This window comes from Micromonospora tarapacensis (genome assembly GCF_019697375.1).
GTDB lineage: Bacteria > Actinomycetota > Actinomycetes > Mycobacteriales > Micromonosporaceae > Micromonospora > Micromonospora tarapacensis.
Genome location: NZ_JAHCDI010000004.1, coordinates 4,102,259 through 4,159,929 on the forward strand (window position 1 = coordinate 4,102,259; position 57,671 = coordinate 4,159,929).

The 57,671-nt window shown below is 68.6% G+C and carries 54 protein-coding genes and 3 pseudogenes (1 of these 57 cut by a window edge); 30 read left to right on the top strand and 27 right to left on the bottom strand.

Annotated elements, in window-relative coordinates; genetic code table 11:
• The first annotated feature begins 88 nt into the window (after positions 1 to 88).
• The gene (gene fxlM, locus KIF24_RS24575) at positions 89 to 1,330 is read left to right on the top strand and encodes a methyltransferase, FxLD system (protein WP_221086054.1); all 1,242 of its coding nucleotides are present in this window, start codon (positions 89 to 91) and stop codon (positions 1,328 to 1,330) included.
• 316 nt (positions 1,331 to 1,646) lie between these two features.
• Here fxlM and KIF24_RS24580 read toward each other — a convergent pair whose 3' ends face one another.
• From KIF24_RS24580 to KIF24_RS24590, 3 genes are all read right to left on the bottom strand, one after another.
• Positions 1,647 to 2,108, bottom strand: a complete 462-nt coding sequence (locus KIF24_RS24580; protein ID WP_221086055.1) for a phosphotransferase family protein — start codon at positions 2,106 to 2,108, stop codon at positions 1,647 to 1,649.
• A 614-nt stretch (positions 2,109 to 2,722) separates the two neighbouring features.
• Positions 2,723 to 3,484: a VOC family protein gene (locus KIF24_RS24585; RefSeq protein WP_221086056.1), complete on the bottom strand. Its 762-nt coding sequence runs from the start codon at positions 3,482 to 3,484 to the stop codon at positions 2,723 to 2,725.
• On the bottom strand, positions 3,481 to 4,137 hold the full coding sequence (locus KIF24_RS24590; RefSeq protein ID WP_221086057.1) for a TetR/AcrR family transcriptional regulator: 657 nt from the start codon (positions 4,135 to 4,137) through the stop codon (positions 3,481 to 3,483). The genes KIF24_RS24585 and KIF24_RS24590 overlap by 4 nt, the downstream gene beginning before the upstream one ends.
• A 241-nt stretch (positions 4,138 to 4,378) precedes the next feature.
• Here KIF24_RS24590 and KIF24_RS24595 point away from each other — a divergent pair, with 241 nt between their 5' ends.
• Together KIF24_RS24595 and KIF24_RS24600 are read left to right on the top strand one after the other, a co-directional pair.
• Positions 4,379 to 5,623, top strand: a complete 1,245-nt coding sequence (locus tag KIF24_RS24595) for an MFS transporter (RefSeq protein WP_221086058.1) — start codon at positions 4,379 to 4,381, stop codon at positions 5,621 to 5,623.
• Between the two features lie 103 nt (positions 5,624 to 5,726).
• Entirely contained in the window at positions 5,727 to 6,440 is a 714-nt protein-coding gene (locus tag KIF24_RS24600; RefSeq protein ID WP_221086059.1) for a hypothetical protein, read from the top strand.
• A gap of 20 nt (positions 6,441 to 6,460) precedes the next feature.
• Here the strand turns inward: KIF24_RS24600 and KIF24_RS24605 are convergent, their stop codons facing one another.
• The 3 genes from KIF24_RS24605 to KIF24_RS24615 all read right to left on the bottom strand — a co-directional run bounded on the left by KIF24_RS24605 (position 6,461) and on the right by KIF24_RS24615 (position 8,562).
• Positions 6,461 to 6,679, bottom strand: coding sequence for a hypothetical protein (locus KIF24_RS24605; RefSeq protein ID WP_221086060.1), 219 nt, complete (start codon positions 6,677 to 6,679; stop codon positions 6,461 to 6,463).
• 357 nt (positions 6,680 to 7,036) lie between these two features.
• Positions 7,037 to 7,750: a polyamine aminopropyltransferase gene (locus KIF24_RS24610; protein WP_221086061.1), complete on the bottom strand. Its 714-nt coding sequence runs from the start codon at positions 7,748 to 7,750 to the stop codon at positions 7,037 to 7,039.
• 98 nt (positions 7,751 to 7,848) lie between these two features.
• Positions 7,849 to 8,562, bottom strand: a complete 714-nt coding sequence (locus tag KIF24_RS24615) for an ADP-ribosylglycohydrolase family protein (RefSeq protein WP_221086062.1) — start codon at positions 8,560 to 8,562, stop codon at positions 7,849 to 7,851.
• Between the two features lie 355 nt (positions 8,563 to 8,917).
• On the opposite strand from KIF24_RS24615, the gene KIF24_RS24620 reads away from it, so the two are divergent.
• The 7 genes from KIF24_RS24620 (at position 8,918) to KIF24_RS24650 (ending at position 15,567) form a co-directional block, all read left to right on the top strand.
• Positions 8,918 to 9,868 carry an ADP-ribosylglycohydrolase family protein gene (locus tag KIF24_RS24620; protein ID WP_221086063.1) on the top strand — a complete coding sequence of 317 codons (951 nt, stop codon included), beginning with the start codon at positions 8,918 to 8,920 and terminating at the stop codon, positions 9,866 to 9,868.
• Positions 9,869 to 10,094: 226 nt separating this feature from the next.
• Positions 10,095 to 11,057: an ADP-ribosylglycohydrolase family protein gene (locus KIF24_RS24625; protein WP_331461397.1), complete on the top strand. Its 963-nt coding sequence runs from the start codon at positions 10,095 to 10,097 to the stop codon at positions 11,055 to 11,057.
• Between the two features lie 136 nt (positions 11,058 to 11,193).
• Positions 11,194 to 11,628 carry a MerR family transcriptional regulator gene (locus tag KIF24_RS24630; RefSeq protein ID WP_230415870.1) on the top strand — a complete coding sequence of 145 codons (435 nt, stop codon included), beginning with the start codon at positions 11,194 to 11,196 and terminating at the stop codon, positions 11,626 to 11,628.
• 88 nt (positions 11,629 to 11,716) lie between these two features.
• Positions 11,717 to 13,318, top strand: a complete 1,602-nt coding sequence (locus KIF24_RS24635; RefSeq protein ID WP_221086065.1) for a peptide chain release factor 3 — start codon at positions 11,717 to 11,719, stop codon at positions 13,316 to 13,318.
• Positions 13,249 to 14,130 carry a transposase gene (locus KIF24_RS33410; protein ID WP_230415872.1) on the top strand — a complete coding sequence of 294 codons (882 nt, stop codon included), beginning with the start codon at positions 13,249 to 13,251 and terminating at the stop codon, positions 14,128 to 14,130. Before KIF24_RS24635 ends, KIF24_RS33410 begins: the two co-directional genes overlap by 70 nt.
• 242 nt (positions 14,131 to 14,372) lie before the next feature.
• Entirely contained in the window at positions 14,373 to 14,792 is a 420-nt protein-coding gene (locus KIF24_RS24645; protein ID WP_221086067.1) for a VOC family protein, read from the top strand.
• A gap of 502 nt (positions 14,793 to 15,294) precedes the next feature.
• Positions 15,295 to 15,567: a hypothetical protein gene (locus tag KIF24_RS24650; protein WP_221086068.1), complete on the top strand. Its 273-nt coding sequence runs from the start codon at positions 15,295 to 15,297 to the stop codon at positions 15,565 to 15,567.
• Between the two features lie 442 nt (positions 15,568 to 16,009).
• Here KIF24_RS24650 and KIF24_RS24655 read toward each other — a convergent pair whose 3' ends face one another.
• The 4 genes and pseudogenes from KIF24_RS24655 to KIF24_RS24670 all read right to left on the bottom strand — a co-directional run bounded on the left by KIF24_RS24655 (position 16,010) and on the right by KIF24_RS24670 (position 21,463).
• A complete protein-coding gene (locus KIF24_RS24655; RefSeq protein ID WP_221086069.1) occupies positions 16,010 to 16,966 on the bottom strand; it encodes an ADP-ribosylglycohydrolase family protein in 957 nt (318 codons plus the stop codon).
• Between the two features lie 71 nt (positions 16,967 to 17,037).
• A pseudogene (locus tag KIF24_RS24660) lies at positions 17,038 to 18,381 on the bottom strand (UDP-glucose dehydrogenase family protein); the annotation flags it as partial.
• Between the two features lie 445 nt (positions 18,382 to 18,826).
• Positions 18,827 to 19,663, bottom strand: a complete 837-nt coding sequence (locus tag KIF24_RS24665; RefSeq protein WP_221086070.1) for an undecaprenyl-diphosphate phosphatase — start codon at positions 19,661 to 19,663, stop codon at positions 18,827 to 18,829.
• A 117-nt stretch (positions 19,664 to 19,780) separates the two neighbouring features.
• Positions 19,781 to 21,463, bottom strand: coding sequence for a ribonuclease J (locus tag KIF24_RS24670; RefSeq protein WP_221086071.1), 1,683 nt, complete (start codon positions 21,461 to 21,463; stop codon positions 19,781 to 19,783).
• Positions 21,464 to 22,219: 756 nt separating this feature from the next.
• Between KIF24_RS24670 and KIF24_RS24675 the strand changes: the two genes are divergently transcribed.
• Positions 22,220 to 23,536, top strand: a complete 1,317-nt coding sequence (locus tag KIF24_RS24675) for an MFS transporter (RefSeq protein WP_221086072.1) — start codon at positions 22,220 to 22,222, stop codon at positions 23,534 to 23,536.
• Here the strand turns inward: KIF24_RS24675 and KIF24_RS24680 are convergent.
• A complete protein-coding gene (locus KIF24_RS24680; RefSeq protein WP_221086073.1) occupies positions 23,464 to 24,210 on the bottom strand; it encodes an aromatic acid exporter family protein in 747 nt (248 codons plus the stop codon). The two genes, KIF24_RS24675 and KIF24_RS24680, sit on opposite strands and share 73 nt — an antisense overlap.
• Positions 24,211 to 24,495: 285 nt before the next feature.
• On the opposite strand from KIF24_RS24680, the gene KIF24_RS24685 reads away from it, so the two are divergent.
• The 6 genes from KIF24_RS24685 (at position 24,496) to KIF24_RS24710 (ending at position 31,345) form a co-directional block, all read left to right on the top strand.
• On the top strand, positions 24,496 to 26,745 hold the full coding sequence (locus KIF24_RS24685; RefSeq protein WP_221086074.1) for a HelD family protein: 2,250 nt from the start codon (positions 24,496 to 24,498) through the stop codon (positions 26,743 to 26,745).
• A gap of 228 nt (positions 26,746 to 26,973) precedes the next feature.
• Complete coding sequence (locus tag KIF24_RS24690; RefSeq protein WP_221086075.1) at positions 26,974 to 28,260, top strand: MFS transporter; 1,287 nt, start codon at positions 26,974 to 26,976, stop codon at positions 28,258 to 28,260.
• A gap of 87 nt (positions 28,261 to 28,347) precedes the next feature.
• Positions 28,348 to 28,557 (top strand): DUF2795 domain-containing protein, encoded by a 210-nt coding sequence (locus tag KIF24_RS24695; protein WP_221086076.1) that lies wholly within the window; start codon positions 28,348 to 28,350, stop codon positions 28,555 to 28,557.
• Between the two features lie 89 nt (positions 28,558 to 28,646).
• Positions 28,647 to 29,042 (top strand): hypothetical protein, encoded by a 396-nt coding sequence (locus tag KIF24_RS24700; protein WP_221086077.1) that lies wholly within the window; start codon positions 28,647 to 28,649, stop codon positions 29,040 to 29,042.
• Between the two features lie 357 nt (positions 29,043 to 29,399).
• Positions 29,400 to 30,899, top strand: coding sequence for a SulP family inorganic anion transporter (locus KIF24_RS24705; protein WP_221086078.1), 1,500 nt, complete (start codon positions 29,400 to 29,402; stop codon positions 30,897 to 30,899).
• On the top strand, positions 30,899 to 31,345 hold the full coding sequence (locus KIF24_RS24710; protein WP_221086079.1) for a MerR family transcriptional regulator: 447 nt from the start codon (positions 30,899 to 30,901) through the stop codon (positions 31,343 to 31,345). The genes KIF24_RS24705 and KIF24_RS24710 overlap by 1 nt, the downstream gene beginning before the upstream one ends.
• 112 nt (positions 31,346 to 31,457) lie before the next feature.
• On the opposite strand, the pseudogene KIF24_RS24715 reads toward KIF24_RS24710, so the two are convergent.
• Positions 31,458 to 32,438, bottom strand: a pseudogene (locus tag KIF24_RS24715) (glucose-6-phosphate dehydrogenase); the annotation flags it as partial.
• A 74-nt stretch (positions 32,439 to 32,512) separates the two neighbouring features.
• The gene (locus KIF24_RS24720) at positions 32,513 to 32,818 is read right to left on the bottom strand and encodes a hypothetical protein (protein WP_221086080.1); all 306 of its coding nucleotides are present in this window, start codon (positions 32,816 to 32,818) and stop codon (positions 32,513 to 32,515) included.
• Between KIF24_RS24720 and KIF24_RS24725 the strand changes: the two genes are divergently transcribed.
• From KIF24_RS24725 to KIF24_RS24755, 9 genes and pseudogenes are all read left to right on the top strand, one after another.
• Positions 32,808 to 33,092, top strand: coding sequence for a P-loop NTPase family protein (locus tag KIF24_RS24725; protein WP_221086081.1), 285 nt, complete (start codon positions 32,808 to 32,810; stop codon positions 33,090 to 33,092). The genes KIF24_RS24720 and KIF24_RS24725 overlap by 11 nt on opposite strands.
• 95 nt (positions 33,093 to 33,187) lie before the next feature.
• A complete protein-coding gene (locus KIF24_RS34750; RefSeq protein ID WP_331461272.1) occupies positions 33,188 to 33,322 on the top strand; it encodes a hypothetical protein in 135 nt (44 codons plus the stop codon).
• Positions 33,323 to 33,370: 48 nt separating this feature from the next.
• A pseudogene (locus KIF24_RS34755) lies at positions 33,371 to 33,523 on the top strand (LD-carboxypeptidase); the annotation flags it as partial.
• Positions 33,524 to 33,665: 142 nt separating this feature from the next.
• On the top strand, positions 33,666 to 34,145 hold the full coding sequence (locus tag KIF24_RS34760; RefSeq protein WP_331461273.1) for a hypothetical protein: 480 nt from the start codon (positions 33,666 to 33,668) through the stop codon (positions 34,143 to 34,145).
• A gap of 46 nt (positions 34,146 to 34,191) precedes the next feature.
• Positions 34,192 to 35,085, top strand: a complete 894-nt coding sequence (locus KIF24_RS24735; RefSeq protein WP_221086082.1) for an aminoglycoside phosphotransferase family protein — start codon at positions 34,192 to 34,194, stop codon at positions 35,083 to 35,085.
• Between the two features lie 426 nt (positions 35,086 to 35,511).
• The gene (locus KIF24_RS24740) at positions 35,512 to 37,134 is read left to right on the top strand and encodes a WD40 repeat domain-containing protein (protein ID WP_221086083.1); all 1,623 of its coding nucleotides are present in this window, start codon (positions 35,512 to 35,514) and stop codon (positions 37,132 to 37,134) included.
• A 19-nt stretch (positions 37,135 to 37,153) separates the two neighbouring features.
• Positions 37,154 to 37,369, top strand: a complete 216-nt coding sequence (locus KIF24_RS24745; RefSeq protein WP_221086084.1) for a hypothetical protein — start codon at positions 37,154 to 37,156, stop codon at positions 37,367 to 37,369.
• Positions 37,370 to 37,535: 166 nt separating this feature from the next.
• Entirely contained in the window at positions 37,536 to 38,330 is a 795-nt protein-coding gene (locus KIF24_RS24750; RefSeq protein WP_221086085.1) for a DddA-like double-stranded DNA deaminase toxin, read from the top strand.
• Positions 38,327 to 38,758: an Imm1 family immunity protein gene (locus KIF24_RS24755; protein WP_221086086.1), complete on the top strand. Its 432-nt coding sequence runs from the start codon at positions 38,327 to 38,329 to the stop codon at positions 38,756 to 38,758. Before KIF24_RS24750 ends, KIF24_RS24755 begins: the two co-directional genes overlap by 4 nt.
• 408 nt (positions 38,759 to 39,166) lie before the next feature.
• Here the strand turns inward: KIF24_RS24755 and KIF24_RS24760 are convergent, their stop codons facing one another.
• The 13 genes from KIF24_RS24760 to KIF24_RS24820 form a co-directional block, all read right to left on the bottom strand.
• Positions 39,167 to 39,763: a hypothetical protein gene (locus tag KIF24_RS24760; RefSeq protein ID WP_221086087.1), complete on the bottom strand. Its 597-nt coding sequence runs from the start codon at positions 39,761 to 39,763 to the stop codon at positions 39,167 to 39,169.
• 186 nt (positions 39,764 to 39,949) lie between these two features.
• A complete protein-coding gene (locus tag KIF24_RS24765) occupies positions 39,950 to 43,225 on the bottom strand; it encodes a LysM peptidoglycan-binding domain-containing protein (RefSeq protein WP_221086088.1) in 3,276 nt (1,091 codons plus the stop codon).
• 3 nt (positions 43,226 to 43,228) lie between these two features.
• A complete protein-coding gene (locus KIF24_RS24770; RefSeq protein ID WP_221086089.1) occupies positions 43,229 to 43,660 on the bottom strand; it encodes a pilus assembly protein TadG-related protein in 432 nt (143 codons plus the stop codon).
• The gene (locus KIF24_RS24775; RefSeq protein WP_221086090.1) at positions 43,657 to 44,091 is read right to left on the bottom strand and encodes a TadE/TadG family type IV pilus assembly protein; all 435 of its coding nucleotides are present in this window, start codon (positions 44,089 to 44,091) and stop codon (positions 43,657 to 43,659) included. Before KIF24_RS24775 ends, KIF24_RS24770 begins: the two co-directional genes overlap by 4 nt.
• Positions 44,088 to 44,582 carry a TadE family protein gene (locus tag KIF24_RS24780; RefSeq protein WP_331461274.1) on the bottom strand — a complete coding sequence of 165 codons (495 nt, stop codon included), beginning with the start codon at positions 44,580 to 44,582 and terminating at the stop codon, positions 44,088 to 44,090. The genes KIF24_RS24775 and KIF24_RS24780 overlap by 4 nt, the downstream gene beginning before the upstream one ends.
• Positions 44,531 to 44,746 carry a hypothetical protein gene (locus KIF24_RS24785; RefSeq protein ID WP_221086092.1) on the bottom strand — a complete coding sequence of 72 codons (216 nt, stop codon included), beginning with the start codon at positions 44,744 to 44,746 and terminating at the stop codon, positions 44,531 to 44,533. The genes KIF24_RS24780 and KIF24_RS24785 overlap by 52 nt, the downstream gene beginning before the upstream one ends.
• 20 nt (positions 44,747 to 44,766) lie before the next feature.
• Complete coding sequence (locus tag KIF24_RS24790; RefSeq protein WP_221086093.1) at positions 44,767 to 45,654, bottom strand: type II secretion system F family protein; 888 nt, start codon at positions 45,652 to 45,654, stop codon at positions 44,767 to 44,769.
• Positions 45,651 to 46,553: a type II secretion system F family protein gene (locus tag KIF24_RS24795; RefSeq protein WP_221086094.1), complete on the bottom strand. Its 903-nt coding sequence runs from the start codon at positions 46,551 to 46,553 to the stop codon at positions 45,651 to 45,653. The genes KIF24_RS24790 and KIF24_RS24795 overlap by 4 nt, the downstream gene beginning before the upstream one ends.
• Positions 46,550 to 48,031, bottom strand: coding sequence for a CpaF/VirB11 family protein (locus tag KIF24_RS24800; RefSeq protein WP_230415873.1), 1,482 nt, complete (start codon positions 48,029 to 48,031; stop codon positions 46,550 to 46,552). The genes KIF24_RS24795 and KIF24_RS24800 overlap by 4 nt, the downstream gene beginning before the upstream one ends.
• Positions 48,032 to 48,068: 37 nt before the next feature.
• Positions 48,069 to 48,869 (bottom strand): ParA family protein, encoded by an 801-nt coding sequence (locus tag KIF24_RS24805; RefSeq protein ID WP_407939958.1) that lies wholly within the window; start codon positions 48,867 to 48,869, stop codon positions 48,069 to 48,071.
• 2 nt (positions 48,870 to 48,871) lie between these two features.
• Positions 48,872 to 49,531 (bottom strand): SAF domain-containing protein, encoded by a 660-nt coding sequence (locus KIF24_RS24810; RefSeq protein WP_221086096.1) that lies wholly within the window; start codon positions 49,529 to 49,531, stop codon positions 48,872 to 48,874.
• The gene (locus KIF24_RS24815; RefSeq protein WP_221086097.1) at positions 49,528 to 50,451 is read right to left on the bottom strand and encodes a hypothetical protein; all 924 of its coding nucleotides are present in this window, start codon (positions 50,449 to 50,451) and stop codon (positions 49,528 to 49,530) included. The genes KIF24_RS24810 and KIF24_RS24815 overlap by 4 nt, the downstream gene beginning before the upstream one ends.
• Positions 50,445 to 50,999: a hypothetical protein gene (locus KIF24_RS24820; RefSeq protein ID WP_221086098.1), complete on the bottom strand. Its 555-nt coding sequence runs from the start codon at positions 50,997 to 50,999 to the stop codon at positions 50,445 to 50,447. Before KIF24_RS24820 ends, KIF24_RS24815 begins: the two co-directional genes overlap by 7 nt.
• A gap of 544 nt (positions 51,000 to 51,543) precedes the next feature.
• On the opposite strand from KIF24_RS24820, the gene KIF24_RS24825 reads away from it, so the two are divergent.
• From KIF24_RS24825 to KIF24_RS24840, 4 genes are all read left to right on the top strand, one after another.
• Positions 51,544 to 51,879 (top strand): hypothetical protein, encoded by a 336-nt coding sequence (locus KIF24_RS24825; RefSeq protein ID WP_221086099.1) that lies wholly within the window; start codon positions 51,544 to 51,546, stop codon positions 51,877 to 51,879.
• Positions 51,880 to 52,070: 191 nt separating this feature from the next.
• Positions 52,071 to 52,418: a hypothetical protein gene (locus KIF24_RS24830; protein WP_221086100.1), complete on the top strand. Its 348-nt coding sequence runs from the start codon at positions 52,071 to 52,073 to the stop codon at positions 52,416 to 52,418.
• Between the two features lie 276 nt (positions 52,419 to 52,694).
• Entirely contained in the window at positions 52,695 to 53,228 is a 534-nt protein-coding gene (locus KIF24_RS24835; protein ID WP_331461275.1) for an A24 family peptidase, read from the top strand.
• 100 nt (positions 53,229 to 53,328) lie between these two features.
• Entirely contained in the window at positions 53,329 to 53,562 is a 234-nt protein-coding gene (locus tag KIF24_RS24840; RefSeq protein WP_221086102.1) for a hypothetical protein, read from the top strand.
• A 195-nt stretch (positions 53,563 to 53,757) separates the two neighbouring features.
• On the opposite strand, the gene KIF24_RS24845 is transcribed toward KIF24_RS24840, so the two are convergent.
• Positions 53,758 to 57,671: the 3' end of an SNF2-related protein gene (locus tag KIF24_RS24845; RefSeq protein WP_221086103.1), read on the bottom strand. 4,021 nt of this gene lie beyond the right edge of the window; only the last 3,914 of its 7,935 coding nucleotides appear in the window; its start codon lies off the right edge, out of view; its stop codon occupies positions 53,758 to 53,760.

Consider the following 57,671-nt stretch of genomic DNA (forward strand, 5'->3'; position numbering starts at 1 on the left):
TCCAGGCCGGGCGCGTTTTGTCACATGCGCCCGATATTGTCGCCGCGCATCCGCATCCCCACCGACGCCCGCTCACGGAGGTCAACCCATGGCTGGTTCCGCGCTCGACACCGTCTCTGCGGATGAAGCCCGCGCCCGGCTCGCCGACCAACTCCTCGCCGACCGGAGGATCACCTCGCCAGCGGTGGAGGCAGCGTTTCGCCGGGTGCCGCGACATCTGTTCGCGACCGACGGCGTCAGCATCAACGCCGCGTACGCCGACGACGTCGTCATCACCAGACGCGGCCCGGACGGGCGCGCGACGAGTTCGATCTCCGCGCCGTGGCTCCAAGCCTACATGCTGGAGCAAGCCAGGCTGCGGCCCGGCGCCCGGGTCCTTGAAGTCGGCTCCGGCGGCTACAACGCCGCGCTGATCGCCGACGTCGTCGGCCCCGAAGGCAAGGTCGTCACCCTCGACATCGACACCGACATCATCGACCGCGCCCGCATCGGCTTGGACCGTGCCGGCTACCGGCAAGTGACGGTGGTACACGGCGACGGCGAGTACGCACACCAGCCCAGTGCCCCGTATGACGCCATCATCGTCACCGTGGAGACACCGGACCTTCCACCGGCCTGGCTCGACCAACTCGCCCCGGCCGGTGTTCTCATCGTGCCGCTGCGGATGCGCGGCATGACCCGGTGCCTCACCCTACGACACCACGAGGATCATCTTCTCGCCACTGCGGCACTGCAATGCGGGTTCGTGCCGATGCAGGGAAACGGACGCAATCCCACCCGCCGCCTGGGCCTGCGCGGCGACGACGTCGTCGTGATCCTGGACGACACCACCACCGAGGTGAACCTGGACGCACTCGCCTCGGCGCTGCACTCGCCGCGGCTGGAGGCATGGTCGCCGGTCACCATCACGATGAGGGAAGGCTCTTCTTTCGAGTCGCTGCACCTGTGGCTGGCCAGCCAACCCCGGCCCTTCGGCGCTCTCGCCGTAGATCGCGAGCGCGCCGCCGGCCTGGTAGACCCTCAAGACCGGTTCGTCTGCCCGACCCTGCTCACCGCCGACAGCTTCGCCCACCTCGCGATGCGGAAGCTCGACGACACCACCTGGCAGTTCGGCGCCCACGGCTTCGGATCCGATGCCGACACCCTCACCGCCGACATGGTCGACCTCATCACGGTCTGGGATCACGACCACCGGCATGGCCCCGGTCCGAAGATCACCGTGCACCCCACCGGCACACACCCGCCTAAACCAGATAGACCCCAGCTGCTCGTAACCCGCCGCCACGCCACGATTACCGTCACCTGGCCCGTCTCGGGGGAGCCGCGATGACCGCCGGCCCGTCGCGCATCGAACGGTTCCCCCCGCAGTTTACTGGGAGAGTCGGATATCAGAGGGTGCGCAATGCTGCGGCTGTCGGGATACATGCCCAACTTGCACGGGTAGGTCCAGACGAACGTGCACAGCGTCGCGCAGACGGACGACGGGACGACCGGTGCACGTCCGCATCAACCTCCGCGAGGGAACCAGCGGACTCAGCGAGACTCACAGGAACGGGTCGGCGACCGTCGTAACGATCCGTCACCAGCGACTCGGCATCGACCACGTGGCGTATCCGCTTCTGCAGCCGATGACAGTGCCTCGTAATTTACCGAGCCGTCGCCTTCCGGAGTTCGTTCAGCCACTCGATGCCGAGCCTGTGGCCGTCGGGGAATTGGTCGCGATCCCCGGGCCACGTAGTGATCATCGCCAGCATGAGGGTTCGGCAATCTCGGAATAGGTGGTGATCGACGCCCGGATAGAGGTCGCCGACCTCGTCGGGTGCGTGGGCCAGGTCGAACTCGATCGGCCCCCGGCAGCACGTCTCGAAGTCGATGAAGAGCAGGCCGACCGGGGTCGAGAGGAGGTTGCCCGGGTGAGGTTCGCCGTGCAGGAGCTGTTCGGGCCGGCCGCTATCGCTAACCGTTCGGCGCAGGCGGTCCAACGTGCTGGCGAGAAAGACCCGGTCCCCGTCGGCCAGCTTCGGGGTCCGGTCGTGATCGGCCACGAGCGTCTGGGCCTCGGAAACCCGGTCCGTGAAGTGCGGGGTGGGCAGGTCGACCCGGCGCATTCCGGCGTGCAGACGTCGAGCGCTCTGGCTTAGTCCGCGGGTGGGATCGCTTGAGTAGTCGCCGGTTCGTAGTAGGTCCACAGGGTGACCGCGTAGTCGTCCCGGACGAAGACCTCGGGAGCTTCCCGCGCGGCCACCGGGCTCCCGATGTCTAACAGTCGCTGTGCGATATCCACTTCAAGCTGGGCGCACTCGAGTCGCAGCGTGCCGCGGCCGAAGCCACCGCCCGCCTCGTCCTCGACGCCGGCAAACCCGGCGGAGAAGTCCGGCGTCAGATCAGCCGCAGTCGGAAAAGTCCGCGAGAGCCTGTCGTGCTTACGCAGCAGGAGGCTGCGGGTGGAAGACAGCCGCGGTGGAAGCCGTCCCAGCCCGCAGGCGGGTTCAGGGCGCGGGCTTCGGATCGCCGCAGACTCGGTCGGGCACGCAAGTCCGGCGGATGGCCGTTGGAGTCGATGGGGGGTCGGGGCTGTCGGCCGTTCGTCGAGGACCAGTTGGCTGCGGCTACTCCGGCCTGATCAGTGTCAACACCGGAGAACGTGGACTGCGGTCACAGCGGGCATGGCTCGGTACGCGGGTAGGCCCGACGATCTGGCATCCGGCGCCGGGGCGGCGGATCATGTGCGTGTGGGTGGGACATGCCCGGGTCGGTCTGCTGCGGCCGTGACGTGGAACGTGAGTCCTTCGGTGCTGCTCAGCCGCATCGCGGCCCGCCCTGCCCGTGGGGACCACGCCATCACGTCGCCGCCGTGTCGGCGAGCGCGGGTGGCGACGGCGTCCAGGTCGGGTACGCCGATGACGAGTTCCCACTGCGGGGTTGGCGCGGCGCCGGCCGTCGGTGGCAGGAAGTCGGCGTGTCCGACCGGTAGGCCGAGTGCGTGCCGGTAGAAGTGTTCGGTCTGGTCCGGGCGTTCGCAGACGAGGGCCATCCGGTGGGGTCCATCGGGCAGCCCTGGTGGGAACTGCCATCCGGTGAACTCGCGGGGTTGCCAGAGGGAGAATGCCGCGCCGACCGGGTCGAGCATGGTGGACATACGTCCCTGGTCGGCGGCGTCGAACGGGGCGAGCACGAGTTGTGCGCCATGCGCCGCCGCCTGGGCCGTGCAGCGGTCGACGTCGTCGACCGACAGGTAGAAGGCGACGTGGGCGGGGAGGCCGGGCGGGTAGATCGGTGTCGAGAGGTCACTCACGCTGCCGATCCAGTGACCGCCGTAGCGGATTTTCGTGGCGCGGCGCCAGTCGGTTTCGTCGACGGCGAAGCGCCAGTCCAGCACGGACGAGAAGAAGTCCGCAGTGGCCGGGATGTCGCGGGTCTTGATGTCCATCCAGCAGAACTCGCCGGATGCTCCCAGGCCGGTCGTCTCGGTGTGGGCGGTCACGGCAGTTCCACGGTGAGGCTGGGAGGGATGGCGTCGAAGGCTTCCGCCACCCGGCGGGCCAGGACGTCGCGTCCGCCGGGCCATTGGCGGCCCTCGTAGCCGCGTCCGGCGATCCAGTTGCGGGCTCCGCACCGCCAGGCGCTGAGGGCGAGTTCGCCGAGCAGCCGTAGACGTACGTCGTACCGGCCGTCGGCGTCGAGGCGTTTCTCGAGGACCTCGACCAGCCGGGTCTGCACCTTGATGGAGGACAGGATGCTGTGGTCGCGCAGCACCGGGTTTCCGGCGGCGAGGCGGCGGGTGGCGAGGAACCGGCGTTCCCAGTTGTCGTCCATGCTCTCGATGGCGGCGATCAGGGACGTCCGCAGCGTCTGCAAGGCTGGTCCGCGGCCAGTGCCATGGGCGAAGTGGGTGGTGTAGGCGTCCCACAGCTCGCCCTCGGCGGCCATCGCCACGTCTTCCTTGCTCGGGTAGTAGCGGAAGAACGTGCTGCGGGCGATCTCGGCGTGCGCGGCGAGTTCCTCAAGTGTCACCCGGTCGAACCCACGCTCACTGAACAGCGTGAGCGCGGCGTCGGCCAACAGCCGGCGGGTGCGCTGCTTTTTGCGCTGTCGCAAGGGCAGGGCGTCGTCGGGAGTAGGGGACGTGGCTGCCACGAGACGAGCCTAGCAAAACAGACCTGAGAGCGGAATGACACTGGAGCCGGTTCGACACTCATGGCAAACTGGTACTCAGTCTCATTTCACTGCCGGGCGTTCCCCGGGGATCCGGCTGCTCCGTACCGACGCACTGAAAGGTGCCCGGCATGACCACTTACTCCGTCCGCACGCATCCTCGTGGGTCAGAACCGGAGAGGACCGGCAACCTCGGCCGCCCGCGAGGCATCCTGGTGCCGGCATGACGTCACCTCTGGTAGGCGGACGTCCGCGAGCGGTCCTGTCGGTGCTGTTGCTGGCCTCCACCCTCGGGGTGATGGGCGGGGCGACGATCGCTCCGATCATCGAGGTCATCCGGCAGAACCTCGGGATAAGCGGCACCGCGGCCGGGCTCATCCTCACCTCGCACAGCCTGGCCATCGCCCTGGTCAGCCCACTGGCCGGCAAGGCCACCGACCACTACGGGCCCCGAATCCCACTGGCCGTCGGGCTGGTCCTGTACGGCCTCGGCGGCGCGGCCGGAATGTTCACCACCTCCCTACCGGCACTGCTCGCCTCCCGGCTGGTACTCGGCACCGGCGCGGCGGCGGTGTTCACCTGCTCCACCGTCGCCATGCTCGCCCTCTACCGAGGGCCGGAGCGGGATCGGGTGATGGGCTGGCGCACCACCGCGACCAGCGCCGGCGGGTTCGCTTATCCACTGCTGGCCGGCGCGCTCGGACACCTGTCCTGGCACGCCCCGTTCGCCATCTACCTCATCGGCGTACCCCTGGGTCTGGCCGCCCTGCTGGCCCTGCCGAACCCCGCCGCCGACCCGCATGCCACGACCGGGCCGCGCCGCCGTGGACGGGGTGAGGCGTTCCGCCTGCTCCGGGCCCGGCCACTGCTACTGGGGCTCTGCGCGATCTGGGTCGCCACCGCCGGACTGATGATGGTGCTCGCGGTGTTCCTCCCTCGCCGGCTGGACCAGCTCGGCATCCAGGACACGCTCCTGGTGGCGCTCTACGGCGTGGTCCTCTCCTCGGCGACCGCCAGCCTGGCCGGTCTGGCCTACCCCCGGCTGCGGACCCGTCTCTCCTACCCGTCCCTGCTGCGGGTCTCGGCGCTGGCCTGGACCGCCGCGTTCGTCGTCTTCGCCTTCGCCGGTCACCCACTGCTCCTGCTGCTGGTACCGATCCTGACCGGGATCGGCATCGGCATCGCCATGCCGACGCTGACCGTCCTGATCGACCACGCCGCCCCACCCGAACAGCGCGGGGTGGCGACCTCACTTCAGGCCACCGCCCTGTTCGGCGGCCAGTTCGCCTCGCCGCTGGTCTTCGGCCCCCTGATCGAGGCCACCTCCGTCACCACCGGCGCGCTGATCGCGGCGGCCGGCACCACCGGCATGGTGTTGGCGCTGCTCCGACTACGCGTCCCAGAGCCTGACCCGATCGACGAGCCGACGGCGCCGGACACCGTGGCCGTGGCCCGCGACAGCGGATAGTCGACGCTGGCCGGCGCCACCTCCACGCCAGCAAGGCGAGGAAGGCCGTCCACAAACGACAGCGTCCGACCCACCTCTTACGGAAGGGTAGGCTGCGAGACATGTGCCCGTCACCCCTCGCGACGGCCCCAGCGGCAAGGGGAAACCGATCGACATCCTGGGATGGCTCCTGGTCGCGGTACGGCGCTGGTACGTCTCAGTACCTGGCCTGTTGGCGACGATCGGCGCGGTCGCGCTGACCGGCGCAATGATGCAGCCGGAGTACAAGATGTCGGCGACGGTGCTGCTCGTGCCGCCGACCGCCAAGATCCCGAAACCGGTGGCGGGACGCCCGCCCGAACCAGGCAACCCGTGGCTGACGGTCGGCGAGGCCGGCATGGCCCGGGCCGTCGCCGTGGCGGTCTCCGCTGCGCAGGTCCGCGAGCGCGTACGCCTGGCCGGCGGAGACCCGGACTATGAGATCAGCCAGGTGGACCGGGGCGCCATCCTGACCGTCGACGTCGCCGCACGCTCCTCGGACGAGGCGATCCGCACCGCTGCGGCGGTGATTGGGCTGATCGATGAGGAGGTCGCGGGCAGGCAACGGCCGCACCAGCCTGGCCCTGGCGAAGCGATCGGCGTGGAGGTACTCGACGAGGGCGGCGTCGACGCCTCCCGGATGTCGATCCTGCGAACGCAGCTGATCGTCGCCGGCACCGGGCTGGCGGTGTCGATGATCGCGGCCGCCGCCTACGGCACGATCGCCCGGCGGGCACGCGCCCGTGCCGGGAACACTCGTCGACCCACCGGCCGGATGGCCGTCGACACAACGAAGTGACCCTGTGCGGGTCATCACCGTCAGCCCATCATCTGGTTGCGTAGCAGGTCCTTCGCCTGCTGGGCGCGGTCGCGGTCGTCCGCCTGCACCTGCATGAAGAACTGTGCCGCCGCATCATCGCCACTGCTGCGGGCGTCGTCGATGTACTGCTGCAGCGTGTCGGCCTCCTGCAAGGTGTGATACAGCAGGCTGATCACGTTGTACTGCACGTCATGGGTCGCGGTCACGCTGGCGGTCATCATTTCTCCTCTCACCCGGTCGTCCCTGCGTCCGTCAGCTACCCGTTGCCGAGATCTTCAAATGTCCCGGCCACCTCTTTCCGGGAACAGTCGGTACGCCGACTGACCGTCACAGGCCGGGCCTCGGGGCGACGAGCGCCCAGCGAAGCAAGGAAAGGCGGACGCATGGCGGTCCTTGATCACGGCACCTCCATGCCGGCCGCCGTCCACCCGGCGGCGACACGCGACACACACCTGGGCTACCAGGGCGCTGCCCGAGCGGTCAGACCCACAGGGCTGGGCAGTGTTGACCCGGCACCGCGGGAGTCGTTGCGCTCGGGCGGTAGGTGCGGGCTGCGTCTGGCCGCCCGGCCGGGGCTACCGACCGGCGACGTAGACGGTGTTGGCAGCCTCGCCGCCCGTCAGATGGTTGGAGAACCTGACGACATGCGCCCGCACGGCGGGGAACACCTCGGCGAGCGTGGCGGTGAAGTCGTCGTCGGGCGGATCATCCGACCAGAGCGCGAACACGCCACCCGGCCGGAGGTGGGCGGCTAGGCGACGCAGGCCGGCAGGGGTGTAGAACCCGTCGTGGCTCGGGTTCAAGACGTGTCGCGGCGTGTGGTCGATGTCGACCACGATGGCGTGGAAACGTCGACCGGGCGTCTGCGGATCAAGACCGGCCGGGTCGTTCACCAGCGCGAAGAAGTCACCCCGCACCAGACGACAGCGCGGATCCCCGGTGAGCCGTGCGGCCAGGGGCAACACACCCTGCCGATGCCAGGAGATCACCTCGCCCAGCGCCTCGACCACGGTCAGCGTCCGTACCCGCGGGTCGTCCAGGACGGCCCCGGCGGTGTACCCGAGACCGAGACCGCCGACGACAACGTCGAGGTCAGCCTCGTGCAGCTCGGCCAGGGCGAGCCGGGCGAGTTCGACCTCGGCCACCGTGAACAGACTCGACATCAGGTACTCGTCGTCGAGCTTCACCTCGTAGACGTCGACGTCGAGGGCCGGGTCCCGCCGTCGCCGCAGGCTGATCGCGCCGATCGGCGTTTCACGCCAGTCGATCTCCTCGAAGCGACGGCTCATCGGCGGTCTGCCTTTCTGCCTGCCTTGCGCTCACCGAAATGCGGATGCGGATCATGAGGGTGCCTTCAGTGGCCAGCGCAGTACAGCAATGCTCTTGCTCACCCTCGCCGTTCACTGGGGGTGGGGGCGGACCGGGCCAGTTCTTGGGCGGCCGTCCAGACCAGCAGCGACGACTGTAGCCGGGACCCCCAGCCGACGGGTGTCGCGCGATCACCGAGGCGGGCGCCACACATCGCCGCCGTCATGGTGGCGGTGACACCTCCTGGCCCGTGCGCGAGCAAACCCGCCGCCACGGCCGCGGCCGGCTCGTCCGGATGGGTGAGGAAGATCGCCAGTGCCACGGCGAGCGGGCGGACCGCCGGGTGGTGACGATCGAACCGCTGCGCCAGCCGGTCAGGGTCGAGCCGCTGCCCCGCCAGAGAGACGACGCTCTGCAGCGCGTGGACCGTCTCCGGACGCCGGGCATGACTGGCCAGGATGACACCGAGATCATCCGGCCGGAGCGGATCGCCGGCACAGCCCCGCGTCGCGATTGCCACCGCGACGGCCTGGACGGCGGCGACGTCGGCCTCCATGGCGTCATCATCGGTTACGGCAGCGGTGATCCGGCGGGCCATCGCCTCGATGACGGGCAGCGGAGCGTCGGGGAGCAGACCAACCGGGGCGATCCAGGCCGCTGGCGACCCGGGCACTCCACCGACCTGCGGTGATCGGCCGACGTCGGCGCCGGCCGGTGCTGGTACCACGGCCAACTGTTCGGCCAACCGTCGCCCATCGACCTCCCGCCGATGCTCGGCGAGAGGTCGGGCCAACGTCAGCATTCGGAGGGTGACGGATCCGAACCGCAAGGGGAACCGAATATCACCATCGGCCGCCTTCCGCCCGCCGATGGCCGGCGGCTTTTGGCTCAGGGCGTCGGCACAGGCGGCGAGCAGGAGGGTGCCCCGGATGCGACCCGCACGATCCGGGCCTGTCGTCACCCGATCCGCCGTTCCTCGACCAGCACTCATTCTCACCGAACCTAACTCTTACGTCACGATAGTGATGCGGTCGCCACGCTGGTGGACAACCCCGATGACCACGAATGGGGGCGCGGCTTCTGTCGCCAGGCAGTCGACTCCGCGACTAGCCTAGACTCTAATCTGACGTGAGGGTAATGTCTGTGGGATGAGCCGCCCCGACCATTCGACGGGCCGCGCCCGGCTGCGGATACGCGGTTGCCTGCTCGCAGCGGCCTGCGGGCAGGCGCTGGGCAGCCTGCTCGACGAGGCCGGACCCGCTGGCGACGGCACGTTCGACGACCTCTCCCGCTCCGACGCTCCGCTGCCGTGCACCGACACCACCGCCAGGATGTTGCTCCACGCCCGATACCTCAGCGTCATGACCGGCCAACGACTCGACACGACCGATCTGGTGGCACACCTGCGGCGCATGCGGGAGGCGAGGTTCGGCGACGGCTGCCCTCCCCGCCCGCGGGAGGTGTTGAACACCCTCACCCGCGAGCATCGACGCAATGACGGCAAGGTCACGGAGCGCGGCACCGTCTGCGCGGTCATTCCGGTGGGCCTGTCACCGCTGCCACTGCCCAGGATCGCCGCCCGGGCGCGACTGGTCGCCGCGGTCACCGAAACGGATCCGAGAGCGCAGGAAGCGGCGGTCGGACTGGCCTGCGCGGTGGCACTCGTCCACCAGTCCGGCACATCACGCCCGCTCGATCACAACCGGTTCGTCCACCAACTGGCCCACCTGACCGCCGACGGCGCGTTCGGCGACCGACTCTCGCAGGCGGCCGTCGTCGGCGACCGGACCGCCGCCGACGTACGGGCTCGGCTTGACCTCGACGGCACGGCACAGTCATCGGTTCTCGCCGCCCTGGCCGCCTTCCTTCACCAACCGGACAACCCCGCCGCGGCCATCAGGTACGCCGTGACGCTGACCGGCCCCGCGGCCGAGGTCGCCACGATGGCGGGAGCTCTCACCGCCACACGCACCGGCGGGACGGCGATCCCGGCCCCCTGGCTGCGACGCCTGCGCTGTCGCGAGCTGATCTGCGATATCGGGGACGAACTTGCCGCCGCGACCGGCTCCGCCGTGCCGTTACCGTCGTCGCCGGCCTGAGCGGGATCAGAGCAACTGCCCAGACCTTATTGAACGGCCCCGCGACGCCGGCCCCCTTCCCCCAAGGCCCGGCTTCGCGGGGCCACCACCTCCGATCGAGGGGCAGCGGTCCCGGGCATGCCCACTTGGCGCGCGGGTCGGACGCCACCTCCCATTGCCCTACTCTTCCGTGAAGGTAGAGTGTCGGAATGCGGAGTAGGTGGTGGTGACAGTGGGTTCGTTGAACGTGCGTGCCTCCTGGTCACAGCGGGTCCGTGGGTCGATCATGTTGGCCGCGTGCGCGGACGCACTGGGGGCGCCGTACGAAGGCGCCGTCGACGTGGACGTGGCGGAGGTGCGCCGGCGGTTGGAGACGCCGCCGCACCGGCTGCGGTGGACCGACGACACCGCGCTGATGTTGGTGCTGGCTGACCATCTGACCCGCCGTCAGGGCACGGTTGACCAGGATGAGCTGGCGACGGAGTTCGCTGTGGAGTGGTCACGCGAACCCGATCGCGGGTACGGACGGGCTGCTGGCGGCCAGTTCGCCCGCCTCGTCTCCGGAATCCCGTGGTCGCGGACGTCGACCGAACTGTTCGACGGGAAGGGGTCGTACGGGAACGGCGCGGCGATGCGGGTGGCGCCGGTAGGCCTGGTGCCCGGCCTGGGTCTGTCCTCGGTCGCGGCCCGGGCGCGTCGCGCGGCCGAGGTCACCCACGCCCATCCGTGGGCGCAGGACGGCGCGGTCGCGCAGGCGGTCGCGGTGGCGATCGCCGCCCGGTCGTCGGGACCGGAGCCGGTCGACGCCGACGCCTTCCTCGCCGCCATCGCGGCGCATGTCCAGACGCCGGAGTTCCGCGGCGCGCTCTCCCAGGTGGGTGCGCTCACCCGTAGGGGCGCCGGTCCGCGGCAGGTTGCGGAGACGGTCGGCAACGCGGTCAGCGCGGTGGAGTCCGTGCCGGCGGCGTTGGCGGCTTTTCTGGTGAGCCCGGAGTGGCCGCGGGAGGTGGTGCGGTTCGCCATCTGCATGGGTGGTGACACGGACACCATCGCGGCGATGGCCGCGGCGATCTGCGGTGCTCGTCGGGGTGAGAGCGACGTTCCGGTGCTCTGGGGCCTGCGGGTGGAGTCGTCCGCCCGGATCTGGGCGGTGGGTAGTGCCCTGGCTGGCCTCGACGCCGGGGCCAGGTCTCCGATTGGCCGGACGTGACGTTGAGGGCGCGGTCCGGAGTGCCGGCGTCACATGGCGGGTCGGTACCGGCCATTAGGCTGGCGAGTGTTCGACAGCAGGGTGAGCGGTCCGACATGATCGGACGGTGGGTTGATCAAGGGAGGGATGCGGCGCCATGGCCGGCAACGCGTTGATGCAGATCGGTGAGGTCGCTGAACGGACCGGCCTGAGCCTGCGGACCATCCGCTACTACGAAGAGGTGGACCTGGTCGTCCCGTCGGCACGCAGTCAGGGTGGCTTCCGCCTCTACACCGACGAGGACGTCGACCGGCTCCAGGTGGTCAAGCGGATGAAGCCGCTGGACTTCTCGCTGGACCAGATGCGCGAACTGTTGGAGATCGTCGACCGGCTCGGCAGCGGCGCCCGGCTGCCGAAGGCCGAGCGGACCCGGCTCCTGAGCACGCTGCTCGAATACCGCTCCGCCGTGCAGGCGCGCTGTGAGACGCTGCGCAGGCAGTTGGACATTGCCGAGGAGTTCGCCGCCACGCTCGGCCAGCACATCGACGAGTTGGAAGGCGCGGGCCAGCCCGCCGCCACCACGACGCACTGACCTCCCGGGCGACAACTCATCTCTCACGTTAGGGTTGTGTCGTTGTGCCACGAGCGTCGTGGCCGGACAGCGAGCTGAGGAGTCGTCCGTGTCCAGTGCCGTGTCCCCTGCGGCGTCGGAGGTGCTCCGACAGGCCGCACGGCGGCGGACGTTCGCCGTGATCTCGCACCCCGACGCCGGCAAGTCGACCATCACCGAGGCGCTCGCGCTGCACGCCCGGGCCATCGGTGAGGCGGGCGCCGTACACGGCAAGGCCGGCCGGCGGGGTGTGGTGTCGGACTGGATGGCGATGGAACGCCAGCGCGGCATCTCCATCACCTCCGCCGCCCTGCAGTTCGCCTACCGCGACGTCGTCGTCAACCTGCTCGACACCCCCGGACACGCCGACTTCTCCGAGGACACCTACCGCGTCCTCACCGCCGTCGACTGCGCCGTCATGCTCCTCGACGCCGCCAAGGGCCTGGAGCCGCAGACCCTCAAGCTGTTCCAGGTCTGCCGCCAACGCCGCATCCCCGTGATCACGTTCATCAACAAGTGGGACCGCCCCGGCCGGGAACCCCTCGCCCTGCTCGACGAGATCGAGAAGGGCACCGGGCTACGCGCCACCCCGGTCACCTGGCCGGTCGGCATCGCCGGCGAATTCCACGCCCTCGTCGACCGCCGCACCGACGGCACGACCGCGTTCCGCCGCGCTCCCGGCGGCGCGACCACCGCCACCGAGGAACACCTGACCGCTACTCAGGCCGCCGCCCGCTACGGTGAGGACTGGCGCCGGGCCGTGGAGGAACTCGAACTGCTCGCCCTCACCGGCGCCGACCACGACCAGCAGCAGTTCCTCGCCGCGACCACCACACCGGTGATGTTCGGCGCCGCGGTCGCCAACATCGGCGTACGGCAACTGCTCGACATCCTGGTCGATCAGGCCCCCGCCCCGCAGGCCCGCCCCGACACCGACGGTGGGCAGCGCGAGATCGCCGCACCGTTCTCCGGTTTCGTCTTCAAGATCCAGGCGAACATGGACCCGGCGCACCGGGACCAGATCGCCTTCGTCCGGGTCTGCTCCGGCCACTTCACCCGCGGCATGACCCTCACCCACGCCACCACCGGCCGCCCGTTCGCCACCAAGTACGCCCAGCAGATGTTCGGCCAGAGCCGGGAAACCATCGACGACGCCTACCCCGGCGACGTCATCGGCCTGGTCAACGCGACCGCACTCGGCATCGGTGACACCCTCTACGAGGAACAAGCGGTCCGGTTTCCGCCGCTACCGGCGTTCGCACCGGAGCACTTCGCCGTACTCCGCGCGAGGGACGCCTCGAAGTTCAAACGCTTCCGCCGCGGGGTGGAGCAACTCGACGCCGAAGGCGTCGTCCAGGTACTGCGCTCCGACCGGCGCGGCGACCAGTCGCCCGTCCTCGCAGCCGTCGGGCCGATGCAGTTCGAGGTCGCCACCCAACGCCTGCAGACCGAGTTCGCCGTCCCCACCGCCCTTGAGCCACTCCCGTACGAAATCGCCCGGCGCACCGACCGCGACGGCGAGGAACGGCTACGAACCGCCGCCGGCGTCGAGGTGCTCACCCGGGCCCGCGACGGAGCCCTCCTCGCCCTGTTCCCCAACCCATGGCGGATGCGCGCGATCGCCAACCAACATCCGGACGTCACCCTCGAACCGCTGCTCGCCGACTCCTGACCCGCAGCCACGACCGGAACGTCAGGGCAGCGGACCCGGCCGGCGGTCCTGGATACGGCGCAATTCGCTGGCGGGCCGCTGCTGACGCGGCGGCTGAACACCGAGCTGAGCACGGGCACGCTCGACGTGATCAAGCCGCAGAGTCACCCCGGCCGGCGCCGCAGCGCGGCTGTGGACTTCGCCCAGCGCGGCCGATCCCACCGTCCAGGCCGCCATCAGGCCGCCTCGTCCGGATCGCCGCCCCGGACGAGTGCGTCACCTGGGACGACTTGCTACGTATTACCGCGTCGGTAAAGGGCGGGCACGTCACCGCTGCCTTGGTGGTCGGGAAGCTATGCTCGAGCAAACGGCAGCAGAACGCGCTGACCAGCGCGATCAAGGAGTACGGGGCATCGCGCCACACGTTGTACGCCACCCGATACCTCGCCGACGAAAACGTACCAGCGCCGCATCGCCCGTCAGCTCAACAAGGGCGAGAACCTGCGGCCCTGCGCCGCACCCTCGCCTACACCAGCGAAGGCGCCCTGCGGCGCCGGCATCACGAGCAGCAGTCCGAGCAGATGTGGTGCCTGACCCTGGCCACCAACGCCATCGTCTGCTGGTCGACGGAGTACCACGGCCTGGCCGTGGGAGCGCTGCGCCGTGACGACCGCGACGTCGATGATGGACTACTGGCCCACATCTGGCCGACCCACCACCAGAACGTGCACTTCTACGGCACCCACTCCGTCGACATCGACGCCGAACTCGCCCAGTTGGATGCCGGCTGCTACCGGCCGCTGCGCCTCTCAGTGCCCTTCTTGCCGCAATAACCCAATCGTCGTTGTTCCTGCTCCCTCCGACGGTATCCAGAGAAGCACACGCCGCGCTGACGTATGGGCTCTGCGTTCAGCGAGGGCTGTTACTGCGACTCGCGTCGGCGGGCAGCACGGTTGGTCACCGGCGGCATGCTTGAGGTGCCGGGCGTATCCGGTTACCATCATCGCGATGTGTCATCGCGTCTGGCCGCAACGACGTTGTGGTGATGGAGGTGACACAACGTCAAGGAAGAGTTATGCCCGCGTCACTGCACCACATGATCATCCCGGTGTCTGATCGCGACGCCGCCGCCCGATACTTCGTGGACCTGCTCGATCTGCGCGAGCCCTGGGAGAACGGCTTCTTCCAGTCGGTACAACTCGATGATTTGGTTGTCATCAACTTCGCGGCCCCGCCGGTCGAGGTGCAGCCCCAGCACTACGCCTTCCTAGTATCCGACGGGCTCTTCAACCGAATCAAGTCGCGCTTCGACAGCGAAGGTACGCCTTACACTGCCGACCCGCCCGGTAAACGGCCTTCCGAGGTCGGCGAGGTCAATCGTGACGGAACCGGCCGACGACTGTATTTTCTCGGCCCGGACGGGCACATGCTTGAAGTGCTGACCGCTCGCTATAACGACGTGCCACAGCGATCTCGCCCACAGCAACTGAGCTAGTAGCCGTACACGAGCCGTTGGGCTAATGCGGCGTCTCGTGCAAGCCGCGTTCTTGTAAACAGCCAAGGTCGACCCCGCCAGCACGAGATGCCGGGGTGGGGCTGGCTCCTCTGCAGCGGCTTCAACCAACTCACATTTGGCCGTCTTGAACAGTTGCCGGGGCGAGGCGGGCGCTGTTCCACATCTTTGGATGTGGAACAGCGCCCGCTAGGCCGGTTATTGAGCCCGAAACAGACCCGGGTCTGCACGACCTCGTCTTGGCCGGCCCTCCGCGAGACACGATGGGTCGGCACCTTGATTCCTTCCCGCTCTCGCCACCTGCGTTCACTCGCAGGAACTCTACCCTTCCGTGAGTGTTGTTATAGTGGATGGGTCGACTGACATGAGGTGCCACCGGCGTGCAGGACAACCGAGCGAGGCCATCGATCGGCCACCCCCTACGGGCCCGACTTGCACCCCAGCCGGTCGCGGCCCGTCCACCCCGGACCACAGAGGGAGACGCATGAACGGCTACCTGGTCTGGCTCACCGACGGCACCCTGCTCGCCATCACCGCCGACCGCTGCCGCCTCGACCGCCGCACCATCACCTTCGAGAAACGCACACCCAGCGACGGCGACACCAGCCCCGAGGACCCGTGGCGGACGACATCGGTACTGCGCTGGGACGACATCCACCGGGTCGAGAAGGTGCTCCCGGGGCAGGCAGAGAAGGCGGGCGCCCCGAGCGGCCACGCATCAGCGACACCACCAGAAGCGGTTTCGGGCAGCGGATAGGGCTCACTCGACCACGCCGAGGCCACGCCTCGGCCAAAGGCGCCCGAGGCCCCGGATTCCCGGCCCGGCGTTGCGGGTCGCAAGCGCTGCCCGGCCGACCCACCGGGGGGCAGGTGCTACATCCCGATTCGATCCACGGGAGAACGCACGAGCATTTCGGCGCCCGCGCCGAACCGTTGCTCCCGTGCCGGGCGCCGCCTCGCCGTCCCCTGCGGACGGCGAGGCCGAGGCAGCCGATGGAAATCTACTCCAACGTTAGGGTATGGTACGACGGCGTCGATCGGTGACGACCGACGTGGGGCACCTCGTGGGGCTGGGACCGTCCTACCCCCGGCTCCACGGGGGCAACCCTCACGCGCGTGCCCGCCGACCTGTAGGCGGCGACGCCGGCGAACGTTCGCGGAGGAACTGGTTGCCGCTGCGGCCAGCCGTCAGACTCCCGTCACAGCCTCCGCCTCCCCCAGATGCTCGCCTCGGTCATGTCGCCGTCAGCTTGCCGGACGACGACGGTCGCACGGGAGGCGGCGAGCGGTGCAGCAGGGTGGACGAGCTCGGCCAGTTGACCGCCGACGCTCCACACCCGCAGCGACGCTCGGAGCCGGGTTCCCCAGCCGTACCCGACCTGATCGTCACCCAGGCGAGCGCCCGCCAGAGCGGCGGCCATGACTGCGGCGCCGCGGCCGGCCCGAGACCACGTCAGGGCCTCGCGTAAGAGGGAGCCCGGGTCGTCTGGATGTGTCAGGAACGCGTGCAGCGCCCCCACGTACGCGACTACCGACGGATGACCCGTCGACAGCTGTCCAAGGACCTCCGCGCGGGTGGAGCGACTGCCGGTCAGCGCGACGACGAGTTGCAGCGCGTCGTGCAGGAGCGGGCTCCTGGCGTGGGCGCTGACCGTCGCGATGAGGTCCGCGGCGTCGAGGACCTGCCCACGGGGACGACCGGCCACCGCGGCGACGGCAACGGCTTGGAGGGCCGCGATCTCCTGGCTCAACTCCGGAACGCCGATGCCGGCGGCGACCGCACGGGCACGGGCCGCGACGGCGTCCAGGGGTAGGCCGGGCAACAGCCCGACCGGGCAGATCCACAGCGCGGGTTCGCTCGGGTACGTACCTGCATCCCACGCGGCAGGGACAACTGCCGCGCCGTCGGCGGGTGGATCAGGAGCCGATTCGCGAACCAGTCGGCAGGCCAGCAGCAGCATCTGTCCGGTCACGTGGCCGAACTGCAGGTCCCGATCTGGTACCGGCGCGGTGAGGCGGTCGATGGTACCTTCGTCGGCCCCCGGGCGGGTGGCCAGCTCAAGGGTGACGGCGTCGGCGTAAGCGGCCGCGAGCAGGGTGCCGCGTACCCGGTGCTCCCAGTCACGAGCTGGAGACCGATCGCTGGACGTGTTCACTGCCCACTGTCCGGGAAGGGTCTCGGCGTGGACCCGGACGCGGGGCGACCGGGCGTTCGCGTCAGGTCGGATGGCCTACCCATGCCCCGGTAGGTCCAGCCGGCGCTGATCCACAATTCGGCATCCAGGCAGTTCTGTCCGTCGATGACTCGGCGGCGGGCGACGAGTTCGCCGAGCGCGCGGGGATCGGCGTCGCGGAACTCGGCCCACTCGGTCAACACGCAGACGAGATCCGCCCGGGCCACCACGCTGGTCAGCGACGTGTCGTACGCCAGCTGTGGCTGGGCGCGGTGGGCGTTGTCGATGCCCTTCGGGTCGTAGACGTGCACGTCCGCGCCCGCTTTGTGCAGCATGGCGGCGACCGCCAGGGACGGGGCGTCGCGTACGTCGTCAGAGTTGGGCTTGAAGGTGGCGCCGAGCACCGCGATACGCGTGCCGGACAGGTCCGGTCCGGCGGGGCCCACCCGGCGGTCAAGTAGGTTCGCGGCGAGCTGGAGCACCCGGGTACGGCGGCGTAGGTTGATCAGATCGACCTCGTGCAGGAAGCGGAGCGCTTCCCCGGCTCCCAGCTCCTGTGCGCGTGCCTGGAATGCCCGGATGTCCCTGGGCAGGCATCGGCCGCCGAACCCGATCCCGGCCTGCAGGAACTGGTCGCCGATCCGTGGATCGTAGCCGATCGCGCGCGCCAGCAGGGCAACGTCACCCCCGGTGGTCTCACACACCTCTGCCATGGCGTTGATGAACGAGATCTTCGTGGCCAGGAAGGCATTCGCGGCGGCCTTCACGAGTTCGGCGGTGGCGAAGTCGGTCACCACCATCGGCACTTCACGTTTCTCGGCGGCCGCGAGGTCGAACACCCCCTTGTGAGCCGCGTGCAGCATCGCGCTGGCCCACTCGCTGCGCACGCCGACCACAACGCGGTCCGGCCGTAGCACGTCCTCAACCGCGAAGCCTTCCTGCAAAAACTCCGGGCTCCACGCCACCTCGATGCCCAGCTCCGGGTCGGCGTACCGGCCCACCAGCTGCTCTACCCACTCCGCCGTGCCCACCGGCACCGTCGACTTACCCACGATCAGCGCCTTGCCGGACAGGTGCTTGGCCAGCCCGATCACCGCCGCCTCGACGTGCGACAAATCCGTCCCCATCCCGCCAGGCCGCTGCGGTGTTCCGACGCAGATGAAGTGCACATCACCGAACCCGGCGGCCTCGGCCATTTCCGTGCCGAACCGCAGCCGGCCCGCAGCCAGGTTCCGGCGCAAGAGCTCCGCCAGCCCTGGCTCGTGGAACGACAGGTCCCCCGCCGACAGCAGCGCGATCCTCTCCACGTCGATGTCGACGCCGAACACCTCGTAGCCCAGCTCTGCGAAGCAGATCGCGTACGTCGCGCCCAGGTATCCGGTGCCCACGAACGTCAGCCGTGGCCGCACCGTCCTCGGTGGCGTCACCACCGCGGCGACATGACCGGACCGCTGGCCAGCGGATGAGAAAGCACTCACAGTTTCCGCCCTTCACGAATGGCACCGGCCAGCACCGGCAACCGCCGAGACCCGGCGGGTCCCGAGCCCCCGTATGGGGCAGCCTGGGCCACTCGCGGCCGGCGAGCGAGGAGTGGCGGCCCGTCTCATCCACCTGTGTCACCGCACCGGGCCGTGACATACGACGTTGAATGGGCAACCCGAAGGAATCGGACAGGGCCGGCAGCGCAAGAACCCCCCAGACTCTAACCTTACGTTAGAGTGGAGATGAAGTCACCTCACCCGTTCCCGCTTCTATCCCAGGCTCGCCTTCTCAATCTGCCGTCGGGGAAGTTCCGCTCCATGGGCGCCGCAGGGGCCGATCTACAGCAGTCTTCCTGGTGCCTCACGTGGCGGTCATGGTTCCCGTCGCGAGCAGTGCCAGTATCGTCCCGCCGAGTACCAGCCGGTAGGCGATGAAGAGCGAGAAGCTGTGCCGCGCGACGAAGCGCAGCAGCCACGCCACCGCCACGTAGGCCACCGCGAAACTGACCAACGTGGCGACGATCGTCGCCGTCCACCCGACGCCCTGCGAAATCTGGTCATGTTTGTCAACGACCTGCAGCAGCGCGGCGGCCGACAGCGCCGGGATCGACAGGAAGAACGACAGCCGGGTGACCGTCACCCGGTCCAGGTCCCGCAGCAGCCCGGCGGACATCGTCGCACCCGATCGTGAGACGCCGGGTATCAACGCCAGGCACTGGGCCGTCCCGATCAACACCGTGTCGCGCCATGTCACCGCCGACTGTCCACGAGACTGGGTGGCCGCCCGGTCGGCGAACCACATCACGGCACTCCAGATCACCAGTGCGCCGCCGACGTACCACAGGCTGCGCAGGGCTGTCTCGATCTGATCCTTGAACAGCAGGCCGACGATCCCGATCGGGACGGAGCCGAGGACCACCGCCCAGCCGAACCGGTAGTCCGGGGCATCGCGACAGCGACGCGACACCAGGCCCCTGATCCAGGCCGTGCCGACCCGCCACAGGTCCCGCCGCAGGAACACCACCGTCGCCAGCACCGCACCCACCTGGATGATCGCGGTGAAGGCCGTGATGTCCGGGTCGCTGGTCGAGTATCCCAGCGCCTTCTCCACGATCGTCAGATGCCCGGTGCTGGACACCGGCAGAAATTCGGTGAAACCCTCGATGGCGCCCAAGAGCACCGCTTCCCAGATCTCCAAGACCCTCACCTTGCCGTACCCACAGGTCCCGCACTGGCATACCGCTACCGCGAAATCCCACCGCGCCGGAACTCCCGCAAGCGCGAGGCCGTCCGCGGACGACGGCGAGCGACGCAGCTACACCGTGACCACCACGGGCACGATCATCGGACGCCGGCGATGTGTCCGATCCACCCACCGGCCGACGGTACGACGGATCTTCTGCTCCAACTCGTGCAGGTCCGTAACGCCGTCACTGGCCGCCTGGATCAGCGCCTCCTCAATCAACCCGCTGACGTCATCGAACGGGCCCACCCCGGCGATCGACCCCCGCGCGTGCACCTCCGGCTGCCCGACCGGCTTGCCGGTGCCGGCCTCCACCACCGCGACCACCGAAATGAACCCCTCCTCGGCCAGGATCCGCCGGTCCTTGAGCGACGACTCCATCTCACCGATCTGGCTACCGTCGACATAGACGTAACCGCACGGAACCCTCCCCGTGATGGCGGCCCGTCCATCGTAGAGATCCACCACCACCCCGTCCTCGGCCACCAGCACCCGCTCCGGCGCCACTCCGACGGCCTGCGCCAACCGCGCGTTCGCGTTGAGATGACGCGCCTCGCCATGCACCGGCATCACATGCCGCGGCTGGAGGACGTTGTAGCAGTACAGCAGCTCCCCGGCGCTGGCGTGCCCGGACACGTGCACGAGAGCGTTACCCCGGTGGACCACCTGCGCACCCAGCCGGGTCAGGCCGTTGATGACCCGGTTGACCGCGTTTTCGTTGCCGGGAATCAGCGAGCTCGCCAGCAGGACGGTGTCGCCCTCGCCGATGGAGATCGCGTGGTCACGATTGGCCATCCGGGACAGCGCGGACATCGGCTCACCCTGCGACCCGGTGCAGATCAGCACCACCTGCTCGGCCGCCAGCGCCTTGGCCTGCCCGGCCTCGATCAGCATCCCGTCGGGCACGGTGAGATACCCCAGCCGGCGAGCGATCTCCATGTTGCGCACCATCGACCGGCCGACCAGAGCCACCACCCGGTTGTGCCGGGCGGCCGCGTCGATGATCTGCTGAATCCGGTGGATGTGGCTGGCGAAGCTGGCCACCACGATCCGGCGCCCCGCACTGGCGAAAACCCGGTCGATGGCCGGAGTGAGTTCCCGCTCGGACAGTGTGAAACCGGGGTTCTCCGCGTTGGTCGAGTCGATCAACAGCAGGTCGACGCCCTCCTCGCCGACCCGAGCAAACCCCCGCAGGTCGGTGATGCGCCGATCCAACGGCAGCTGGTCCATCTTGAAATCGCCCGTGTGCAACACCAAACCGGCACCGGTACGTACCCCGACCGCCAAGCCGTCCGGTATCGAGTGGTTGACCGCGAAGAACTCGCAGTCGAAGGAGCCCAGTACGACCCGGTCGCCTTCACGGACCTGCCGGGTCACCGCCACGAGACGGTGCTCGCGCAGCTTCGCCGCGACCAGCGCGAGCGTCAACCGCGACCCGACGACCGGGATACCAGGCCGTTGCCGCAGCAGGTACGGGACCGCGCCGATGTGATCCTCGTGGCCGTGCGTCAGCACTATCGCGTCGACGGCATCGAGCCGGCCCGCCAACCAACTGAAGTCGGGAAGGATGAGATCGACGCCGTGGTGCTGGTCCTCCGGAAAGAGGACGCCACAGTCAATGATGAGCAACCGGCCGTCGTACTCGAAGACCGTCATGTTCCGGCCGATCTCACCCAGCCCACCCAACGCCACGACCCGCAACGCGCCGGCCGGAAGATCCGGTGGCAGCGGCAACTGCGACACAGCGGAAACCACCAAGTCAAACCTCCCCTGACGTCGCTCCGAACCAGGCACACCGCTCAGGCGCCACGCCTCCTGGAAGGACGCGCCGATCGAACCGGCCAGGCAGAGACAGCCCTCCCGCCGCCGCCCCGCGGTGTCAGCGACGAAGCGAACTCCTGCCTCACCCCAACAACGGCAACTCTACCCTCCCGTAAATGTTGAGGTAGTGTTGGCTCGAACGAGGACCAGGAGCTGCTGTCCCGCCGGGCAACCCGGCCGGCAAAGCGACGGAACCCTCCGGTCAGCCAGGGGTGAGCAAGACAACGGGAGACCCGATCACTCCAGCGCCGCGCCGGACAACCGTGCCGATCCATGTCCCGCCGCCTGAGCCACCCCGCGCCGCCGGACTTCCTGCCCGGCGTCGCGGGTCACGTTCCGCCCGGCCTGCCGCGTCTGCGCGCACGGCCGCGAGCGACAACCGCGAAACCAGGCCGCAACTCGCACCTCTGGGTACGCGTGGCGATGCCGGTCGGCGACGACTTCCACCCTCCCCGGAGCTCGGCCCTCCACCGGCGGTGTGGACGTGAGTCCCACCACTGTCAATCCAGGTCACCGCATTGTTGGCCGCGGTCTCGGCTTGGATGAACAGCCGGAAGCACAGCCGTCGACCTTCGAACCGACCCACCGAAAGCTCCGCGCGCCGACGACAGCGCGGCGAGGGCACACCCCGCGACCGACGACCGACAGGCTGCGCGGCCGCTCCCGCCCGCGGCGGCGGAGAGGACGTACGTGACCAGCAGCAGGACCGGGACCGGACAGCAGGTCGCGTCGCACCCGGCGATGGGTGGCGTCTCCGCCGGCAGGGTCGTGCCGCTGGCCGCCCTGGCGCTGGTCATGACCGGGCCCGGCCAGACCGCCACCATCTCCGCCTTCGTCGAACCGGTCAGCCACGACCTGCACCTCGGCGCCTCCCTGACCTCCACCGCGTACCTGATCGGCACCCTCGCCGGCGCGGTCAGCATGCCCTGGTGGGGCCGACTTCTCGACCGCTACGGGACCCGCCGGCTCATCCTCGTCCTCGGCGTCGTCTTCGGCGCCGCTCTACTGGGTGCCTCCACCGTGACGGACATCCTCGGGCTGACCGCCGCGTTCACCGGGCTGCGCATGTTCGGCCAGGGCGCCCTGAGTCTCGCCGCGACCACCACCGTCGCCCTCTACGTCACCCACCGCCGCGGTCTCGCCCTCGGCATCGTCTCCGCGGCCGGCGCCACCGGCATATCCCTGGCACCGCTCCTGGTACAGCACCTCATCGCCGCCCACGGCTGGCGACACGTCTGGATGCTGGAAGCCCTCGCCGTCTGGGCAATCGTCATCCCGGTCGCGCTGCTGCTCCCCCGCCACCGCAAGGCCACGGAACCCCACGCGGCACGCCGGCACGACACCGACAGCACCCCGCCACCCGGGCTCACCCTCCGCCAGGCCACCCGCACGCCGCTGTTCTGGGCCGTGGCCGCCGGCGTATGCAGCACCGCCATGCTCGCCACCGCACTCAACTTCCACCAGATCGCCCTCCTCGGCGAACGCGGCTTCACCCCCACCCAGGCCGCCGCCAACTTCCTGCCCCAGACCATCGCCGGACTCCTGGTCACCCCACTGGCCGGCAGCCTCGTCGACCGACTCCCACCACGGGTCATGATCGCCTCATCCATGACGCTGCTTATCCTCGCCCTGATCGGCGCCCGGCTCGTCACCCCGGGACTGGCCGGCCTCGCCTACGGCTTCGCCATCGGCGCCTCGATGAACAGCATGCACGCCCTCGAAGCAGCCTCCTTTCCCCGCTACTTCGGCCTCGCCCACATCGGCGGCATCCGCGGCTTCGTCCACTCCCTCACCGTCGCCGGCAGCGCCATCGGCCCCCTACTGCTGTCCCTGCTCCGCGACACCACCGGCAGCTACGGCACCGCCGCCCTCCTCGTCATCACCATTCCCACCGCCACCATCGCCTTCGGCCTCCTGGTCAAACCACCCCGGATTCACGGCCAGCACCTCGCCACGCCTCCGGTTCCGGACAGCAGCGCCACCGGTCCGTCCACGACGATCCCCTGAATCACGTGTCCGCGGCCAAGGTCACGGCGGATGACCTTGGCTGCCTCGGCCAGGGCGGCCACCGCCTCGCCGAGTTGCGGCGGGGCGGGTTCGCCGTCGCGCAGCAGTGTCACCGTCCGGCGGGCGAGTACCCGGGCGTTACGGATCGAACGCTCGATGTACTCGGCGGCATCGAGGTACTGGCGCAGCGCGTCGTGGGCGAAGTTGTCATCCCGCTCGCGCAGGCCGCGAGCGGCGCCCCGCAGGCCGTCGATCAGCACGCCGAGGGCGGGTTTGGCGACCCGCGACACCACGGTCAGCGGGTTGACCGGCAGCAGCACCGCCATCACCACCAGGGCGACCGCACCGCCGATCAGGGCGTCGACAACCCGGGAGACGTAGATACCTTCGCTGGGCGGGGTGAGGGTGGCGATCAGCACCGCCGAGGCCGCCGATTGACCGACCACGGCGGCCGTGGCCGCCGGCGGCCACGGCCGTCGCCATCGCGAGGGCGACCGCGACACCGGCTCCGGATTGCCGAAGACGCGGCTGGCCAGCACCCAGGACACGGCGGCGGCCACCGCGGTCTGCGCCACCACGGCTGACAGGGCACGCAGCCGCCGCCACCGCTGCCGCACGACCCTCGCCGCGCGGGTCCGCAGCCGCACGCCGCCGTCACGCCCGGACTCCCTCACCGCGGCCTCGCCACGGCTCACACGCTAGGCACTCGCGGGTCACGGAGATGGCCGATCGCCGGAGTTCGCCGGCGTGCGTGCGACCACCAGCCTTCACCTTATCCCTCACGTGAGGATAGGTTTGCCGGTATGGCTCACCTGTGGGTCTCAGCGCCACTCAGCGCCACGATCGGCACTCGTACTCGCACGTTAAGGTAGAGTTGTGGGGGCGTCCGGCGCCGCATCATCGCCGTCCGCATGACGGGTCGACACCGAGCCGGTGGGCATCGCCTGGTGGCCAGTCGCGTGACCGTCGCCATCCGTCGCTATCCGTCGCTATCCGCCCCCACCACCCTGAGGCAGAGCCTTACACACAAGTTCGGACCGGAGATGGCCTTGACAGACGTGCAGACCCGAGATGAAGAGCAAGAGCGTCAGCATCTGGCCGAGACGGTGCATCTGCTGACGACGGAGCTGGAGCGTCTCACCACCGCCATCAACAGCTCCGCCAGCGCCATCCAGGCGCACAAGACACACATGTGGACGCACTGGCGTGACATGGATGCCGCCGAAAAGGTCAACGTCCGCGTCGAGGTGAACACGTCAGTCACCCTGGCCGAATATGCGGTGGTGGCGAAGAAGCGCATCCAGCGGCTGCTGATGTCTCCCTATTTCGGACGCGTCGACTTCCAGGCGAACGGTAAGACAGCGGCGAAGGCCCACTACATCGGCGTACACAACCTCTCCGACCCGAAGACGCAGGATGTCCTGATACACGACTGGCGCGCGCCCGTGTCCAGCCTCTACTACGATTTCGAGTCCGGGGAAGCGTTCTTCGAGGCCCCCCAGGAAACCGCACACGGGGAGATAACAGGAAAGCGTCAGTACAAGATCCGGAATGGGCGCCTTGAATACATGTTCGAAAGCGCGCTGAACATCGGCGACGACGTCCTGCAGCGGGAGCTCAGCCAATCCGCCGACGACAAAATGAAGAACATCGTGGCGACCATCCAGCGGGAACAGAACGCGGTGATTCGCAACGAGACGGCACAGGTGCTGATCCTGCAAGGTGTGGCGGGATCGGGGAAGACGTCGATCGCGCTGCACCGGGTGGCGTTCCTGCTCTACCGCTTCAAGGACACCCTCTCGTCCGACAACGTCATGATCCTCTCCCCGAACAAGGTCTTCGGCGACTACATCGCCAACGTGCTTCCCGAGTTGGGCGAAGAGCAGATCGCGGAGATCGACTTCAACACGGTCGCTGACAAGTTCCTCGCCAAGGTCACCGACTACGAGAAGTTCAGCGAGCAGGTGGCCAGCCTGCTCGACCACGTCGACGAGGCGGCGACGGAGCGCATGCGCTACAAGGCGACGCCAGAGTTCGTCACCTGCCTCGACGCGTGGATCACCTCGCGCGCCGACGAGGAATTCGCACCCCGCGAGATCGAACAGAAGAGAAAACGGCTCTCCGCCGAGTGGGTCGCGGCGACCTTCGAAGAGTCACCAACGCTTCCGATCTTCACCCGGCTTGACCTGGTGGCCAACACGGCTGTGCACCTACTCAAGCAACAGGCTCTGGACAGCGGCGCCAAATGGACCGCCGCCGACACCAACGGTGTCCGGGGGCAGGTCCGGGCCATGTTCCCCTACAGAAACGCACTGGCCATGTACAAGGCGTTCTACTCCGACCCTTCCCGCCGCGGCCTGTTCACGCCACTGGGCCGGAACAAGATCGAGTACGCGGACGTCTTCCCGTTGATCTACACCATGATCAGAACGGCTCGCCAGGAGAACTACGGCCGAATCCGCCACCTTCTGATCGACGAGATGCAGGACTACACCCCCGTCCAGTACGCCGTGGTGCGCGAGTTGTTCTCCTGCAAGATGACGATCCTGGGAGACTCCAACCAGTCAGTCAACCCGTTCAGCTCCTCGTCACCGTCGACGATCCAGCGCATCTTCCCCGAGGCCGACTGCCTGGAGCTGCGGAAAAGCTATCGCTCCACGACCGAGATCACAGACTTCGCCCAGCAGATCTCCAGGAACGACAAGATCATCCCGATCGAGCGCCACGGACGGCCGCCGCAGGTCGTCGCCTGCGCGGACCAGGAGGACCAGCAGGCACAGATACTGGCGCTCATCGAACAGCACAGGAACAGCGAACACCGGTCCCTCGGCGTCATCTGCAAGACCACCGCTCAGGCGGAGACCCTCCACCGCGCCCTGTCGGAGGCCGGCGTCGAGCTGACGTTCCTCGACTACGACAGCACGGAATTCGCCGCCGGCATCGTCATCACCTCGGCGCACATCTCCAAGGGACTGGAATTCGACACCGTCATCGTCCCCCACGTCAACGACACGAACTACACCAACGAGATGGACCGGTCCATGCTCTACATCGCCTGCACCAGGGCCATGCACGAGCTTCACCTGACCCACGTGGGGCCCGTCTCACGCTTCCTGGACTTCGCCGACGGGCACCGGAGCGGTTCCGGCGCCATCGACGCCGAGACCGCGGAGATCCGTGATCAGGCGACGGGCGCCCGCGTGGGCTGACCCGACTTTCGGGTGCCCGGGTATCTGCGCATTGCCGCAGGGTGTCGGGAGAGCTTCGCTCCAGGATGAAGGGATGCACCTGCTGTCGTTGAGGGGCAACCCGGTCCAGTGCCGGTAACCGAACCCCCGCCGCAGTAGCGGCGGGCGGCCTGATTTCTACCGGAACGCGGATGGCCGACGTCGGGCTGGCCGCCTGTCGCGGGCCGCGCGTTGAAAACTGTGAGGCCCGTGACCACCGCCCTGCCCTCGACGGCCGCGCCGACGCCCACCGGCGATTTTCACGGCAGGCGGATCGTCGGCTACGCCGCCGTCGCGCTGGCGATGACCGCCCCCGGCCAGACCCTGGCGGTGTCGGCGTTCGTCGACCCGCTCATCGCCGACCTGGGAATCAGCCGCTCGGCGATCTCCACCGCCTACCTCATCGGCACCCTGACCGGCGCGGCGGCCCTACCGGCAATCGGGCGCTTGATAGACCGCCACGGAGTGCGCCGCTGCATGCTGGTCATCGGCGCGGTCTTCGGCGCCGTGCTGGTGGCGCTGGCGACAGTGTCAGAGATCGTCGGTCTCACCGCCGGGTTCGTCGGCATCCGGATGGCCGGACAGGGCGCCCTCAGCCTGGCCGCGACCACCGTCACCGCACACTGGTTCCGGCGCCGGCGAGGTTTCGCGCTGGGCATCGTCTCCGCGGTCGGCGCGGCCGGGATCTCCCTTGCTCCGCTGCTGCTGGAGCGGCTCATCGCCCACCACGGCTGGCGGACCGCCTGGCTCGTGGAAGGACTGCTCGTGTGGGCGGTCGTCATCCCGATCGCGCTCTTCGGCATCCGCAACCGCCCAGCGGACGTCGGCCAGCAGGTCGACGGCGGCAGCCAAGGTCGCTCCGACAGCTACGTCCGGGCCGACCTCAGCCACCGCCAGGCGCTGCGCACGCCGTACTTCTGGGTGCTGGCCGGCAGCGTCGCCACCTCCGGACTGCTCACCACGGCGGTGGCGTTCCACCAGATCAGCCTGCTCACCGAACGAGGACTCAGCGCTGCCGCCGCGGCGGCGAACTTCCTGCCGCAGACCGTCGCGGGGATCGCGGCGACGCTGCTGATCGGCGCGGTGATCGACCGTGCCAGCCCTCGGGTGGTGCTGCCCGCCGCCATGGCCGGCCTGGCCGTCGCGCTCGTCTGGGCCACCCAGGCCAGGCCGGGCTGGTCGGCACTCGGGTTCGGGGCGGCGATCGGCGCGGCCTCCAGCGCCATCCGCACCGCCGAGTCGGCCCTGACTCCACGGCTGTTCGGGCTCGGACACCTGGGCGCGATCCGCGGAACGATCACCGCGGTCAACGTCGGTTCGACCGCCTTCGGCCCCGTCCTGTTCGCCGTCGGTCACGACATCACCGGCACCTACACCCAGGCCCTGCTGGTCGGCGCGGCCCTTCCCCTGGCCGTCGGCGTCACCGCGCTCCTGGCCCCTCCGCAGAGCTCCGAACGGCGGTCGGGTCGCCGTTGGTCACCTGACCCGATCCCCTGACTGGACCCCCCGACGCACGAATACTCTTACGTTAGGGTAGAGACGGTGTCGCGGTCGGCGCGGCACGCAGAAGCCCAGGAGGAACCGGTGCAACCCGTGACCCGCGTCGAACTTCTCGACCATGTCGGGACCGCCTTCGACAGCGGTCCCGCCAGCCGCGACACGCTACTCGCCGCCGCTGCGGCCAGCCACGCCCGACCTGACGTCATCACCCTGCTGCACCGCCTGCCAGACCGCGACTTCCGCCGGGTACGCGACCTCTGGGAGGAGTTGGCCGACGTGCCGGTCGGCACCTGAGACGGCGCCGGCGATCACCCCGCCGGTTGTCACCACGCCGCCGGCCCACGGGCGTGGCTACCGGCCCACCCAGAAGAACAGGTTGATCCATGCAGGTCCCACCGCCGACGAGCCTCGGCGATCCGACGGGCTCTCTGGCCGGCACCCGCGGTCGCGCCGCCCTGCTCGCCGCCGCCACGGAGGCCAACTCCGCGCGCCTCGGCGAGCGAACCGCACCGACCAGCGCCCAGATCTCCGCCGCGGTACGCGCGCACGACGACACCCCGCCACCTGGACCGCACACCACCTCGGCGATCATGCTGGCCCGCCGGCTGCCCCGGTCGGCCGGCATGATCGACCGGGACATGGTGGTGGCCGGCCCTCAGGCCGCGGGCCCGGACCCCCGGACTGCGGTCGTGGCGGAGAACGACAGTGTCGCGGGCACCTCACGCCGACCCGCTCGGCGGTACGCGCACGTCAACGGCGACGGCGACGGACTGGGCTGAGCCGTACTGGCCGCATGACCAGATCTCGCGCCGCAGAAATCGGGCTCGCCACCGCGGCGCGATCCGGGCATCTACGTGCCGACACACCCCAAGGGCGACTACACACGGCATTCCCGGCGGACACCTCCGGTGATGATCATCACGAAACGCTGAACTCTACCCTCACCCGACGGTAGGTTCTGTGCAGGTCGTCGAGATGCGGCTGCTGGCCCCTCACGGTCTTCATCCGGGCGATGGTGCCCGGAAACGGTCCGGAAACGTCCGACCGGTACTGATATGCACGTAAAGCGCCGTACCCATGCTGGGCACGGCAGCGCGTGTGCGCCCGGCGCGTACACCCCGAACGGAAACGGCTGTATGTCTTCGATGCTGTCCGCGGTCACCCGGCCGCGCCTGTCCCGCCCGTCCTGGCTGTCGCCGAAGGTGTTCCGCACCGAGGTCCTCGCCGGCCTGGTCGTCGCCCTGGCGCTGATCCCGGAGGCGATCAGCTTCTCGATCCTGGCCGGGGTCGATCCCCGCGTCGGCCTGTTCGCCTCCTTCACCATGGCCGTGGTCATCTCGATCTGCGGCGGCCGGCCAGCGATGATCAGCGCCGCGACCGGCGCGATCGCGCTGATCGTCGCGCCGCTGGCCCGGGACCACGGGCTGGACTACCTCATCGCGGCGGTGATCCTCGGCGGCATCATCCAGGTACTGCTCGCGGTGCTCGGGGTGGCGAAGCTGATGCGGTTCATCCCGCGCAGCGTCATGGTCGGCTTCGTCAACGCCCTCGCGATCCTCATCTTCGCCGCCCAGGTGCCGTACCTGCTCGGCGTGCCGTGGCTGGTCTACCCACTCGTCGCCCTCGCCCTGGCGATCATGGTCGGCCTGCCCCGACTCACCAAGGCCGTCCCGGCCCCCCTTGTCGCCATCGTCGTGCTCACCGTGATCACAGTGGTCACCGCGGTTGCGGTGCCGACCGTCGGTGACCAGGGCGAACTGCCGAACAGCCTGCCGACCCTCGGCCTTCCGCAGATCCCCTGGACCATGGACACCCTGGCCGTCATCGCCCCCTACGCCCTCGGCGTGGCACTGGTCGGGCTGATGGAGTCACTGATGACCGCCAAGCTGGTCGACGACATCACCGACACCCGCTCCAACAAGACCCGCGAGTCCTGGGGACAGGGCGTGGCTAACATCGTCACCGGCTTCTTCGGCGGCATGGGCGGCTGCGCCATGATCGGCCAGACGATGATCAACGTGAAGGCGTCCGGCGCCCGTACCCGGCTCTCGACGTTCCTGTCCGGCGTGTTCCTCCTCATCCTGGTGGTCAGCCTCGGCGACGTGGTCGCGGTGATCCCGATGGCCGCCCTGGTCGCCGTGATGATCATCGTTGCCGTCGCCACGTTCGACTGGCACTCCGTCGCCCCCGCCACGCTCAAGCGGATGCCGCTGGGCGAGACCCTGGTCATGGTCACCACCGTCGGCGCGGTGCTCGCCACCCACAACCTGGCGATCGGGGTGATCCTCGGCGTCCTCACCGCCATGGTCATCTTCGCCCGTCGGGTCGCCCACCTGGTGGAGGTCACCAGCGTGCTGGACCCCGACGGCGGCACCCGCATCTACTCCGTGCACGGTGAGCTGTTCTTCGCCTCCAGCAACGACCTGGTCTTCCAGTTCGACTACGCCAACGACCCGCAGAACGTCGTCATCGACATGACACACGCCCACGTGTGGGACGCCTCGTCGGTCGCCGCGCTGGACGCGATCACCACCAAGTACGCCGCGCGGGGCAAGAGCGTGGAGATCATCGAGTTGAACAAGGGCAGCGCCGCCATCCACCGCACCCTCGCCGGCACCCTCAGCGGAAGCCACTGATGTTGGTTGCCGTACAGAGCGCCGGGTCGCAGCACAACCGCGGCCCGGCCACCGGCCGACTGATGCAGATCGGCGAGGCCGCCGACCGGGTCGGACTGAGCATCCGCACCATCCGCCACTACGAGGACGCCGGGCTGATCGTCCCGTCCGCGCGCAGTGAGGGCGGCTTCCGCCTCTACACCGAATCCGACCTCGACCGGCTCGCCGTGGTCAAACGGATGAAGCCCCTCGGCTTCACCCTCGACGAGATGCGAGAGCTGCTCGGCGTCCTGGACGCCCTGCCCACCGCCGGCGAGGACGACCGGCCGAGGTTGCTCGACCGGCTCGGCATGTTCCACACCGTCGCGACCGCCCGGGTCCACGCGCTGCGTGAGCAGCTGGACACCGCCGAGCGCTTCGCGGAGACCCTGCGTCACCAGCTCGACCAGTACGAACTCCAGCCCTGACCGGACACCGCACCCCGGGCCACCCCGCCTGATCGACACCGGCGGGCCCGCCGCCGTCGTCGTCATGCTCCTACCCGGTTGCACGGCGGCGGCGGCGGTCGATTCCGTGTCCTCAGCGCTGAGGCGGTTCGCCGGGCGCGGGGGCCAGGAGGGAGTTACTCGGGCCACGGCTACCGGCCGGGTATTCCCGCAACGGCACCGCCCCCGCCCGCCAGGCGTCGAGCACCGGCTCCACGATGCGCCAGCAGTCCTCGGCGGTGTCGCCCCGCACCGACAGCGTCGGGTCGCCGTCGAAGGCGCCGCGCAGCACCTCCCCGTACGGCGGCAGGCTACCGGGGCCGAAGTCGGCCACCAACTGCACCTGATCAAGCTCCAACGGATCACCCGGGCCGTTGATGTTGACATCGAGACCCAGCCGGTCCGGGCCGAAGCCGATACGCAACCGGTCGGGCTGCTCGTAACCGCTGAGCCCGGCGGGCACCCGGGGCGGCTGCCTGAAGGTGACGATGGCCTCCTTACGCCGACCGGCCAGCGCCTTGCCGGAACGCAACCGAAACGGCACACCCGCCCACCGCCAGGTATCCACCGCCAGCACCACCTCCGCCAGCGTCTCGGTCCCCCGGACCGCATCGACGCCAGGCTCATCGGCGTACCCGGGCAGCCGCCGCCCATCCACCTCCCCGGCCGTGTACCGGGCCCGCCGGCTCCACCGCACCGGATCGCCGTCCCACACCCCCGTGGCCCGCAGCACCTGCGCCTTACGGCCACGCAGATCCCGGGCGTCGAGGGTGGGCGGCGCGTCCATCGCCATCAGCGCGAGGACCTGCAGCAGGTGACTCTGCACCATGTCCACCAACGCGCCGGCACCATCGTAGTAGCCGGCACGGCCCTCCAGACCCAGACTCTCGTCGAAGACGATGTCCACGCACGCCACGTGCGCGGAGTTGAGCACCGGTTCGAAGATCCGGTTGGCAAAACGCAGCCCGAGGATGTTCACCACCGTGGACTTGCCCAGAAAGTGGTCGATGCGGTGCACCTGGTCCTCCGGCACCAACCCGGCCAGGACGGCGTTGAGCGAGCGCGCCGAGGCGGCAGGTGCGAGCCGGCGGCTGCGGCGGTCGACTGGCCGCTGCTGACTCATCGCTCCAGCCGGGGCCGCACTCGGGTTCACCGCAGGTCTGGTCTGGAGAAGTGTCGCTCGGGTGCTGTGCGGGTCGTGACGGCTGCGGCATAGCGCGGTCGGGTGTTGCCGGCTTCCTGGGTCCAGTTCGTCGCGGTTTGTAGGTGCAGGCCGAGGAGTTGGCTGAGCACCGCAGCGGGCAGCTGCCCGGCGAGATCCATGAGGGTGGTGTTGCGGCTCGTGCGGGCGGGGACGCCGAGGCGTCGTAGCCGCGCGCCGAGTTGTTGCGCGCTGAGCGGCTGGCCTGGTGCGGCACCGGGGAACAGCCAGCGGTTCGCCGCGGTGCGGCCCACAGAGCAGATGCGCGACTGGTACACCTCACGCGACCTGCTCGGCGTCGAGGACGAGCAGGTGATCGGCGAGACGGCGACCTTCGAGGAAACCGTCACCACCATCCTGCACACCAGCGGGCTGGCCGGGGCAGCGCCACTTACCCCGTGTCCACGACGCTGCCCACACTGCGCCTCGGACGATCCGCCCACCGACAACGCCAACACCGCCGCCATCAGACTGCCCCGAACCGACCGGCAGAGCCCCAGCCTGCCCAACCGCGATGCGGTCCACTGAACGCGGCATCTTGATCCCGACCCTGGCAACCGGATGGTCGTCACCAGGGTCGGCAGCAACGCCAGGCCATTGAGAATCAGCGAAAGGACCGCCCGATGGATTCCCACGATGCGCCTCCGACCGTCCGCTTCCGGCGGGTGCGCCAGGGGGATCGGGTGCGGATCGTCTCCCCTGCCAGCCCACCCACCCGCGAGGGCATTGCGCGCGGCATGGAGCTGCTGACCTCATGAGGGCTTCAGGTCGAGCTGGGCAACCACGTGTTCGACCAATGGGGCTACATGGCCGGACGAGACGAGGACCGCGCCACCGACCTGAACTCCGCCTTCCGCGACCCTGGAATACGGGCCATCATCACCGCCCGGGGCGGTAAAGGCGCGTACCGCATCGTTGACGACCTGGACATCGATGCCGTACGGCGCGATCCCAAGCCGTTGGTCGGCTTCAGCGACATCAGCCACATCCACCTTGCCTTGTGGGCGCGGGCCGGTCTGGGCCACCCTGCACGGGCCGTTCGCCAACTGGAGCGACGACTGGACAGGGCCATCGTCGGCCGAGGCGCTGCGCCGCGCGCTGATGACCAACGACCCCGTCGTCCTGCACCGGGACCCCGGCGAAGTCGCCGCAGCGATCACCGTCGATGGCACCGCCACAGGGATCCTCGTCGGCGGCAACCTCGACGCGATCCGCACCGAGACCGGGACCGGACTGCCGAGCCTGCGGGGCACGATCCTCTTCCTCGAACATCAGAAAGGCACCGGCCTCGGGGAAGTGGACCGCGCACTCATCCAGCTAACCCGTTCAGGAGCGCTAGACGGCCTGCACGGCATCGCACTCGGCCAGTTCCTCGGATTCGAGCAGACCACCGACGACCCGTCGCTCGGCGGATGGGGCATCACCAACGTCCTGCGAGACCGCCTGAACCGCCTCGGCGTCCCCATCCTTGGCGGACTTCCGGCCGGACATGGCTTGCACCCACCGACGATCCCGCTCGGCACCCAAGCCACCATCGACACGGCCGCCGGAACGCTGACCGTCGAACCGGCCGTCTACTGAATTGCACCCACCGCTATCTGCCGTGCTCGACCGGAAAGATGAGGACATGGTTTCCCGTGTGTCACCGCGCCTACCGTCAAAGAGCAACCCGGATGACGCCTTCGCGGCGCTGGTCGCCCTGGCCGGGCGGGCCGGTGTGGGGATCACCAGGGTTGTCCATCGCACGGACAAGGCCATCGTCGCGACGGGTACCCGAGCTGGTCGCCCGGTCGTGGCGAAGCTGCTGATAAGCGACGACCCGTACTGGGTCAGCCGCCGCGCGCATGAGCTGGACGTCTACGCACGTTTCGCCTCCGACCCGCCGCCGGTACGAGTGCCGGAACTCCTGTGGGCTGACGACCGGCTCACCGTACTTACCAATGTCCCCGGGCGGCGACTACACGACGAGCGCCACCTCACCCGTGACATCTCCCACGCAAAGGTCCAACTGGTCCTGGACACCTTGGAAGCACTCACGCAATGGGCACCCGATCCCGCCCTGCCGGAACCAATCGATTACCACGGAAGGATCCACGGCGAGTTCGCCGCCCAGCTCCTCGACGACGCCGAACGAGCCACACTCCACACCCTCGTCGATCGGATCGGCCCAGATCGCGTCACCGCGCACGGCGACGCATTGCCGGCCAACCTGCTTATCGACGAGGACCGGTGCGCTCTCGTGGACTGGGAGCACAGCGGGAGGTACCTGCCGGGGCATGACCTCGCGCTGCTCTACACCGTCGGGGCGGCGGCGAGCCCCACCCTAGCCACGGCCATCACCGATCGCGTCGCTGCCGGGGGGATCACCACGGAGTACACCATGAACCTGGTGCTGCTGGTCTGCCGGGAGATCCGGATCCACGACTCCCTACCGCTCGGTGCGGCACCCGCTCACCGGATGTCGACCCTGCGCGACCTGCACATCCGCCTCCGCCAGCAACTGCGCCCGGCAAGCCGCTGAGTCAGCGTATCGGGCCTTCATACGTCCAATTGTGCGGATGAAGACCATTTAGTGCTGGCAGCCCTGCCCGGCGACGGCAGAGTCCGCCCCATCATCGTCGCCAACCAGACCAGCGCGCCCGCCGGTATCGGCTAGGACGCGTTGATCTTCGCTTGGGACGGGAGGCTCGTCGACTCCCGTGAGATTGGCTTTCGCGGCTCCCGCGCTTGCCAACATCGACGTCGTCCTCGATCCGCACTGGTACTGGTCACCCGGATGACCGCCTACGACGTGAGGACGAAGCATCTGCTCCACCCCCCAGCGCTCCGCACCGGCCGCCTGACGTCCTCCATTGCCGGTCACGATGCCGCGGTCCGAAACGCACCCACCCACAGCGCAAGCCGGAATCTGTCGCCCCTTTGACCCAGAATGTAGGGTGCCGGCGCGATGAATGAGGTGTGCATGCCGACGCCAGCCCAAACCGCACAAGTCATCCATTTCGTGATCAACAACTTGGGCGACAACAACGGGCATCACACGTTCGAGCAGGTCTGTCTCCAGGTAGCGATTCGGCGCATCGCCGGCAACGTACTGCCAGCCTCAGGCCCAGTGTCTGCGTTTGGCGATCAGGGCCGCGACTTCGAAACCTTCCGGACCTTCCTTGCCGACGGTATGCGGCAAACATCAGGATTCGCCGCACTCCAGTCGGCGCAGGTCATCGCCTTCGCGTGCACGATCCAGCGCGAGCGGCTCAAGACAAAGCTGGAGGCCGACCTACGGGCAATATGCGGTCAGGGCACCCCGGTCGACCGGGTGGTCTTCTTCGTCAGCTCCACTGTGCCGGTGGGGTTGCGCCACCGCGTAGAGGCGGTGGCCCGTAACGAGTACGGAGTTACGGTTACCATCGTCGATGGTGTGGCGCTGGCGACCATGCTCTCGCAGCCGGACCTGTATTGGATCGCTCAGCAGTACCTGCACCTGCCTGGAGAACTGGCCCCGTCCGAGCCACTCGCCACCGTTCGCGTGCTCCGTGGCCACGTCGGTCACGTGGTGGCGGTGGCGTGGTCCCCGGACGGGCAGCGGGTCACTACGACAGGGCAAGACCGCACCGCGCGGCTGTGGAACCCGGCAACGGGCCAACTCCAACACGTCCTTGCCCACCAAAGCCTGGTGGCACAGATGGCGTGGTCACCGGACGGCCGTTACCTCGCCACAGCCAGCCAATCCGGCTTCTCCGGCGGCCAGGTTCGCATCTGGTCCCCGGATTCCGGCACGCTGTGTCGCCGGCTCGATGGCCACGCCGACTCGATCGAGTCCCTCGCCTGGTCACCCGACGGGCTCAAGTTGGCGACCGCCAGCTTCGACGCAACGGCCCGCATCTGGAATGCCGAGACCGGCGAGGTGATGCTCCAGCTTGATCGGCATCGGGGCCCTGTCGAGACCGTGGCGTGGTCACCCGACGGTCAATGGCTGGCCACCAGCAGCCGCGACGGCACTGCACGGATATGGAACGCCCGTACCGGCCGGACCAGGCACCGGCTGGGGCCCCACGGCGACGAAGTCTACGAGTTCGCGTGGTCACCGGATGGACACCTCGTGGCAACTTGCGTCGACAACACGACAAGCGTCTGGGACGGTGCCAGCGGCGAACTGCGCCACACGTTTGGCGTCCACACCGAAATTGTGGTGGCGCTGGCCTGGTCACCTGACAGCGCGTACCTAGCGACGGGCAGCCGCGACGCGACCGCCGTCATCTGGGATGCGCGCCTCGGAGCAGTCGCGCACGTTCTGGCCGGTCACACCAGCATGGTCCGCCGAGTGGCGTGGTCGCCGGATGGCCGGAGCCTGGCGACGGCCAGCTACGACCACACCGCCACCGTCTGGAACACCGCCGATGGTACGAAGGTGCGCACCCTTCACGGTCACTCCGGCTCGCTGTGGTCCGTCGCGTGGTCGCCGGAAGGGCGATTCTTGGCCACCGCCGGCCATGATCAGACGGCGCGGATCTGGCCAATCATGGCTGCGGGCTCACCCCACCGAACAACCCTTGATGACCCGCATTCGTCATGAGACCGGCAGGATGGGTGAGGTGAAGGCTTTCGACTCCCACGCTCTGAATCAGGCAAGCTTATTCGGCACCGATGATCCTCTCCTGACCGCTGGTACCGCCGAGCCGGTACTGATGGCCCTGCATACGAAGTATTACGAGCTCTCTGCGAACGTTGAGACGGCCTCGGACGCACCCGCTTGGCTGTCGCAGCGGAAGGCGAGGATCCGCACGTTGCTGAACTGCTGGTCACCCTGACCAGGTACAAGCGTGATCGACCGCTCGCGCGGGGTCGTCCCGGCACGAGTAGGCCCTGAGTTTGGGACCACTGGTACGGGTTGGATCAAAGCCTGCCTCCTGCTCAGCACCCCAATCGACATGAGTCGCCGGTAGGCTCCCGCCACGTGGGCAACGGGCGGCACGAGTGAGCCTCGGGAACGTCGCCGCCGGGTTGCGGGCCATACTCGAACAGATCGCTCGTCAACGCGCCGCACTGGCCGCCACCGTTTCTTCGGTGAACAGCACGTCCACGCGTCTACGGGCTGTTGTCACCGGCAGCGGCCACGTCCTCGTTCAACAGGCTCTCGCGGCAATGGCAGCATCAACCGAGCAATTACGTGAAGCCGACCGGCAGCTCGCCGGGACCGCGATGGCGATTATCGAGTACGGGCACATCATCGGTATCGCCCTCGCCCCGGCCAGTGCACCCTCAGCATCACCCGCGAGTCCTGGGAAGGTGGCCGCTGGCGATGGGCGGCAGGCCAGCCCGCCACCGTCGTTGTCCCGAGCGCCGTCTGGTCAGCGAAGGGAGGCCGGCGATGCTGCCCCGGCTCCCTTACTGCCGGGCTTCCTGGAATCGTTGCCGGCGCGCCGTTCAGCGGACGCGCCAACCGACGGGGTACTCACCACCACCGGTGGCGAGAAGATCAGCGATGTCTACAGCGGCAAGGAAGGGCCGGGTAAGGGTGGTCCTGGTCTCCGGCCGCCGTTCAAGCACTACGTGTCCGCCCTCGACCACGCCGAGGGGCATGCGGCGGCGGCGATGCGCACGCGGAGGATGACGGAGGCCACCCTGTACCTGAACAACACCCCATGCCAGGACCCGATGGGTTGTGACAGGGTTCTGCCGTATGTTCTGCCGAAAGACGCAAAACTCACCGTCTACGGACCGAACGGGTACGTCAACGTGTACCGGGGCAACGGGAAGGGGTTGGCATGAGTGCCGAGCCGGTCAGGGTCTACTACGACCGCATCGAGCCGGTCGCCGTGGATAGGATCGAAGATCTTGATGCGCTGCTCGACCGGGTAGCGGCCAACCCCGAGTACCAAGAGTTTCCCGTCATGGTGTCACTAGAAACGGGCGACAAGGAACATGTCCTCGAAATCTGCCTCGGCCGGCAAGACCTCAGTATGCTGGTCTGGCACCACGCGTTTCTCGACGTAGCAGCGAGCAAAGGCAGCCTCCACCAACCGGCGGACCTGGCCTACAACTTCGGCGGTTCCCGGACGGACGCCTACGACAGTTCGGCGATTCCTGTGGCGACCGCACGGCAGGCTGTACGAGAGTTCTTCTCCACCAACGGACAACGACCCACGTGTCTCGAATGGCAGACGCCAAACTACGGTGAGCAGGGCGAGACAGCGTAGGGGAGGATGTTCTTCTCAAGATTTCATTGCAAGGCCGGAACCTCTCCCTGATGACGACGGAACCGCCGGTTATGGCGGGCATGAACCGGCGCTTCCTCTGCTCAATCACGAAGGCCCCGGGCGTGGCGGGCTGCGGCGATGGAGCGTTGCCCGGCGAGTTCGATGATGCTGAGCTGGCGGGTGACTCCTGCATGTGGCCAGGCGACCTGGGAGCCGACGCACAGGTGCCGGGGCCGGATGGGCACTCGCCGTCGTCGCGCAGGATGCCACCCGCCCCGAACCGAATCCTCAGCAGGAGCCAGGCGCCACCGAACTCGGTACGAAGGACACGGACGCCGCGGCTGAGCCTCTGGATAAAGCCGGTAATGACTTTGCGGATCCCGTCCTTCATGAAAATCAGAACGCCCTCTAGGGACGCTCTGCGTCAGCCATTTCAGTCGAGACGCTTGCAGCAATTCCGGTTCGGAGTTCCAAAGAGATGTGGCGAAGCGAGGATGCGACATCTGCAAATGAACCATGATTCGGGCTGATGGGTGGAAGCCAAGCAGCGCCCTCGTTGACTACTTGGTCGGCCACGTCGAGGAGGATGTCAGCGGCAGCACGGAGGCCGTCATCAACATCGCCAGCGTCGAAGGCTTCGGCCATGCGATGCATCAGGTTGCAAGGGAATGCTTCATAGGGGATCGGCGCCCCTGGGTCAGCTACCAGCCGCGCTCCGAGTTCAAGTGCTGCTGTAAACCTGTGGGGTTCCGTCGTTGAGCGGACGCACGTGGATGCACTCGTGTCTACGATGACGACGTGGGGATGATGCTCAGGTGAGAGGCCAGGCGCTCCCCGCACCACTGGGTCGAATGTAACGGGCGTATCTGGATCCAGGTCGGCTATGACGGCGGCGAGGTCGGCGACGGTACGGATAGTCCTCGTAGTGTCTCCGGTCGAACGGAAGTTGTCTTCGCGCTCAGCGAAGGTCGCGTGACCCGTCGGCGCCGTCGTCGCAGTGGTCATTCCGCCGCCCTCCCCCTCGATACAAAAATCCCGGCTGTCTGACAGACCGCCGGGTCGCCCGCGAACGCAGGCCGTACGCCGAGGGTAGCCGGCGAGCGGAACCATGGGAACTGCCTTTGCGAGGCGTGGTACCAGCGTGCGCCTGGCGGGTCCAGAATGGTATGCCCTGCCCCTGTCTGTGTGCTCTCAGCCGATCCGCAGGAGATCCCCAACCAACTCGTGAATCGCCGCGTACGTGTCGGGCGAGAGATCCTCCGGGACTTCGACGTCGCGCGTGCGTACGAGGTCGTCGAGCAGCGCGCGGAGTTCGGCCGATCGGCCGTCGACGTGGGCGACGCGCATGGCGTCGACCCAGGGGTGGTCATCAAGGCGGGTTGGGTCTGCAAGCCAGGCCCGCTCCACGGCCCACCGGGCACCGCTGGTGTCGCCAGCTTCGAGGTACAGGTCCACGAGTTGGTGCGCGGTGTCAACTACGGCGGAGGCGAGGTTATGCGGTTGTACGTCGCTTCCGGGTAGCCAGGTATACGGGTTGCGGTAGCCCGATGAGTAGGGCAGTTCCGCGCCGGCGAGGGGTTCGCCGCGGACGAGTTCGAGCGCACGACGGAGGTCGGGAGCGCCGGCTGCTCCCCTGGCTTCGCCCCGAGCCCGGAGACGGCGAAACAGCTGCCAGTCGATGAGTACGCCGGGGGTGAGGCGGTAGAGCCGGTCTGCCCCGGCGTTGGGGGGAAGCCAGTGTGTTCCCTCGGCGTTTTCCCCGAGCCAGCGGCGTACCTTGCTGATGGCGACGCGGCGGCTTCGTGCGTTGACGCCGCGTTCTGGCCAGAGTGCGTCGTCGATTTGTTCGCCTGTGGCTCCGGCTCGGCCCCGTTGCGCTAGGTAGACGACCAGCTCGGAGTAGAAGCGGATCCGCTCGTCGGGCATTTCGCCGGGGGCATCAACTTCGACCGGGCCGAGGATGGCGATGCGCGGCCGGTAGGGGTCGGGTCGGTACCAGCCGTCGAGGTCGTCGTCGAGGGTGGGATCGTGGGGCTCGCGCTGGCGGCTTGAGGGTGCGAATCCGGTCCGGGGGGTCGCTCCGTTGGCTATCGGGGTGAGGGCTGTGATGTCGACTGGTTGCGTCACGGTCGTGCCGGCTTGGGCGGGCGCCGGGGTGCTGCGGTCGGGTTCGGGCACGGCCGGTCGCCTTTCTTGTGCGTGTTCGTCCGTAGTCGGGTGTACGGCGGCCGGGTCGTCGCGCACCTCGTGGTGTTCGTTGTCGTCCGGGTCTTCGTCCTCGATTTCGAGCGACATGTCGTTGAGGTCGAGTAGGTGTCCGTGCGCGTCGGTGCCCTCGGCCCAGGGGTCTGGCTCGGGCGCGGCGGGCACTGGTTCGTCTCCGGGTTGGTCCTCGGTGGGGGCGGCGGCCCGGGCGGCGCGCATGACGGGTGCGAGGCGGGTGAGTTGGTCGCGCGGGAGCCGGGTGGCGGCGGTGTTGGTGATGCTGAGCCAGTCGATGACCAGGCTGCCATCGGTGCTGACATCGACCTGCCAGGTCGTCGGGGTGTCAGTGACGACGGCGACGGCGACGGCGCATCGGCCGGCGAGGCGGAGTTCGGCTGCGAGCGCTGTCAGGTGTTCTTCGGCGTCGGTTGCTTCGGCGATCAGGAGCACATGGGGCATCCAGGCGTCGGCGACGATGTCTCCGACCCGCCCGGCGAAGGTGGACGTGATGCCTGTGTCAGTCATGGCCTTGGCGTTGGCTGCGGCGCGGCGTCGGGCGCGCTCGATCGCGCCGGTTGTTGAGGTTGCCGCGGTGATGCGGTTGCCGCCGATGGCGATCAGGTTGTCGGCGTCGGTGGGGTCGAAGCCTGCCAGTACCACTTCTGCGTCGTCAGACCACTGGTTGGTTGCCAGTTCGGCCGCGATGTATCGGATGAGGTCTGCGGCGCGGTCGGCGTCGCCGCTGATGGTGAGCAGGCCGGTGCGTTCGAGGTCGACCAAGAGGTGGTCGCCGCCGGGCCGGGACGCCACGGTGACGAGGACCGGCAGGGGCGCCAGGGTCTCTTCGACGTTGGGAAGGCTGGCGGTGGCGGGCAGCATCCAGTTCATGGCGGTGCCATCGGGCTGGAACGGTGGGGGTGCTGAGGTGTTGGCCTGGGCCAGCATGAGATGGACCTCGCCGTTGGACAGCCAGGCGGCGGCGAGATCAGGCAGGTCGGCGGGATTGTGGTCGCGTAGGCCGACGGCCAGGGCGCGTAGGGCATGGTCGAGCCGGTTGACGTCGACCGGTTGGGCGGCGGCGCGGACCCGGCGTTCGATGGTGGGATTGGGCGTGGGGATTCGGCGGCCGGGGCGCCGGTGCTGACGCTGGCGGCGTCGGCGTTGTGTGAGGCGGAAGAGGAGTAGCGCCGCGAGGAGTCCGGCGGTGGCCAGGGCAGCGGTGATGGGCAGTGCGGCGTCGATGTCGCTGTCGTCCGCGTTGGCGCCTGGTTGGTCCTCAGCGGCGGCGGATGTGGGCGCAGGCGCTGCCGTCTCGTGGGGCGTCGGCGTTGCCGGGGCCGACGCCTCAGGCGTAGGTGCGGCGCTGGCAGTTGTCGACGGAGTTGGTGTCGCTGATGCTGGTGGCGGGTGTGACGGTGTGACGGTGGCGGGCGCGTTGTCCGAGGGTGTCGCACCAGGGGCGTTCTCGGTTGTTGGCGGTTTCGGGTGTGTGCGGAGTTTGCCGGTGGCGTGGTGACGGGATCCTCGGTCGTCGGCGTCGGCGGGTAGTCGGAGTTTCTGCCCGGCGACGATGTGGTTAGGGAACCGTGGGTCCGCCTTCTCCAGTTCGGGATTGAGGTTGGCGATGTCGACGTAGCGGTTGCCGTCGTCGAGGAATCGTTCGGCGATGTGGTACAGCCAGTCGCCACGCGCTACCTCGTAGACCGGGGCGTTCGCCGTCGCGGTCCTTTCGGTGGTGAAGCTGGTTGGAGGTGCTGTGTTGAAGGATGCGAGGTTGAGGGTGGTCGGTGCCTGTGCGGTGGAGGAGTGCGAGGCGGCGACGCCCAGCGGCGCGGACGGCATCGTGATCGCGTTTGCGCTGGCCACGGCTGGTGCCGCGCTGATGGACAGGGCTGCGGCGACGAGCGCGGCTGCGCGGCGTTGCTGCCAGGCGAGGCCAAGGATTCGGGGAGGTCGCCAACGGAAGATGTGGCAGATGATTTCCAAGAGGAGCGGTAGGGCGAAGGATGCCCAGCCGATCCATCCGGCCCAGGTGATCGCGGTCAGGAACACGCTGCCGTCGTCCCGGCCGGTGAGCAGCTCGCCGAGGTGGGACCAGGTGGGCAACTGGTCGGGCAGCGGGTTACCGGCTAAGGCGTAGAGGGCGTATGGGATGCCGCCGAAGGTAGCCAGGATGCTCAGTTGAGCGGCGAGGCGGGTGGTGATGCCGACGGCGCGTGGCCGGCGGGTGGACGGAGTGTTTCTGCGAGCCGGGTTGGCCATGGATCATCCCACCAGCAGTGTTGCGGTGACGGTTGCATTTGCGGGGATCGTCGTGACACCGGGCAGGACGTCGACCAAGAGTGGGTCGTACTGCACGGTGACCGTGACGGTGAGCTGCTGTCCGTCGTCGTCGACGGTGGCCTGCCAGTCGGTGATGCCTGCGGTCGTGAGGTAGTCCACGACGGCGTCGATGGCTTTGGTCGTGTCGACTTCCTTCGTCTCGCCGTTGATAGCTTCGGGTAGTCGGATTGCCTGTCCGCCCGCCCTGGCTGCCTCGGCGGCGATGTTGTTCGCCCGCTGGGTGGTGCGGATGTATCCGGCGCCATCGCCGGCTAGGCCGATCATGGCGATCAGGCCGGGCAAAACGATGGCGTAGAACAGCCCGATACGGCCGGCGTCGCGGCCGATCGGGCGTGTGGATAGGCGGCGGGTCATCCGGTCCTGCTCCGGAACAGATCGAGCGGTGAGCTGTAGGCGGCAGTGATCCACCGAGAGGTCGGCATGCCTGGCATCGCGCCTGCGGACAGGTCGACGCGGCACTCGACGGTGACGGTCACGCTGGCCGGCTCGCCGACATCGCGGGCGAACTGTGTGGTGTCCACGCTGACGAGCAGGTTGAGGCAGTGAATGTCCTGCGCGTCGAGGGTGGTTTGAATCGAGGACTCGGCGCGGCTCTGCGCGGTGGCCGAATCGCGGGCGAGCGACGCGGCTCGCGCAGCGGAGTAGGTCGCGGCGTCGAGCGCGGCATTTGCCAGGGAGATCCGGCCGACGAGCATGGCGAAGCTGGCAACCAGTAGCAGGCTGGGCGCCAGAATAGCCAGCTCGATAGTGACCGAGCCGCGTTGTCTCCCTGGTTGCCGTCTCACGAATCGCTCTCTGTGGTGAACCGCTCAATTGGGCTGTAGGCGGTCTGGCTGACCTGGAACCGCATTCCCAGCCAGCCGAGGGTGGTACCGGTGACGGTGACCCGCACCGCCGTGGGCTCGGCGGCTGCCTCGGTTACGGGGGTGACCGCTATCTCCCAGTCGTTGAGTACGTCGCCCATGCGGGTCAGGTAGGCGCTGGCCTGCGCTTGGCCGGCACCGTCCGGGGCACGGTTGGCCGACTCGGCGGCGGCACCTTGCTGCGCCGCGGCCAGGGCGACCGTGCGCCCGTAGAAGATGTTCGCGACCTGCACACCGAGGAGGATCAACATCACGAAGGTGGGGAACAAGATCGCCATCTCGATGTTGCTCGAACCTCGGTCGCCGGTCAGGTTCCTGAGCCAGCGTGGCCACCGGCCCAGGAGCCTGACTGGGGTATTCATCACGGTGCAGGCACAGCCGGGGCTGCGGCGTCCGGCCATAGCCCGATCCATCCGTACACGTAGTCGGATGCGGCGGTGAGCAGGGCGAGCGCGATGACGGCCGCGATTGCGTAGATGATCGCGGTCGGCACGACTTCGCCCCGGTCATCGCGGCGTAGCGTGGCGAGTAGCCGCAGGGCGTACATGGTCCAAACGGATGGGTTGGTGGCATCCATGGCAACCTCCTGTTTCGTGCTCAGTTGACGGTGGGCGCGGCGAGCAGCCGTGCCGCGAAGGGGTAGAGAGCCAGCAGCATGAGCACCACCAGCAGCAGAGCGCCGGGAATCTCCAGTTGCGAGGTGCGCAGTTCGGCGCGGGCCAACTCGTCGGTCCGGATCTGGGCGCGTAGGGACGTGGCTCGGGCCCGCAACGTCCGGTAGACCTGGGCACCCGTGACGCCTGCGGCTTGCATGATGTCGCCGAGGTCGCCCAGTTCCGGCACGCCAAGGTCGGTCCCGAGTTCCTTGAGCCCGTCCCACGGCGCCGACACGGACAGTTCGGCTCGCAGCAGGGTTTGCCGGATCCGGGCGAAGACCCAGCCGGTGCCTTTGCTGGCCGCTCGAATGAGCGATTCCTCGGTGCCGCGTCCTGCCGCGCGCTGCAACGCGACCAGGTCGATGAACGTGCAAACCGCACGGCGGCACTCACGCCTGGCGACGACGGCCTTCTGGCCGACGTCCCGGTAGACGATGAGGATGAGCAGCGCGGAGAAGCCAATCGCGGCGCCGACCGGTACGCCGGTGCCGAAGCTGCGTCCCATCAGCGCCAGCAAGCCGAGCAGGACCGACGGTACGGCGAGCCCGATCAGGCCGGTGACGATGAGGCTGGTGACGAACTCCTCGGGGGTTCGACCCAGCAGCCGTAGATCGGTGGCTGGGATGATCCGTTGCATGCGGGTAGCCAGGCGGCCGATGGCCTTGGACCGCCCGGACTGGGGCGCCACCCCGCCGGTCGGAGGTTGCAGGCGGGCGAGTGCCGGGCCGAGCGCTGGGCTGGCCGGGCGTAGCTCGTGGACGGCGAGGAACACTGCAAGGCCGAATGCTGCACCGAGTACGGCGGTGATGCTGATCCAGGTGGGTGTCATGACGGGCTCCGCCCGGCGGTGCTTGGGGCTGCGGACAGGAACCGTTGTTCTGCCGGTGGCAGGCTCAACGTCCGTGCCCACCACAGGCAGCCGATGAAGGCGCACGCTAGGACGGCGAGCACGACCTGACCGCGGGTGTCGGCGTACGGGGCGGTGTACTGGCCACTGGCCAGGCCGAAGGCGACCAGCAGGACCGACCCGATAGTGAGGAACCGGATCTGGAATCGCGCCCGGGATCGCTTCGAGGACGTTTCGCGGCGCATCGCGACCTCGTCGGCCGCCGCTTCTGCGATGCCGGTCAGCGCGTCGGTCAGCTTGGCGCCCCGGTCGCTGAGGTGCAGCGCGAGCGCCACGACAACCTGGTCGCACACCGGATCCTGGAGGGCTTCGGCGAACTCGTAGAGCGCCGTTTCGGCCTCCCATCCGGCTTGAATCCGCGCGGCGAGCAACTGGACCTCGACGGTGATCGCCTCCGGAGCGGTCTGCGCGGTCTCGACGATGGCCTCCTGGAGCCCGACGCCGGAGTCCTCGACGTCGCGTAGGCGGCGGGTCCATGCCTCCACCGCCTCGACCCGGGTGATGGAGCGCTGTTCCTCCTTGCCCGCGGACATCAGCCAGGGCACGCCCGGAACGGCGAGGGCGACGAGTGGGGCTGCCACGGGTACCCCGCTGATGACCCAGGCGAGGATCCCGGCCGCGAGCGCGCCGAGCACCCAGGCTTGGTGGCGGCGTTGGGCTTGCCTGGCGGTGCCGGATCCGTACCAGAGCCAGCGGACTCGCGTCGCCCACGGCGGCGGCGGCCGTTCCGGTTCGGCGGTCCCGGCGAGCGCTGTGATGCCCAACGCGAGGCTGCCGACGAGACCGGCGCCGAGCATGGCGGCGATGAGGATTGGGTTCACCCCCGTACCCCCAGCCGGGGTAGCGGCCGAGGCCACGCACCCCGTCCGCGGTGCGCGGTCAGGACTGTCGGGTCGTAGCCAGCAAGGAGGAAGTGCTGCTTGAGCCGATCCGGCTGGTGCATCGGCACGGCACGGCCGTCCGGCCCAGGCCCGAAGATCTGGGTGGTGCGGGGCCGGCCGTCCTCCACCAGGCCGCCCACCTCGATCACGTGGGAAACGAACCGGTGCTTGCGGCCCCCGATTGCGCTCTCGTCGATGAGGTTGACGTAGACGACCAGGTCAAGGGCGTTCGCCACCTGGAGATACGCGCGCCGGTCGGACCGCTCGTCGCGGTGGCTGAGCGCCAGCTCCACAACGCGGTCGAAGACCAAACCGGGCTCGCGGGCGTGGATCGTGCACAGGGACCCGTTGGTCGTGCCCATCGCCTGGAGCATGGCGACGACCTCCCGGGACCGGACCTCGCCGACGATGATGCGCCTCGCGTTGAGCTGCAACCCGATCGGAATCAGGTCGTCAAGCGTGATCTCGCCGACTGGCCGGCCGTCCGGACCTCGCTCACCGTGGCCCTCCCGGGTCTCCATGGAGACTGCCCATGGGTGGCTGCCGGTCTTGTGCAGGCCCAGCTCGCGAGCTTCCTCCATGACGATCATCCACTCGTCAGGTGGGATCTCGCTCGCCAGCGCCCGCAAGAGTGAGGTCTTACCGCTGCCTGGCACACCGGCGACCATGATGTTGAGGCCGGCCATCATCGCGGCGCGGAGGAAGTCCCGCAGGACCGGATCGATCATGGCGCTTTTGTTCGGGTCTGCCTGGTCGAGGGTGACGAGTTCATCAAGGGTTACCTTGAGAATCTGGTGGTTACGGATGACCGCGACGGGCCGCTGCGTCACCAGATACGTCGCCGCGAGACGCTGCCCGCCGGGCATCTCCATGCTCAGCGTGGGCTTGTCCTTGGTCAGCGCCCGTTCGGTGCCGCCGGCACGACGCGCGAGCGCCTGAAGCAGCAGGACGAGTTCCTCGTCGCTGTCCGCGACTGGCGCCTCGAAATCAACGCGCCCGTCCGGACGCTCAACTCGAACGCCGTCGGCACCAAGGATGGTGATGGTGTCGAAGGGCTCGCGCAGCAGCCGATCAAGCCGGCCAAGGCCCAGCAGCGCCGCGAGCACCCCGTCAAGCAATCGCCGCTCGTAGTCGCTGCTGAGCGGGCTACCGCTCATCCTTTGCTGGTCGATGTACTCGCCGACGCGCCGCGATGCGATCCGTCGCCCCTCGGCCTCTCGATCGGCCGGGCTGATGTACTCACGCCCTGCCAGCAAGCGCGACAACTCGTCGCTGACCGCGTTCTGAAGTGACCGGATAACCGCGTAGTCAGGTTCGTCCACCGCCGGGACGAGTGCCTGCGAGGGCGACGCGACGAGCGCGGCGACGGTGCCGTTGGCGTGGCCGTTCTGTGGCGCCCGGGATGCGCCCTGCGCCATGGATACCCCGTCGACCGGGTCGCGCCACCGGGGGTGCTCAAACGTCGACATGCATGGCCTCTCGGATGCCAGGACCACGGAGGCGGTCGCGTCGGCCGGTGATGAATCGCATGACCTTGTCCTCAGCTGCCGCCGCCGCGCGCAACAACGGCCGCTTGGTGCGGACGGTGCCGCCGTGCGCGAGCACGTGGGCGGATCGGCCGTCGTCGGGCAGATGAGCGATCACCGGCACGTCGAGGTGTCGAGACACGGCGCGGTCGTCGTAGTCGCCGTCGCCTACCACCAACAACCCGATCCGGCCGTCGCTGCCGGGGCCGGCGGCCGAAAGCAGCGTCTGCACAACGGCGCGGGCCGGCAAGAGAGAGGACAACGTCGGCTTCACCAGCAACAGGACGAGGTCTGCGCGGCTCAGCAGTGGCCAGGGGGCGTGTGGGGCGACGAGTCGCCCGCAGTCGGCGATGACGTCGAACCCTGGGTCGCCGTGTTCAAGTGAGGCAAAAAAGCCCGCGAGGCTGTACCAGTTGGGATCGAGGCTGGCCGCCTGGGCGGAGGTCGCGATACCGGGCAGCAGCAGGCGTCGCGCCCCGGGAGGGTCCAGGTCGACCAGTTGGGACCAGAACTGCTCGCCGGACTGCCCCCGCAGTTCGGCCACGACGAGTTGCATCAGACCGTGCCCGCCGTCCAGCTCCAGGTGCCGCAGGTAGCCGGCCGCAATGTCGCCACCGGCCGGATCGCACTCAGCGAGCACGATCGGGCGCGACCAGGTCAGAGCGAACGCCAACCCAGCGGTGGTCACCCCTGGCGATCCCTTGGCACTCGCGAGACAGATGACCGCCATTGTCAATTCCCCGCTGTCAGGGTCAGCACCAACCGGCCCTGCGCCGCCAGGCGAGCGACGACGGGTCCATCACTTTCGCGTACCGCGACCGACACGGTGGCCGTGCCGTCGCGTGCCCCCGCGATGACGTGCACAACCGTGGCCCGGATCGTGGGCGCCGCAGCAGTCGGCTTGTCCTGGGTCGCTTCCTCGGTGGACACGAGCAGCACGGTCGCTCCCGGCCTCAATGGCGTGGACGGCATCTGCCCGGCCTTGAGAGACAGGCCGACCACCTGGTCGCCGGGTCCGGGGAACGGCTTGTCGACCAGGGCACCCGCGTTGAGCAGGGTGCCGGGCAGCAGCGCCACCGAGGTGTACTTGCCGACCACAGCTTGGATCCGATTGCTCGACACCGAGGCGATCCCCGGATCCGGGTTGAGGTGCACGGTGACCAAGTCGGCAGCGGTGAGCTGGGCGCCCACCGGCACATCCCTGGCGACCGCCAGGTATGGCTGGGTTCGGCTCACGTACCCGAACAGCGCGACCGCGCCGAGGGCGCACACGGCCATGAGGGCTACCGCCACGCCGAGACGGCCACGGCGTACGCTGCGCTCGCGGACCACCCGCCGCTGCGGAATGGCTGTCCTGGAAAGACTCGAAACGTCGTCCGTCGTGGACGTCACCCGGTCACCACCTGAAGCTCGTCGATGCGGACTGATGTTGTGGACTCGCGAGTCACCGTCTCGGTCCCGGTCGCACCGCCACCGACCACCCACCAGTCGATGTGCCACGTGGTCGTGGCGGTGATCGTGTACCGGCCGCCAGACTTTGTGCGGCTGGGCAGCGAGTAGCCGTCGTCGTAGCCGCACGTCGGGGACTCCGAGGCACCGTGCTTGGCCTTGTCATACCGGGTACCCGGGTTGCCACAGGTGACGGACCGGCCGTCCCCCATCTCCCACCTGATCTTGGTGGCTTGACCCCGGGCGGTCACGGACAAGCCAGGCACGGAGGCCGTTGCCGTGATCGGCCCCCAGGTCTGCGGTGTGACGGCGGTCCACATCCACACCGGCAGGCCCACCAGCCCGGTGCCGGACGGGTTCGGGCTGATACCGATCTGGGCGCCACGCATCGGCAGTTCCTTGATAGCCCGAGCCGCTAGCTGCGCCGGGCTCAGGCTTCCGGGTGTTCCCGGCGGCGGATCCTCCCGCCACACCAGGGCGCCGATGACATCGCCATAGCACCGCTGCCGGTACACCGCCCCGTCGCCGGGCTCGTGACCCTCCCACGCTGGATCTCCTGCTGCGGGCTGCGGAGATTCAACGATGTAGTAGCAGCCGTCCGCCGGGTTGAGATACCCCCAGCCCGCCTGCCAGCACGGCACGACGACGCCGTTGGAGGTGCACTCCTGCGTACCGCCGCCTTCGCCCCCGCCCGGCGGCGTGTCGCCGCCTCCGTCACCGGGCTTCTCAATCACCAGGTAGCAGTCCCCCACCGGAGGACACACCCAGACGTCCTCCGCCTGGGCGGGGGCTGCGGCGGATCCGAGGACGGCGATGACGGCGGCGGCGATCAGCAGAGCACGCCGCAGGGTCCGAGTCAGCATGTCGAACTCCGCTGAGCGGTCGATTCGTACACGTACCACTTGTCGTTGACCCGCTTGGCCTTCAAGACCACCGGGTACTTCTTCGCCTGCGCGGTCGGCTGGGCCTTGCCTCCGACCGCGTTCCAGTTCGTCGAGTCGAAGCAGTCCTGGATCACTGCCTCGTTCGCGTCGAGGCGGAGCTCTGTCACGGTCGGGCTCCAGGTCGGGCGACCCTCGTTGCGCACGCCGCTGCGCGACATGTTGTACAGGTTGTTGAGTAGCTGGCCGAGCAGCGGCTCGCCCACGTACGTGGCCAGTTCCTTGGTGCGGTAGTTGGCCGTGGCGGATGCCGTGATGTACGCCTCCAGGTAGCCGTTGTAGGCGGCGAGGACCTCGTGCCGGGCCTGCTCCTCAACGGCGTCAGGGGTGGGCGCCGCTGTCGCAGCCGCGGACGACGTCGATGTGGCGTCCGGTTCGGACGAGGGCTCCGACGTACACCCCACGAGCACGCACAGCGCTACCCCCAACGTGAGGACGAACGAGTTGCTCACCTTGATTCGCGTCGTCATCTGGATGTCTCCCTGCCGTCGTGGCCGCACCGAGACGGGCCAACTGGTGGGGATGATGTCCCCGCTCCAGCTTCGTCGGCGAGACCGAACGACGGCACTTCGACAGCCGGTCGAACGTTGGCGAACAGCTTGGAACTGAGCATCGAACGACTGGACATCCCCGGTCACCTCCCCCTGCGGTAGGACGCACCCATTGGTCTTAGCGCATGCGAACTGGCCGCCGCTACGCACCGTCAGGTGCGTCTCCACCGTGCGTTCCCTTGGGTGCGCACACGGCGGTGCGTACCCAAGGGAACGCACATCCGGGCGACGACCTCCCGTTCTCGCTCAGCCACAGGCGCTACAGGGCTGGCCGGGCCATCACCGCGCCATCGCCTCACACGCGATGCACCCTCACTCTCGGTACATGTCGCGCCTACATGTGCAGGGGAAGCACAGAGATGATGTTTCCCTCTTGTACCGTCCCCTCGTCACCGTCACACTGTGGCCATCAAGCTTCGACCACCGATGACGGCGAATACGGCCGCCACTCACGGGAAGCCAGATGGGGATGCCCAACGACCGCAGCGAATTACAGTCCGTAATTGACTTTTTCGCCACCCCATTGATAGTCGACGTTCTTCTTGCCGTAAGAGACGGTCGCCTTCCGCAGCACTGCCCGGAGCTATGCACGTACGGTGACGCCATCGATACAGCAATCGCGGCGCTGACGGCCGCCGGCACGGTGACCGGACTGGCGAGCCCGAGCCTCGACGGGCAGCCCCTGCTCATACTGACCCACAAGGGCAGGAAGGTCTGCGAGTTGGTCGAGCGGGTCGTGGACTTCAAGGGGCTCGACAGTCCGACCACCCACCCCGCCGACCGGGTGGCTATTGGATGACACGTCGATCGACTATTTTGTCTGGAATTGCCTGAACGCCGCACAAACTCTTCATCTACTCCCTTGACAGCGAGGTCACTACCGCCTGCACACTGGTGCCTTACTGTCGGGTAGCTGACACCCGATAGCGTGCACGGGCGACGCGGTACGGGGGCGACGCGGTACGGGGGCGACGCGGTACGGGGGGCGGGGTGGAATTCGGGGATCTGCTGGAAATTCGGGACATTCTTCAATATCAACATGTGATTGGTGCGGTGGTGTGCCTCGGCGAGCGACCGATGCGGTACGGCGAGCTGGCCAGCGCGATCACTGAGTGGACTGGCAACCGCATCGGCGATGGCGAGATCACTCGCACCGTTCACCGCCTGGCCGAGAACGGGCTCGCGAGAGAGACCTTCGCCGACGGGCATCGACTACTGACCCTCACGAGGGCGGGACGGCGCCGGTTGGAGACAATCCGGGCCTTGGGCCGCGCCTTGCACCGCAGCGAGTCTCACGCCCAACACGATGAAGGGCAGCCGGATGCCAGGGCTTCCTGACGCCCGGCGCCGTGATGGTTGGCAACGATCGGTACCGGGATGAGTCCGTTGGTTGCTGTGCTCTCGGCGGGACTCGGGATAGCGGCCGGGCCGCTCCTGCGGGTGGAAGCCTTCCGCTATTCGGTACCGAGCGGTCCCGCCCGAGGTACCGCGTGTCCACGCTGCGACCGCCGGATGGCCGGCGATGGGGCCACGTGGCGGGCCCTCGCCGGGCTGTGGTCTGGTCGGTGTCATGGGTGTGGGCTGGCCGTGGGGCCGCCACGGGCGTCGGTGGAGGTGGCGGCGGCGCTGTCGCTCGGCATCCTCGCGGCTGTGGCCAATGACGCGCTGCCGCTGCTCGCGTACTGCTGGATGGCGCTGGTCGGCATCATCCTCGCGGTCGTCGACCTTGCGGTCCACCGTCTGCCGGACCGGCTGACCGCGCTACTCGCGGCTGGCTCGCTGGCTGCCCTCGGGGCGCAGTCCCTCATCACGGGCGAAGCCCACCGGTTGGTCGAAGCGCTGGCCGCCGGTGCCGGCGCGGCGTTCTTCTACCTCCTGATGTCACTGCTGACCCGGGGCGGGATTGGTCTCGGCGACGCCAAGTTGGCGTTCGGGCTCGGTATCACCGTCGGCTGGGCGGGATGGCCCGCAGTCGCGGTCGCCACGTTCCTCGGCTTGGTACTCACTGGGCTCGCGGCCGTCGTACTGCTGGTACTGAGACGGGCGGGACGCAAAGACGCCATTCCGCATGGACCATTCATGGTGCTCGCGGCGATAGCCACGATCGTGGTGACCGCGCTCAACGGGGTCGCTCCAGGTGCCGGATGACGGGACGACCGGCCCGTCACCCGTCCCCGGTCCTCTTCATGCTGGTGCCGTTCGACGGCGTAGCCCCGTTAGGTAGGTCGTCACCGCTTGAGGAGGAACAGTGACCGATGGATCCCTTCACAACCTGCGCCCTCTACCGGAGGTGCGGCACATTACGACGGTGCGGGCGGCCGAGTTCGGTGGACACAGCCGCGCCGAGGTCTTCGCTGCCGCCACGCAGTGGATTGTGCAGAACCCGGACGTGTACGTCGCCTCGCTGCAATGGGAGGACAAGGCAGCGCACCCGGAGCCCGATTGGTCTACGTACATCTTGACCATCTACTACGAGTCATAGGCCGATCGGCACCGCTCCTTCACTCGCCCGGTCTGCCCGCGCCGCTCAAGTTGGTTCGGAGCCACCCACTTGGTCAGTTGTCACAGGTAGGCGGCGGCTCGTACGGTTGCTGGACCGCTGGTCAGGGTGGCTCCCCCGTGGTCACCCTGACCAGCCAGCTTCGGCCGGCATCGCCATCGTCACGCAACTCGGTGCTCACCGACCACGGACGTTCCGAGCGACGGTACCCGCCACAGCAGCGTCGGTCGATGGGCTGCCGGGGCCGGCTGCCGGGGCCGGCTGCGGGGTCGCGTGACCGACCCGGGCCAGGGCTGCGGGCCGTGGACGCCCCTCGATCCCCACGCCCTCATCCCTGGGCGGCGAGGCAGAGGCCGGCTCCTGTTCCCCTGACCCGCTAGCGCCCGCCTTGCTCGCGACAATGCCGCGATAGTGATCCCAGCTACCGCCTCGGTCCGGATTTCCGTCCGGACAGTGCACCTCGGCGTCGTCGAGCCGCTCCAGTGCCAGGCCAAAGTCACCGCGCTTCATCGCCTCGGTAGCAGCCTGGAACGCTCGCTTGGCGGCCTTGCGGTTGATCTCGTAGATACGGGCGTCACCAAGGCGCTCGCCCTCCAACACCTGCGGATTGGCCCGGACATAGGCTGCCATCCACTCCCACTCCTGCGGTGTCGCGCGAGCCGCTTCGGCTGCGGACCGCATGCCGTCGCCGGTGATGTGGTGGTAGCCGGCTCCGTACTGTTCGAGCGCGAGCACCAGTTGGCGCTGTCGTACCTGGGATCTCCTGTCAACCGGCGTGTCTTCCTCGGGCATGTGCTGCTCGGGCTGATCGGCGTGTTCCGGGGTGTCCGGCGGTGGGGCGGACGTGGGTTGGTCGACGGTGGGCTCGTGCGTTTGCACGTAGTCCCGGCCGGCGTGCCACTCGGCAAGGGACAGGACACCGCATGCCCGTGCCTCGTCAAGCCAATCCAGTGCGCCAGCCAGGTCCTCTGCGGCGTGGGCAGCCTCAGCCTGCTGGAATGCCTCCTCGCCGCGCCGCTGCCGGAGCTGATCCCACTGCGCGGGCGTTCGGTACGGCAGCTCCAACACTTCGGGATGGTCGGCGATGCAGCTCTTGATCCACTCCAGTTCCTGTGGTGTCGCGTTGACCATGTCGGCGATGTAGCGGTGAGCCGATCCCGTGCTTCGGTGGTAACCGGCGGCGTGTTCCTCGATCTTCAACATGATCTCGCGGCGGCGGATCTGCTGCTCCCGCTGCTCCAGGTCGTTGTTAGCTACCGGTTCCGCGGGATCGGAAGCCGGGATGGACTCCTCGTGCTCAGACTCCGCGTCGTGGTCAGGATCGGCGTTCGGCTCGTCGCCCGAGGCGGCGGACGGTGCTCCGACCGGCTGGGTAGCTTCTGGCTCAGCGTCAACCTGTGCTGTGTGGGCCTGAAGGTCGGTGGCGGAACGGATCGCGGCGTGGACCGCCTCGGTGGCGGCTTCCTGCAACGCGACCTGGTCCTGTTTGCCGCCGAAGTACGCCCACCGGAGGAGGTCAGTGCGCTCCTCGAAGGCGTCCATCAGGGTGTCGGCGAGCATGTTGGCGAATGGGTGCGCGAAGTTGTCGAGCGGGTTGGCGAGTGCCCACATCTGCGCCTGCGGGTCGTTGGCCAGTCCGGTCATCACCTCGGATAGCCAGGCAATGTCGGCAGCGCTCGCTCGTGCGCCGGGGCCGGCCGCCCAGGCGTCGAGGTTCACCGGCGTCGTCACGGCCACTCTGGCCGGTGGCGTTGGAGTCGCAGACTGTGCCGGCGATGCGGGATCAGGTGGGGTCGGTGTGGCTTCGGCCGCCTGGCTGGTTGTGTCGTCGTGGGCTCTCGGCCAGTCCGGGGGCGTGTCGATCAGGGCGAGGACGCATCGGCCGAGTTCGGTCTGCCGGTGGCCATCCGTGGTGTCGTGGCCCTTGATCTTGCCGGTGACGTGGACGTACGTGCCGTCCTGGAAGGCGTTGAGGTTAGGAGCCCGCCACGTCCACAGGTTGCCGGTCGCGTCGGCTAGGTAGAGCGTGGTGGCAGCGGATTGGGCGCCGCGCCGTTGGCGGTTGTAGCTGCGGGCGGCGAGAACGCGGGCGTTGAAGCTGACCTGGTCGCCCTTTTTGCCCTGCCAGGTGGAGCTTGCGGTGGTCTCTCGGATCGCTCGGTCTTGTAGGTGGCGCTGGTAGCTGGAGACGGCGGAGACCAGGGTGGCGAAGTGGCGTGGGCTGACGGTGTTCTCGGTGGCGGCGATCCGCAGTTGGTAGGCGTAGTCGCTGACGTCACGGTCGGGTAGTCCGATGGCGTGCTCGCGTGCTGCGGCGGCGTAGGCGCGGGTTTCGTCGGTGACGGCTGCCTCCAGGTCCTCCCGCAGCCCGGTGGCGTCGTATCCGTCGCCGTTGATGGCGGTGTCGACGATGGCGGCGGTCGGCACGAGTTTGCCGGCGCTGACGTCGGCGTCCCGGCGGGACACCCAGCCGTAGGTTTGGATGGCTGCGGCGGTGAGGGTGAGGACCTGCATGGTGTCGTTGCCGTCGGGATGTCCGGGCCGGCCGGCACGGATGATGGCCGGGTCGACGCGCCTCGGCGCCGCCGTGGCCTCGGCCGGAGCGTTGGTCGGGGTCGCTGCCGGCTCGGACCTACTCGCCGTGGCGATCTGCGCGTTCACCTCCTCCAGCCGGAGGCGGGCAGTACGCAGGGCGTCGGTGTGTTTGAAGGGCGCGTCCAGGCTGCCCGTGATCCGGTCGAGGTCCTGTTCCTTGGCGGCGAGGTCGCGTTGCAGCAGCCCCACGATGGCGTCGAGCCCCCGCAGACGCTTTTCCAGCCGGCCGACCAGATCTGCGGTGTCCAGTTCGGTGTGAGACAGGGCGAACTCGGCTCGGGGCAGGTCCGGCATGTTGACGTACAGCAGTCGCCGGTTCTGGGCTTCGATCCACCGATGTTCCGCGACGACCGGGAACCCTCCGATCGTGGCGACCTCCTGCTCGCCGCGTGGCGGCGGCACGGTGAGGGCCTTGAGCGCGTCACGTAGAAGGGCGTTGCCCTGCTTGCGCTCTCCGGTGCCCTGGCCGAGCACGGTGATGTGGAACTTGTCCCCGGTGGTGTCGACCCGGCGCGCTTGCGCTGCGGTAGCCTCCTGGATTTCGGCCCGCAGAATGCTCGTGTCCTGCTCGCGTTCCCGCCGGACCCAGGCCATCCGATCCCGCTCGCGGTGGTGTGAGCGTTCCAGCCGCTCCAGCTTGGTCACTTCGGCTTGCAGTGCCGCTTGGTCGAGCAGCAAGGGGTTGCCGGTGGCTAGGGCTTTCACTTCGTTGTAGGACAGGGCGGCATCGCCGATATCTTCGATCTCACGCACGTCGAGCCGGCCACGCATAAGCTGCGCGATGAACTCGGCCTTCCTCGCGACCGTCTGCCACATGAAACCGTCGAACGAGCCCTCGGTGACGTACCGGATGATCTCGACCTCACCGCTCTGGTTGCCTTGCCGGAGAATCCTGCCTTCCCTCTGCTGAAGGTCTGCGGGCCGCCACGGGCAGTCCAGGTGATGCAACGCGACCGCGCGAGCCTGAACGTTGGTGCCCACGCCCATCTTCTCGGTACTGCCGACCAGAACGCTGATACGTCCGTCGCGGGCGGCGGCGAACAGTGCGGCCTTCTCCACATCGCTGCTGGCCTCGTGCATGAAGCGGATCTGCGCCCGGGGCACGCCACGAGCGACGAGTTGATCCCGGAGTTCTTCATAGGCGTTCCATCCGGCGGCCGGCACACCGAGGTCGCTGAAGACGATCTGGAGCGCGCCGGGGCGCGAATGGGGTTGGCCGTCGCTGTCGGTGAAGGTGTCGTCGCGGTGTTCGGCGTAGATGCGGGCGATCGTCTCCGCTGCGGCGGTCAGCTTGCTGGGGGCCTCCGGGTCGATGGCGCGGATGCCGAGCAGCGCCGTTTGGACCTCCTCGCTGAACGGCCCTGCCCACAGCAGCTTGGGAGGGCCAGCGATGGGACCTGGCCATGCCGTCTCCGCCGCCCGTGCCCCGTCGTGGCCGATGTGCGGCCCGGCGGGTGGTTGCTCGCTCCACAGGCCGGCTAGCTCCGAGGCGAGTC

Bases quoted from the DNA above. Each gene is read 5' to 3' on its own strand.
- KIF24_RS34760 (WP_331461273.1), top strand. From the start codon at position 33,666: ATGACCAACGACCCCGTCGTCCTGCACCGGGACCCCGGCGAAGTCGCC.
- KIF24_RS24785 (WP_221086092.1), bottom strand. From the start codon at position 44,746: ATGGATGCCACCAACCCATCCGTTTGGACCATGTACGCCCTGCGGCTA.
- KIF24_RS24705 (WP_221086078.1), top strand. From the start codon at position 29,400: ATGTCTTCGATGCTGTCCGCGGTCACCCGGCCGCGCCTGTCCCGCCCG.
- KIF24_RS24580 (WP_221086055.1), bottom strand. From the start codon at position 2,108: ATGCGCCGGGTCGACCTGCCCACCCCGCACTTCACGGACCGGGTTTCC.
- KIF24_RS24605 (WP_221086060.1), bottom strand. From the start codon at position 6,679: ATGACCGCCAGCGTGACCGCGACCCATGACGTGCAGTACAACGTGATC.
- KIF24_RS24700 (WP_221086077.1), top strand. From the start codon at position 28,647: ATGCAGGTCCCACCGCCGACGAGCCTCGGCGATCCGACGGGCTCTCTG.
- KIF24_RS24710 (WP_221086079.1), top strand. From the start codon at position 30,899: ATGTTGGTTGCCGTACAGAGCGCCGGGTCGCAGCACAACCGCGGCCCG.
- KIF24_RS24800 (WP_230415873.1), bottom strand. From the start codon at position 48,031: ATGGCGCAGGGCGCATCCCGGGCGCCACAGAACGGCCACGCCAACGGC.
- KIF24_RS24780 (WP_331461274.1), bottom strand. From the start codon at position 44,582: ATGGATCGGGCTATGGCCGGACGCCGCAGCCCCGGCTGTGCCTGCACC.
- KIF24_RS33410 (WP_230415872.1), top strand. From the start codon at position 13,249: ATGGCGGATGCGCGCGATCGCCAACCAACATCCGGACGTCACCCTCGA.
- KIF24_RS24765 (WP_221086088.1), bottom strand. From the start codon at position 43,225: ATGGCCAACCCGGCTCGCAGAAACACTCCGTCCACCCGCCGGCCACGC.
- KIF24_RS34750 (WP_331461272.1), top strand. From the start codon at position 33,188: ATGGATTCCCACGATGCGCCTCCGACCGTCCGCTTCCGGCGGGTGCGC.
- KIF24_RS24595 (WP_221086058.1), top strand. From the start codon at position 4,379: ATGACGTCACCTCTGGTAGGCGGACGTCCGCGAGCGGTCCTGTCGGTG.
- KIF24_RS24805 (WP_407939958.1), bottom strand. From the start codon at position 48,869: ATGGCGGTCATCTGTCTCGCGAGTGCCAAGGGATCGCCAGGGGTGACC.
- KIF24_RS24815 (WP_221086097.1), bottom strand. From the start codon at position 50,451: ATGCTGACTCGGACCCTGCGGCGTGCTCTGCTGATCGCCGCCGCCGTC.
- KIF24_RS24735 (WP_221086082.1), top strand. From the start codon at position 34,192: ATGGTTTCCCGTGTGTCACCGCGCCTACCGTCAAAGAGCAACCCGGAT.
- KIF24_RS24790 (WP_221086093.1), bottom strand. From the start codon at position 45,654: ATGACACCCACCTGGATCAGCATCACCGCCGTACTCGGTGCAGCATTC.
- KIF24_RS24630 (WP_230415870.1), top strand. From the start codon at position 11,194: ATGGCCGGCAACGCGTTGATGCAGATCGGTGAGGTCGCTGAACGGACC.
- KIF24_RS24650 (WP_221086068.1), top strand. From the start codon at position 15,295: ATGAACGGCTACCTGGTCTGGCTCACCGACGGCACCCTGCTCGCCATC.
- KIF24_RS24645 (WP_221086067.1), top strand. From the start codon at position 14,373: ATGCCCGCGTCACTGCACCACATGATCATCCCGGTGTCTGATCGCGAC.
- KIF24_RS24820 (WP_221086098.1), bottom strand. From the start codon at position 50,999: ATGACGACGCGAATCAAGGTGAGCAACTCGTTCGTCCTCACGTTGGGG.
- KIF24_RS24760 (WP_221086087.1), bottom strand. From the start codon at position 39,763: ATGACCACTGCGACGACGGCGCCGACGGGTCACGCGACCTTCGCTGAG.
- KIF24_RS24770 (WP_221086089.1), bottom strand. From the start codon at position 43,660: ATGACCCGCCGCCTATCCACACGCCCGATCGGCCGCGACGCCGGCCGT.
- KIF24_RS24620 (WP_221086063.1), top strand. From the start codon at position 8,918: ATGAGCCGCCCCGACCATTCGACGGGCCGCGCCCGGCTGCGGATACGC.
- KIF24_RS24755 (WP_221086086.1), top strand. From the start codon at position 38,327: ATGAGTGCCGAGCCGGTCAGGGTCTACTACGACCGCATCGAGCCGGTC.
- fxlM (WP_221086054.1), top strand. From the start codon at position 89: ATGGCTGGTTCCGCGCTCGACACCGTCTCTGCGGATGAAGCCCGCGCC.
- KIF24_RS24825 (WP_221086099.1), top strand. From the start codon at position 51,544: ATGGGGATGCCCAACGACCGCAGCGAATTACAGTCCGTAATTGACTTT.
- KIF24_RS24610 (WP_221086061.1), bottom strand. From the start codon at position 7,750: ATGAGCCGTCGCTTCGAGGAGATCGACTGGCGTGAAACGCCGATCGGC.
- KIF24_RS24740 (WP_221086083.1), top strand. From the start codon at position 35,512: ATGAATGAGGTGTGCATGCCGACGCCAGCCCAAACCGCACAAGTCATC.